50 protein-coding genes and 1 tRNA gene (2 of these 51 cut by a window edge) are annotated in these 57,671 nt (G+C 34.7%); 15 read left to right on the top strand and 36 right to left on the bottom strand.

Features of this window, described 5'->3' with window-relative positions:
* From EL260_RS13025 to EL260_RS13005, 5 genes are all read right to left on the bottom strand, one after another.
* A protein-coding gene (locus EL260_RS13025; RefSeq protein ID WP_123855763.1) for a glycosyltransferase family 2 protein crosses the window boundary here: on the bottom strand, window positions 1-42 show its start. 888 nt of this gene lie to the left of the window's left edge; 42 of the gene's 930 nt are visible here — the first part of the coding sequence; its start codon is at window positions 40-42; its stop codon lies beyond the left edge, outside the window.
* A gap of 3 nt (window positions 43-45) precedes the next feature.
* The gene (locus EL260_RS13020) at window positions 46-1,215 is read right to left on the bottom strand and encodes a glycosyltransferase family 87 protein (protein ID WP_123855762.1); all 1,170 of its coding nucleotides are present in this window, start codon (window positions 1,213-1,215) and stop codon (window positions 46-48) included.
* Window positions 1,216-1,245: 30 nt separating this feature from the next.
* On the bottom strand, window positions 1,246-2,058 hold the full coding sequence (locus EL260_RS13015; protein WP_123855761.1) for a 2,3,4,5-tetrahydropyridine-2,6-dicarboxylate N-succinyltransferase: 813 nt from the start codon (window positions 2,056-2,058) through the stop codon (window positions 1,246-1,248).
* 83 nt (window positions 2,059-2,141) lie between these two features.
* Window positions 2,142-2,750, bottom strand: coding sequence for a methyltransferase family protein (locus EL260_RS13010; protein ID WP_123855760.1), 609 nt, complete (start codon window positions 2,748-2,750; stop codon window positions 2,142-2,144).
* A gap of 297 nt (window positions 2,751-3,047) precedes the next feature.
* The gene (locus EL260_RS13005; RefSeq protein ID WP_185145910.1) at window positions 3,048-3,896 is read right to left on the bottom strand and encodes an AraC family transcriptional regulator; all 849 of its coding nucleotides are present in this window, start codon (window positions 3,894-3,896) and stop codon (window positions 3,048-3,050) included.
* Between the two features lie 88 nt (window positions 3,897-3,984).
* On the opposite strand from EL260_RS13005, the gene EL260_RS13000 reads away from it, so the two are divergent.
* The gene (locus EL260_RS13000; protein ID WP_123855759.1) at window positions 3,985-5,172 is read left to right on the top strand and encodes an MFS transporter; all 1,188 of its coding nucleotides are present in this window, start codon (window positions 3,985-3,987) and stop codon (window positions 5,170-5,172) included.
* Window positions 5,173-5,423: 251 nt separating this feature from the next.
* On the opposite strand, the gene EL260_RS12995 is transcribed toward EL260_RS13000, so the two are convergent.
* Both EL260_RS12995 and EL260_RS12990 read right to left on the bottom strand, forming a co-directional pair.
* On the bottom strand, window positions 5,424-5,750 hold the full coding sequence (locus EL260_RS12995) for a LytR/AlgR family response regulator transcription factor (protein WP_123855758.1): 327 nt from the start codon (window positions 5,748-5,750) through the stop codon (window positions 5,424-5,426).
* Between the two features lie 8 nt (window positions 5,751-5,758).
* Window positions 5,759-6,331: a C40 family peptidase gene (locus EL260_RS12990; protein WP_123855757.1), complete on the bottom strand. Its 573-nt coding sequence runs from the start codon at window positions 6,329-6,331 to the stop codon at window positions 5,759-5,761.
* A gap of 154 nt (window positions 6,332-6,485) precedes the next feature.
* On the opposite strand from EL260_RS12990, the gene EL260_RS12985 reads away from it, so the two are divergent.
* Window positions 6,486-7,118, top strand: a complete 633-nt coding sequence (locus EL260_RS12985; protein WP_123855756.1) for a hypothetical protein — start codon at window positions 6,486-6,488, stop codon at window positions 7,116-7,118.
* A 37-nt stretch (window positions 7,119-7,155) separates the two neighbouring features.
* Here the strand turns inward: EL260_RS12985 and EL260_RS12980 are convergent, their stop codons facing one another.
* The gene (locus EL260_RS12980) at window positions 7,156-7,524 is read right to left on the bottom strand and encodes a hypothetical protein (RefSeq protein ID WP_123855755.1); all 369 of its coding nucleotides are present in this window, start codon (window positions 7,522-7,524) and stop codon (window positions 7,156-7,158) included.
* Window positions 7,525-7,915: 391 nt separating this feature from the next.
* Between EL260_RS12980 and EL260_RS12975 the strand changes: the two genes are divergently transcribed.
* On the top strand, window positions 7,916-8,599 hold the full coding sequence (locus EL260_RS12975) for a hypothetical protein (protein WP_123855754.1): 684 nt from the start codon (window positions 7,916-7,918) through the stop codon (window positions 8,597-8,599).
* A 513-nt stretch (window positions 8,600-9,112) separates the two neighbouring features.
* Window positions 9,113-9,982 carry an AraC family transcriptional regulator gene (locus EL260_RS12970; protein WP_123855753.1) on the top strand — a complete coding sequence of 290 codons (870 nt, stop codon included), beginning with the start codon at window positions 9,113-9,115 and terminating at the stop codon, window positions 9,980-9,982.
* A 716-nt stretch (window positions 9,983-10,698) separates the two neighbouring features.
* On the opposite strand, the gene EL260_RS12965 is transcribed toward EL260_RS12970, so the two are convergent.
* Window positions 10,699-10,772: transfer RNA gene (locus EL260_RS12965), tRNA-Ala, on the bottom strand.
* A gap of 134 nt (window positions 10,773-10,906) precedes the next feature.
* The gene (locus tag EL260_RS12960) at window positions 10,907-11,134 is read right to left on the bottom strand and encodes a glyceraldehyde-3-phosphate dehydrogenase (RefSeq protein ID WP_123855752.1); all 228 of its coding nucleotides are present in this window, start codon (window positions 11,132-11,134) and stop codon (window positions 10,907-10,909) included.
* Between the two features lie 139 nt (window positions 11,135-11,273).
* On the opposite strand from EL260_RS12960, the gene yddG reads away from it, so the two are divergent.
* The 3 genes from yddG (at window position 11,274) to EL260_RS12945 (ending at window position 15,666) form a co-directional block, all read left to right on the top strand.
* Window positions 11,274-12,170, top strand: coding sequence for an aromatic amino acid DMT transporter YddG (yddG, locus tag EL260_RS12955; protein ID WP_123855751.1), 897 nt, complete (start codon window positions 11,274-11,276; stop codon window positions 12,168-12,170).
* A gap of 103 nt (window positions 12,171-12,273) precedes the next feature.
* The gene (locus tag EL260_RS12950) at window positions 12,274-14,031 is read left to right on the top strand and encodes a DUF885 domain-containing protein (RefSeq protein WP_198418042.1); all 1,758 of its coding nucleotides are present in this window, start codon (window positions 12,274-12,276) and stop codon (window positions 14,029-14,031) included.
* Window positions 14,032-14,835: 804 nt separating this feature from the next.
* Window positions 14,836-15,666 (top strand): glycosyltransferase family 2 protein, encoded by an 831-nt coding sequence (locus EL260_RS12945; protein ID WP_123855750.1) that lies wholly within the window; start codon window positions 14,836-14,838, stop codon window positions 15,664-15,666.
* Window positions 15,667-15,687: 21 nt separating this feature from the next.
* Here the strand turns inward: EL260_RS12945 and EL260_RS26120 are convergent, their stop codons facing one another.
* Window positions 15,688-15,813: a hypothetical protein gene (locus tag EL260_RS26120; RefSeq protein ID WP_262697009.1), complete on the bottom strand. Its 126-nt coding sequence runs from the start codon at window positions 15,811-15,813 to the stop codon at window positions 15,688-15,690.
* 398 nt (window positions 15,814-16,211) lie between these two features.
* Here EL260_RS26120 and EL260_RS12940 point away from each other — a divergent pair, with 398 nt between their 5' ends.
* On the top strand, window positions 16,212-18,809 hold the full coding sequence (locus EL260_RS12940; RefSeq protein ID WP_123855749.1) for a TonB-dependent receptor: 2,598 nt from the start codon (window positions 16,212-16,214) through the stop codon (window positions 18,807-18,809).
* A 64-nt stretch (window positions 18,810-18,873) separates the two neighbouring features.
* Here the strand turns inward: EL260_RS12940 and EL260_RS12935 are convergent, their stop codons facing one another.
* The 8 genes from EL260_RS12935 to EL260_RS12900 form a co-directional block, all read right to left on the bottom strand.
* Window positions 18,874-19,758, bottom strand: coding sequence for a hypothetical protein (locus tag EL260_RS12935; protein WP_123855748.1), 885 nt, complete (start codon window positions 19,756-19,758; stop codon window positions 18,874-18,876).
* Window positions 19,759-19,792: 34 nt separating this feature from the next.
* Window positions 19,793-20,269, bottom strand: a complete 477-nt coding sequence (locus tag EL260_RS12930) for a DUF4259 domain-containing protein (RefSeq protein ID WP_123855747.1) — start codon at window positions 20,267-20,269, stop codon at window positions 19,793-19,795.
* 15 nt (window positions 20,270-20,284) lie between these two features.
* Window positions 20,285-20,965, bottom strand: a complete 681-nt coding sequence (locus EL260_RS12925; RefSeq protein WP_123855746.1) for a hypothetical protein — start codon at window positions 20,963-20,965, stop codon at window positions 20,285-20,287.
* Window positions 20,965-21,639, bottom strand: a complete 675-nt coding sequence (locus EL260_RS12920; protein ID WP_164466517.1) for an Imm26 family immunity protein — start codon at window positions 21,637-21,639, stop codon at window positions 20,965-20,967. Before EL260_RS12920 ends, EL260_RS12925 begins: the two co-directional genes overlap by 1 nt.
* Before the next feature lie 2 nt (window positions 21,640-21,641).
* Window positions 21,642-23,669, bottom strand: a complete 2,028-nt coding sequence (locus EL260_RS12915) for a polymorphic toxin-type HINT domain-containing protein (RefSeq protein WP_123855744.1) — start codon at window positions 23,667-23,669, stop codon at window positions 21,642-21,644.
* A 16-nt stretch (window positions 23,670-23,685) separates the two neighbouring features.
* Window positions 23,686-25,818 (bottom strand): type VI secretion system Vgr family protein, encoded by a 2,133-nt coding sequence (locus EL260_RS12910; protein ID WP_123855743.1) that lies wholly within the window; start codon window positions 25,816-25,818, stop codon window positions 23,686-23,688.
* Window positions 25,819-26,254: 436 nt separating this feature from the next.
* Window positions 26,255-26,740 (bottom strand): MarR family winged helix-turn-helix transcriptional regulator, encoded by a 486-nt coding sequence (locus tag EL260_RS12905; protein ID WP_123855742.1) that lies wholly within the window; start codon window positions 26,738-26,740, stop codon window positions 26,255-26,257.
* Window positions 26,737-27,231 (bottom strand): GNAT family N-acetyltransferase, encoded by a 495-nt coding sequence (locus EL260_RS12900; protein WP_123855741.1) that lies wholly within the window; start codon window positions 27,229-27,231, stop codon window positions 26,737-26,739. Before EL260_RS12900 ends, EL260_RS12905 begins: the two co-directional genes overlap by 4 nt.
* A 395-nt stretch (window positions 27,232-27,626) precedes the next feature.
* On the opposite strand from EL260_RS12900, the gene EL260_RS12895 reads away from it, so the two are divergent.
* The gene (locus EL260_RS12895) at window positions 27,627-28,256 is read left to right on the top strand and encodes a uridine kinase family protein (protein ID WP_123855740.1); all 630 of its coding nucleotides are present in this window, start codon (window positions 27,627-27,629) and stop codon (window positions 28,254-28,256) included.
* Between the two features lie 368 nt (window positions 28,257-28,624).
* On the opposite strand, the gene EL260_RS12890 is transcribed toward EL260_RS12895, so the two are convergent.
* The 16 genes from EL260_RS12890 to EL260_RS12815 all read right to left on the bottom strand — a co-directional run bounded on the left by EL260_RS12890 (window position 28,625) and on the right by EL260_RS12815 (window position 49,451).
* Window positions 28,625-30,040 (bottom strand): efflux transporter outer membrane subunit, encoded by a 1,416-nt coding sequence (locus tag EL260_RS12890; RefSeq protein ID WP_123855739.1) that lies wholly within the window; start codon window positions 30,038-30,040, stop codon window positions 28,625-28,627.
* 76 nt (window positions 30,041-30,116) lie between these two features.
* On the bottom strand, window positions 30,117-33,263 hold the full coding sequence (locus EL260_RS12885; RefSeq protein WP_123855738.1) for an efflux RND transporter permease subunit: 3,147 nt from the start codon (window positions 33,261-33,263) through the stop codon (window positions 30,117-30,119).
* Window positions 33,263-34,450 (bottom strand): efflux RND transporter periplasmic adaptor subunit, encoded by a 1,188-nt coding sequence (locus EL260_RS12880; protein WP_123855737.1) that lies wholly within the window; start codon window positions 34,448-34,450, stop codon window positions 33,263-33,265. Before EL260_RS12880 ends, EL260_RS12885 begins: the two co-directional genes overlap by 1 nt.
* Before the next feature lies 1 nt (window position 34,451).
* Complete coding sequence (locus tag EL260_RS12875; protein ID WP_123855736.1) at window positions 34,452-34,907, bottom strand: transcriptional regulator; 456 nt, start codon at window positions 34,905-34,907, stop codon at window positions 34,452-34,454.
* Between the two features lie 116 nt (window positions 34,908-35,023).
* Complete coding sequence (locus tag EL260_RS12870) at window positions 35,024-35,536, bottom strand: GNAT family N-acetyltransferase (RefSeq protein WP_123855735.1); 513 nt, start codon at window positions 35,534-35,536, stop codon at window positions 35,024-35,026.
* A gap of 436 nt (window positions 35,537-35,972) precedes the next feature.
* A complete protein-coding gene (locus EL260_RS12865) occupies window positions 35,973-36,200 on the bottom strand; it encodes a DUF2007 domain-containing protein (protein ID WP_106915805.1) in 228 nt (75 codons plus the stop codon).
* Window positions 36,201-36,261: 61 nt separating this feature from the next.
* Window positions 36,262-37,587, bottom strand: coding sequence for an L-lysine 6-transaminase (lat, locus tag EL260_RS12860; protein WP_123855734.1), 1,326 nt, complete (start codon window positions 37,585-37,587; stop codon window positions 36,262-36,264).
* 115 nt (window positions 37,588-37,702) lie between these two features.
* Window positions 37,703-39,253 carry an L-piperidine-6-carboxylate dehydrogenase gene (gene amaB / locus EL260_RS12855; protein ID WP_123855733.1) on the bottom strand — a complete coding sequence of 517 codons (1,551 nt, stop codon included), beginning with the start codon at window positions 39,251-39,253 and terminating at the stop codon, window positions 37,703-37,705.
* A 475-nt stretch (window positions 39,254-39,728) separates the two neighbouring features.
* Window positions 39,729-39,917, bottom strand: a complete 189-nt coding sequence (locus EL260_RS12850) for an Arc family DNA binding domain-containing protein (RefSeq protein WP_123855732.1) — start codon at window positions 39,915-39,917, stop codon at window positions 39,729-39,731.
* Window positions 39,918-39,998: 81 nt separating this feature from the next.
* Window positions 39,999-40,865, bottom strand: a complete 867-nt coding sequence (locus EL260_RS12845) for an SPFH domain-containing protein (protein ID WP_123855731.1) — start codon at window positions 40,863-40,865, stop codon at window positions 39,999-40,001.
* A 289-nt stretch (window positions 40,866-41,154) separates the two neighbouring features.
* Window positions 41,155-44,430 carry a cytochrome c biogenesis protein CcsA gene (ccsA, locus tag EL260_RS12840; protein WP_123855730.1) on the bottom strand — a complete coding sequence of 1,092 codons (3,276 nt, stop codon included), beginning with the start codon at window positions 44,428-44,430 and terminating at the stop codon, window positions 41,155-41,157.
* Between the two features lie 215 nt (window positions 44,431-44,645).
* Window positions 44,646-45,779 carry a prolyl oligopeptidase family serine peptidase gene (locus tag EL260_RS12835; RefSeq protein WP_164466516.1) on the bottom strand — a complete coding sequence of 378 codons (1,134 nt, stop codon included), beginning with the start codon at window positions 45,777-45,779 and terminating at the stop codon, window positions 44,646-44,648.
* Between the two features lie 48 nt (window positions 45,780-45,827).
* On the bottom strand, window positions 45,828-46,409 hold the full coding sequence (locus EL260_RS12830; RefSeq protein WP_123855728.1) for a Crp/Fnr family transcriptional regulator: 582 nt from the start codon (window positions 46,407-46,409) through the stop codon (window positions 45,828-45,830).
* 70 nt (window positions 46,410-46,479) lie between these two features.
* On the bottom strand, window positions 46,480-47,124 hold the full coding sequence (locus EL260_RS12825) for a cysteine hydrolase family protein (protein WP_123855727.1): 645 nt from the start codon (window positions 47,122-47,124) through the stop codon (window positions 46,480-46,482).
* 121 nt (window positions 47,125-47,245) lie between these two features.
* Window positions 47,246-47,746: a hypothetical protein gene (locus EL260_RS12820; protein WP_123855726.1), complete on the bottom strand. Its 501-nt coding sequence runs from the start codon at window positions 47,744-47,746 to the stop codon at window positions 47,246-47,248.
* Window positions 47,747-47,762: 16 nt separating this feature from the next.
* The gene (locus tag EL260_RS12815; protein WP_123855725.1) at window positions 47,763-49,451 is read right to left on the bottom strand and encodes a hypothetical protein; all 1,689 of its coding nucleotides are present in this window, start codon (window positions 49,449-49,451) and stop codon (window positions 47,763-47,765) included.
* Between the two features lie 520 nt (window positions 49,452-49,971).
* On the opposite strand from EL260_RS12815, the gene EL260_RS12810 reads away from it, so the two are divergent.
* From EL260_RS12810 to EL260_RS12785, 6 genes are all read left to right on the top strand, one after another.
* Window positions 49,972-52,557, top strand: a complete 2,586-nt coding sequence (locus EL260_RS12810; RefSeq protein WP_123855724.1) for an FtsK/SpoIIIE family DNA translocase — start codon at window positions 49,972-49,974, stop codon at window positions 52,555-52,557.
* A 96-nt stretch (window positions 52,558-52,653) separates the two neighbouring features.
* Complete coding sequence (locus EL260_RS12805) at window positions 52,654-53,115, top strand: hypothetical protein (RefSeq protein ID WP_123855723.1); 462 nt, start codon at window positions 52,654-52,656, stop codon at window positions 53,113-53,115.
* A 35-nt stretch (window positions 53,116-53,150) separates the two neighbouring features.
* On the top strand, window positions 53,151-53,633 hold the full coding sequence (locus tag EL260_RS12800) for a hypothetical protein (protein WP_123855722.1): 483 nt from the start codon (window positions 53,151-53,153) through the stop codon (window positions 53,631-53,633).
* Between the two features lie 110 nt (window positions 53,634-53,743).
* Window positions 53,744-54,391, top strand: a complete 648-nt coding sequence (locus tag EL260_RS12795) for a LolA family protein (RefSeq protein ID WP_123855721.1) — start codon at window positions 53,744-53,746, stop codon at window positions 54,389-54,391.
* Between the two features lie 107 nt (window positions 54,392-54,498).
* On the top strand, window positions 54,499-55,956 hold the full coding sequence (locus EL260_RS12790) for an LptF/LptG family permease (protein WP_123855720.1): 1,458 nt from the start codon (window positions 54,499-54,501) through the stop codon (window positions 55,954-55,956).
* Window positions 55,957-56,225: 269 nt separating this feature from the next.
* Entirely contained in the window at window positions 56,226-57,020 is a 795-nt protein-coding gene (locus EL260_RS12785) for a hypothetical protein (RefSeq protein ID WP_123855719.1), read from the top strand.
* Between the two features lie 71 nt (window positions 57,021-57,091).
* On the opposite strand, the gene EL260_RS12780 is transcribed toward EL260_RS12785, so the two are convergent.
* Window positions 57,092-57,671: the 3' portion of a 3-oxoacyl-ACP synthase III family protein gene (locus EL260_RS12780; RefSeq protein WP_123855718.1), read on the bottom strand. The gene runs 482 nt beyond the window's last position; 580 of the gene's 1,062 nt are visible here — the last part of the coding sequence; the start codon falls outside the window, past its right edge; it ends in the stop codon at window positions 57,092-57,094.

Raw genomic sequence — 57,671 nt, 5'->3', positions numbered from 1 at the left:
TTCTTCGTTGTGGGCAGGAATAACAATAGAAATTTTCTTCATACATTAATTTAAAGTGTAGTCCTTTTCAAAATCTTTGGTCATCAATTCGTAAATAACCCTCAACCAAACTACAATACAAGGTACGGCTTTCAAAGAATATTTAATGATATAATTTTGTTTGATAAATTTCGGAAATAAATCTGATGGTGAAAAACAAGTAAGAATAATAACAAATACCAATAACCCAATAATAAAAGGCGTTTTTTCTTTCTGAAGGGTAAACCAGATCATTACTCCTGCTACTGCAATAATATACGTTGGTGATTCTGAGCCTGAACTGAACAGTACTAAAAACAGTAATGTAGAAGCTAGAATCATCAATTGAAATGCATAGTTCTTGTATTGCTTGATTCTGATATATGGCAATGCAAATAATGGAACACCAAAAGCTAAAAAAGTAAGATTGGAAATGGATGCATCACCCAAAATTCTTCTTACAAATCCCATTAATGATATATCCTGCATATTTCCCAATATCTGATTATCATTGTTTTTTGAAATCAATGAGGTTGCCCAGTCTGAATAACTCTGAATTACAAACTGTGGACTGGAGTAAATCATCGGAATGCACAAACACAATACAGCAATAACAATTCCTGAAAGAATAAACTTTACCTTATTTTTAATAAAGAAAAACTGTGATAATCCTACAATTCCATAAAGCTTTACAAAAATCCCTACTACAATAGCAGTAGCCGACTGTACTTCTTTTCTTTCATAAATGAACGTTGCGGACAGCATTAAAAGCCCTACCAATGCTACATTGAACTGCAAACTTACAGCAGCCGTGATAAATTCCTGCAGACATAACAAAGCAAAAAGTGCTTTTTTAGCATCCGAAAACGGAAGTTTATGAATGGCATATAGAAAGATCGCAGTATTGGCAACATTCCATAGGGCAATTCCCATCCAGTCCGGCATTACTGCAAAAGGTGCGATCAGTAAACTGAAAAAGATCCCGTAATGGTTCATGTCTGAATAAAGCTCAGGATATCGTAAATACAGATTTTTTTCATCGATAGTATTGAAAAATACACCTTTGAAAATCAAATAGTTATTAATCGCCTGAGGCCCTCTGGAGAATTTAGAAAGCGCAGTAGCTATGGCTACAATAATATAAACCCCAAATATATATTTAGGGTTTAATAATATTTTAAGAAATTTTTCTTTCAAAATAAGTGGTATTAGTTTAAAAACTTAATCTTAAACAGCTACATTATTGTCTCTCAATGCATCATTAAGAGAAGTCTTTTTATCTGTAGACTCTTTTCTCTGGCCAATAATTAATGCACAAGGAACCTGATATTCTCCTGCTGGATATTGTTTTGTATAGCTTCCAGGGATTACTACAGAACGGGCAGGAACTCTTCCTTTAATTTCGATAGGCTCACTTCCTGTTACATCAATGATTTTTGTAGATGCTGTTAATACAACATTAGCTCCCAATACCGCTTCTCTTTCTACATGAACTCCTTCTACAACGATACATCTTGAACCGATGAAACAATCATCTTCAATGATTACCGGAGCGGCCTGTAATGGTTCTAATACACCACCGATCCCAACACCACCACTCAAGTGAACGTTTTTACCGATCTGTGCACAACTTCCTACTGTTGCCCAAGTATCCACCATTGTTCCTGAATCTACATAAGCACCAATATTTACGTAAGATGGCATCATAATTACTCCTGAAGCAACGAAAGAACCTTCTCTAGCGATAGCATGAGGAACTACTCTTACTCCTTTTTCCGCATAATTTTTCTTTAAAGGAATTTTGTCATGAAATTCAAATGGACCTACCTCAATAGTTACCATTTTTTGGATCGGGAAATACATTACTACTGCTTTCTTCACCCACTCATTTACCTGCCAACCGTTCTCCGTAGGCTCAGCTACACGAAGTTCTCCGGAATCTAATAAAGAAATAACCTCTCTGATCGCTTTCTGGCTGTCTTCATTTTGTAATAAGTCTCTATTATCCCAAATGTTTTCAATAGTTTGTTGTAACGACATGTTTCTTATTTAAATTAGTTTGAAAAATTATACGCGCCAAAGATACAAAAAAGTTCAGCAAAACGATTTTTAAGTTTCTGCTTTTAAGAGAGGCTTAGCATGCGTCCAACCCTCTTTTTATAAGTAAGATAAGTGGAACCATGCTGGCTTAGCAGATGTTCTTCTTCAAGACGGATCTGAATCTGCATTAAAATACTTCCTATTATTGCTAAAGAGAAAGCAATCACAGTGGGAGAAGCAAAGAAAAACCCAATAAGACTCACCGTCATTCCTAAAAATATTGGATTTCTTGAGAATTGAAATAATCCGTTCGTAATAAGTTCTGTCTTCATGCGCTCGTCTATACCAATCCGCCATGAATCTTTCATTTGAAGCTGAGCAATTACTACCCAGATAAAGGCAAAAACCATCAATCCTATTCCAACGTATTGAAACAGATCAGAATCTAATATTTCTATTTTAAAATCCATGACTACGCTTGGAAATAATAAAGGCCATATTGTATAGATCCATAATACGGCTAAAATGAGTTTGAAATACAAGCCAACCAATGCGTAAGCTGAATCATCGTTTGGTAGAACATTAGGGCTCTTTCCTATCTTCTTAGCGACAGCAATGCTAATTCCAAGAAATGAAACTAAAAAAAATAGAATAAAATAAGTAGGGATAAAGAATCTGATAAAATCTGTCATGGTTAATTTATTTATGGCAAATTTCAAGGATTTCACCATGCAATACTATTGCAATATTTTTTCCAAATAATTCCCATTACCAACAAGTAGATTTTACAAAATAGCAGGTAATGTAATCATTCCTAAAAATTCCATTTACATTCAGTATAATAATTGAAGGCATACATAACCTCTCTGCCAGAAGGATTTCAAAAAATTCTCTGAATTCTTAATGGGTGGGTTTCCAAGGATATTTCTTAAGTTTCAGCTAAATTAAAATAAAGTATAATCTACTTTACAACACAATACATAATTTATCTAAACTATAGATTTAACAGCTTCTTTTCTTTTTTTAAACTCAGTCAGACTCATTTGATGCTTCTTTTTAAAGAACTTATTCAAATGACTTTCGTCTGAAAAGCCAAATTCAGTAACAATTTCATTGATCCTCATATCACTGAAAAGGAGCCTATGTTCAATTAATCTCAATTTATAATTCAGAATATAATGGGTAATGGTTTCTCCACATTGATTTTTAAAATAGCTACCAAGATAGGTTTCAGAAAGACCAAATTCCCTGGCAATCACAGAGACTTTTAAAAGTGCCGGATCGTGGATATTCCCTTGGATATGGTTAATAATATCCATTATTCTTTTATCTGTATTGGACGCCACATGCTCCACCCGCATTTTTGAAATATTTCTTGCCGCAATCACAATGAGTGCATTCACATAATGCAGCGTAAGTTCCTCTTGATAAAGATCAGGGTGATGAATGCCATGAAGGAGTGAAGCTATAATTGACTCTACCAAAACAACATCAGATTTATTTTGTAAAATACAGCCGGAAAGATAAGAAGCTCCATACAATAAGCATCCTATTGAATTAATATTATTCCATTTGTAATCCTTTACATAACGCTCACTGAACTTTACAAGCAAAAGCTCTGTTTTCTCTTCAATTTCCAAATGATGTAGATCATCTGGTGTTAGTAATATCAAACTGCCTTTACTATACGAAGCAATATTATTGTTGATGGTAAAGGAACCTTTTCCGGAAATAACATATACAATCTGAAAAAAAGAAAATTGAACTCCTTTTAAGGGGCAGCTTTCTGTTTGATGATATTCCACCTTTACCAATTGATCTATATTTTCTCTTTTCATAGGACAAAATTACTTAATTATCATTAAAATATACTGATTTTTTACAATTTTTCTGTCCAAATTTGCCATATCAAAATTTTTAAAATCAATGAAAAGATCAATCTATGTCCTGGCGTTGGGAGCTTTCGGCATTATTACCACTGAGTTCGGGGTTGTGGGTATTCTTCCTACAATCAGCAGACAATTCGGAGTATCTATAGATACAGCAGGATGGCTACTGAGTGCTTTTGCCATCACCGTTGCTGTTTCTTCGCCATTTATTACTTCAATCACTACCAAAATAAACCGTAAATTTCTTCTATGTCTTGTGATGAGCATATTTGTAATTTCAAATCTTATCTCTGCTTTTTCTACCAATTTTACCATGCTTATGTTTGCCCGTATATTGCCTGCAATACTGCACCCGCTTTTTTGGAATATTTCCATTGCTATTGCATTCAAAGAAAAAGGTGCAAAAGGAGTATCTACAGTAATGCTTGGATTAAGTCTTGCTACCGTCCTTGGCATTCCGATGACGACTTATGCAGCAGATCTTTTCCATGACTGGAAGGCTTCATTTTTTCTGAGCAGTGCCATTAGTTTAATTGCATTTATTGGATTATTAATTTTCATCCCCACCATGCCTGCGGAAAAGGAAAAATCTCAACAAAATCAGCTAACCATATTGAAAAATCCTTTTTTATGGATCAACCTGATATCTACCATTGGTACATTGGCTGCCATGTTCTCTAGTTATACTTATCTTACTGCTTATCTTGAAGAAATTACCAAAATGAATGGTGCACAGATCAGTATTATGCTGCTTCTTTTCGGAGGAATGGGAACTATTGGCAACTGGCTTATGGGATTAGCTTTAAGCAGGAATGTAAAGCTTACAACAAGGCTATTTTTACTACTTCTTATTTCAGTACAAGTTCTGGCTTACTTTATGGGTGGAATTTTTATTTCGATGGTCATCATTGTGTCTTTTTGGGGAATGATTCACACAGGTGGTTTTTTGGTTTCCAATATCAGAACTACACAAAACATTCCTCATCATGCCCTGGAATTTGTTAACAGCCTACTTACATCCTCTTTTAATATTGGAATTTCATTAGGTGCATTTCTTGGAGGGATAGTAAGTTCCTATTATGGCGTTCAACATGTTCTTTTTGTAAGTGTTTTGCTTCTTTCCGCTACATTTTTACTGAGCTTCTTTTCTTTTCCTAAAGACATTACAGCAGATGAAAATGATGAAGAAAAGCAGCTTATGACACCTGTTTGTGAACATATTTAATTCATTTTATATATTTAGAAAGCAACCCTTTTTTCAATGGGGTTGCTTTTTTATTAGGTTTTGGCTAAAGCCAATGGAATTAATTTTTAACATTAAACGGGCTAAAGCCCAGTTCTATTGAATTGATATTCGAAATGGTGATACATTGAATAGTACATTTACACTTGATCTCATTTACGATAAAATAACACTAAATTTTACTTTGAAAATTTGATATTATTCAAGGATCACAGCTTTTTTAGCATCGATTTTTAGAGCATCATTTTGTTGATAGCATCAAGAAGACAGTCTTTATAACTTTTAGCAACGGTAATTTTTAGATGTCCGCATAACAATTGATTATCTTCAAAAGATTCAATATTGGTTAAGTTAACAATATAAGAGTTATGAACCCGCATGAATTCTTCCGGCAGATTTTCGATAAGATCTTTGAGTGTTCTGTAATAGATGTATCTGTTTTGGTCTATAGTATGCACTTCCACATAATTACCTAAACCTTTGATGATATTGATATCCTTAAAAAAAAGCTTTACCAGCTTTTTATCTGTCTTAATAAAAGCAAATGTTCTGTTCTCCATTAGAATTATTATAAAACCCTTTGAGCATGAAGGTAAGCTTTATTCCAGTACTTTTCGTTCAGGGATGAGATAATAACTCCTTTTGAAGTAGAAGCATGGATGAATTTCACTTCCCCATCTGGGCCAATATCATGAACAATCCCGACATGAGATACTCTACTTCCTCCAGCGGTAGCAAAAAATAACAGATCACCGGGTTTTACATCCCTGATATCAATATTCTTTCCTGCTGCAGCCTGATCGGATGATCTTCTTGGAAGGTTAAAATCATTTTCTTCAAAAACCTTTACCGTAAATCCGGAACAATCGAAGCCTGAAGATGTATTTCCTCCAAATCTGTATGGAGTGCCTATGTATTTTTCGGCATCTTTTAAGACATCATTGATGGATCTTGAAACCTTCCCATCGAATTTGGAATCCAGTTTTCTTAGATTTTCGGATTTCACTACTGTTTTGGAACCTGATTTCCTATTAGAAGAAACATTTTTTGAAGATCCACAAGACACTACAAAAGCAGATGCAATCAGTAATACAGAAAGCTGCTTTATATTCAATTTTTTTTCAAATAATCCTGATCCCATACTCGTCTGATTTTTACTTGATTAACGATTGATGCACAAATATACATTTTATATTTTAATTATAATATAACTATACTACAACTATATGATAAATATATGTTAAAATTTTGATTTCAGTTATTTATTGCTATATTTGAAATTCAATTTTGGCGATATGGCAACATATGAAAGTCTCATCAAGATTAAAGGTTCCGTAGGTGACCTTGTTTTTTATACTCTGAATGGAAAAAATGTAGTTCGGAAGAAAAGCGGGTTCAATAAAACGGCTTTTAAAAAGGATCCGTCTTATGAAAAGGTAAGGCAGAACAGTTCTGAATTTGGGCATTGTTCAAAAACCGGAAAAATCATTAGAAACAGCCTTGATCTTTATCTTAAAGAAACAGGAGATACCCTACTCTACCAGAGTTTTGCCAAGCTAATGACTGAAATTAAGAATTTGGATCCCGTTTCTGAAAGAGGAAAACGGACAGTTGAGAACGGTGTAAAGACTGAGAACGGAAAAAAACTTTTGAAAGCTTTTCAATTTGGAGAAATAAAGAATGTATGGCTGGAAGCAGAACGTCAGGATCACACCCTTCATCTAAAAAGAAATAAAATGGATAGAGGAACGCTTATTACCTTAAAGCTGGATTCAGAACATTATACTGTTGAAAAAGCTGAAGAAGATCTGTTTTTGAACGAATCTCCTATCTCTTTCAAAAAATATTTTTCAGATGATGATTTTGTACTTTATTTTATGATAATGAGAAATGAGAATAATGAAATTTCCCACATGGGATTTATATAAATAAAAAAAGCCTGCAATTGTGCAGGCTTTCTGATTGTTATTTCTTTTCTCCGCTCCAGGTTCCGTATTGTGCCGGAGTTGGGAGGGTGTTTGACCAGCTTCCATTTCCTTTTTTATCCGGATTAAGTTTTCCTTTGAATTCTCCTTTTGACGGAAGACCTACCGTTCCTACCAGATCTCCACTATTACTCAAATTACCGGAAATATTATAATTCTCACTACTTACGTCAGAATGCATCGTTCCTGATACTTTCCCTGTTTTATCAACCACAAAATTCCACACTCCTTTATCACCTCCTTCATAAGTTCCAGACCATGTTCCTACATAATCATAAATGGTATCATCATCTGAACTGCAGCCGATAAATAAAAATGCCGTTAGTAAAAGTAAAAAAAGTTTCTTCATAGTTTCAGTAGTTTTATAACCAAAAAAATCCTGTTATTCTCTATGCATTATATTCAGAATATCCTGTTATAGAGAATGAGCTTAATATTTATTATTTTTTATTTCGTGCAAATCTACTAATTTTTTATTCAAATTATCTGAATTTTAATGAGTAGACAATATTTTTGTTAAAAAGCAACACATTTCGGCTAAAATACAAATATTTTTCAAACAAAATTTAATAACATAGAATTTTGAATTAATGTTTAAAACTTATTATTTAAAATATTAATCAATAATCAAATTTTTCGATATAATTTTAGATGTAACATATTTTTAATTAGTTTTTTATTCTTCATTAATACATATTTCTTACCTTAGTGAAAAATTATAAACGTATCTAAAAAATACCATGAAAACAAAGACTTTTTTTTTGACAGCACTTGCTTTGTGTAGTTTCGCAAGTGCACAAGTTGGAATTAACACATCAACCCCAACAAACACGTTGGATGTTAATGGATCGGTGAGAGTAAGAGGGCTTTCAAATCCTGACAATAAAATCGTTGCTGCTAATGCACAGGGAGTTCTAATGCTCATCTCTCCTGAAGAGATTTTTGCTCCTAAAGCTTTATTAAATACTTCCATGGCTTCCACTGAGCAAAGATTCACAGTATATGAAGGAAAATGTTTTCAACCTACAGACAATGCTTCTTCCTGTACTGTTTCTTTAAATCATTATACTTCCTGTGCAGGGTTTAGCAATCCCGTAGATACACAAGTAGTGGTGGGACAAAGTATTAATACAGCTAACGGGCAATTCTTAGGTTCATGGACAGCCCGATATATTGATAACAAAGGATTTTCAAATACTGCTGCTGTTGCCAACCAAACAGCACCGGATTATCCCAGAATTTCTTATCCGAGTGCTAATTCTGTAAATTATTTAGGAAGTGGAAATTTTAACGGGCAGTGCAATACGGATCTGGTGACAACTATTAACCAAACCACTGGAGATATAAAAATAGAATCTGTAAAGAGAAGTATGTATGCCCATCTGGTATATCTTCTTTCGGTAGCACGTTCTAGAAGCTTATAATAAGACATTCAATATAAATTAATAAATAAACCCAGTGAAATATTGCTTCTCTGGGTTTTTAATTTCTGTTTAAATTAATCGGCTGGGTTTATTGAGTCCAGAGATTTCTCAAAAATATCAACCCTTATTCTGGGATTATTTAACTGTTTTTCCTTCTGCAATGGGAATTGTAATTAAGAAGGGAGCACACTGTAGCATATAGAAAACGAGATACTATTAAAAAATGGTAGTTTGGCGAAATAGAAAATAAATTATTCAAGTTACTTCGCCCACTACCAAATTAAAAAATAATAATTTGAGACCAACAATACTATACTGCTAAATAATATTGGAAACGAATTTCGAGTAATCAAATCTAAAAATCTTTTATTGGTTGTGAGCTATATAAATTATTCCATTTATTATTCTTTTTATTAATTTTCAATGTAGATACTTTATTGTAAGAGTTGAAGCATTCGAATCGCTGGATAGTTTAGTCTTTTTCATATATTTAATTATAGAAAAAAAAACTTTATGGAGGATTTTAAAATTGAGCCTTTTTTGCATAGTGAGAATAGTGTTCATTATATCACAACAAAAGGAATATCAGATCTTATGTTGACCAGACCTACTCAACTTTTTCAACCTCACAAAATATTATTTAACTGTATTCATCTTTTTTGTGAAGGTGAAGGAACAATTAATATTGATTTTAAAACAATAGATATTAAGGAGAAACACATTTTATTTGCTTCCCCAAACCAGATCTGCCAATTTAATACTCCAGTTAATTATAAAAGTAAGATCATGATTTTTACTGAAGGTTTTCTTTGCCAGAACAGTACTCAAACTCAATTCTATAGCGAGACCAGTTTATTTAATGACCCTTTGAATATACGATATTTGAATTTAGAAGATCGGTTTGAAGAAGTATTAACTTTATTCGATTACATAAAAAGTGAATTGGCTAGACCGTACAGGGATGTACAGAGTACTATATTAAATAACTATTTGTTTAACATACTTCTGATTGCGGAGGAAATATCCATGAATTCTAAAATTAACCTGGACTTTTGTGGGGATAAACTTTTAGTGGCTAAGTTTAAATCTTTGGTAAATAAAAATCTAAATGGGCATTTAAATCTTGATTATTATTGTGAAGAATTGAATATAACTATTCGTACACTTCAGAAAGCGTTTCTTAAAGTGGAGAAGGAAACCCCAAAACAGTGGTTAATTAATAGGATGATACTAGAGATTAAAAGAAATCTGATGTATAATAAATTAAATGTTAGTGAGATTTCTCACAATTTGGGGTTTAAGGAACTTACTAATTTTACTAAATTTTTTAAGTCAAAAACAGGGTTAACTCCAACGCAATTTAGGAAATCAATACAAAAATAGTTTTTATTAAATGAACCTGAATCTGGTTACTTATTTCGCTATACAAATGAAAAGTATGAGAAATTGAATACTGAGGGAATAAATCATTTAGCTATTATTTAGCATTTAATTTAATTGTAAAACTAAGCAATAGAAATAAGACACATAAAACTTCCTGAAACTTATGAAGGTGATTTGCTAGATTTTTACGTTCGAACAACTGTAAACCTTGCCCAAGTTTTAAAGAAAACTTATGAGGTGAGTTTTTATCATTTTTTTACGCTTTTCTATCATAATGTATATCAGTAATTAATCTAATTTTGTGGCTCGAAATAATTTTTTTTCATCATTTGTGTTTTTATCTCCGGCTCTCCCGGAGATTTTGTTTTTTTAAGGAATAGCAAAAGCATGCAATAAGAAGCGAAGTTTTCAACAAATTACTGATCAATAAAACTCTCGTCCACTACTGTAAATTATTGCCAATTGACAGGGTCAAACTTAATTTACAACAGTTTGAAGAATAAGAATTCTTATGGATATTTCCGCTGCAGCCTTGCAAAACCTACCTATATCCAAGAAAATAGAATGTAAAAAATAGTAGGTAACTATTTACTAAGATAGAACCGATTTATTCAACCTATTTGTGATTTTTTTATAAAAAAATCCTACAAAAAAATAAATTTTGCAGGATTAATCAATTTTTAGAGTATTTTGAAAACTTTTTCAAATACACTCAGTGGAGAATACGGGATTCGAACCCGTGACCTTTTGACTGCCAGTCAAACGCGCTAGCCAACTGCGCCAATCCCCCATTTTTGAAGCGGTACAAAAGTAAGTATTTAAATGATATGAGCAACTATTTGTATGAATATTTTTGAAATTTGAAAGCTTAATAGCGTTTTTAATGCTTAAGACTATAAAATATTGTATTAATTGGGGGTTTTATTAGAATACTTCAGTTGTAATTCTATCTACGATTGCAATAAAACTATTTTTTAAAAGGTCTGATGGATAGATGAATTGTTCTCCATTATCGTTTTTAACAACAATAGCTGCTTGCTCATTGTTTAAACATCTGTCAATTTGTTCCTGCATTTCATTAAGTCTTCCAGGAAGTATATTCAATGTATATTTTCCCGTAGAATGGGTAATCTGAACAATTTTTTCTTTCATGATAAAAATTTAATTCTTTCAAAGATAACTTTTTTCCCTTAATTGGGAGGGGTTATATATGGTAATAGATAAGTATTATTAATCATTCATTTTTCCTTATTTTTGTTTTCGATACCATATAAAAACTGAAAATCTTTCCATGACCCGACAAACCAAGGCCACCGCCATCGGATTTTGCGCAATTATCCTATGGTCTTCTATTGTAGGACTTATCAAAGAAGTGAGCCATTCCTTTGGTGCCACTGCAGGAGCTGCATTAATATATACAGTTGCTTCGATGTTTTTGCTTTTTACTATGAAATGGGTTCCCTTATCAAAATTTCCAAAAAAATATTTAATCTATGGAGGGGTACTTATGGTTTCCTATGAGCTTTGTTTGGCCCTTTCTATAGGATATTCAACCAATAGCAGACAGGCCATTGAGGTGGGAATGGTCAATTATCTTTGGCCTACATTCACAATGGTGGCAACCATTCTTTTCAACAATAAAAAGGCAAACTGGTTGATTGCTCCGGGAATTATTCTTTCCATGTTGGGTATTGTCTGGGTATTGGGTGGAGAGCAAGGATTAGATATTTCTCAAATGATTGCTAACATTAAAACCAATCCATTAAGTTATGGATTAGCCTTTATCGGAGCTCTGTTATGGGCTGCTTATTGTGTAGTGACCGTTCGTATAGCCAATGGCGTAAATGGGATAACATTGTTTTTTATAATGGTTGCCGTTGCTTTATGGATAAAATATCTAATCATTGGTGACTCAAGCAGTATGCAGATTACTCTTTCTTCCGCTATATATCTTTTGCTTGCGTCATGTGCCATGGGATTTGGTTATGCAGCCTGGAACATCGGAATTTTACATGGAAATGTTACTGTATTAACCGGAGCCTCCTATTTTATTCCCGTTTTGTCATCAGCGCTATCTTCAATCCTTCTCTTTACAACATTGGGAGTGTCCTTCTGGCAAGGAGCAGTAATGGTTTGTATAGGTTCTGTACTTTGCTGGCAGGCAACCAGAGAACGAAAAAATAAGTAATAATATTTCTCTTCAATATCAGATTGCTAATTCGCTTATTTATTATTAAGATAATAGAATAATTAATGTATTTTTATTGTTCTGATAAATGACTAATCAAAATATGATGAAGAATAAACTAGCTTTACTCAGCACTGTTATTGTTTCCTGTATGAGTGCGCAGCAAAAGAATATCAAATTACACCAGATTTTTGACCAATATTATAAAGAGTCAAATGTACTAAGTCCTTTGAGTGCAACCTTTAATGGGATTGATGGCTATAACGATCAGCTTCCTGCTTATGATGAAAATCAGCTCAAAAAAATTCATGACTTTTATATAAAATATACCAACCTTCTGAAACCTTTTGAAAATGAGGATTTGAATAAAGAAGACCGTATTTCACTGGCAATTTTGGAGAATGATCTACAAATTGCGTTGAAAACAGAAAAATACCATGAAGAATATATGCCTATCAATCAGATGGGAGGAATTCCTACCTATATGGCCTTATTAGGCTCCGGTAGTTCAGCACAGCCTTTCAAAACGGTCAAAGACTATGAGAATTGGCTGAAGCGCTGTCAGGCTTTTTCAAGATGGACAGATGTCTCTATACAAAATATGCAAAAAGGTATCAAAGCAGGAGTTGTTTTGCCAAAATCTTTAGTGATGAAAATCATTCCGCAATTACAGAAACTGGCAAAAAATGATGATCAGTCTTCCTTTTATGAACCGATAAAGAATTTTCCCAAAGATTTTTCAAAAGAAGAACAAGATCGTTTAAGTAAAAACTTTAAAGATGTTCTGGCAAAAAATATTTTCTCATCGCTACAGAAACTTGCAGATTTTTTCCAGAATGAATATCTTCCAAAAGCCCGTTCATCCTCAGGAATCAATGTTTTTCCGAATGGAAAAGAAATGTATAAAGACTATATTTTTTCTATGGTAACGGTTGATAAAGACCCGGAAGAAGTATATAGATTAGGCCTATCTGAAGTGTCCAGAATCACTGAAGAAATGGAAAAAATTAAGAAGTCTATCGGCTTTAAGGGTTCACTTCCTGAATTATTTGAATTTATGAAAACCGATAAGCAGTTCATGCCTTTCAAAACAGATAAAGAAGTATTAGAAGCTTATCAGGATGTTTACGACAAGATAAAGCCTAACTTATCGAAGTATTTTGGAATTACCCCTAAAACACCTTTTGAAATTCGTAAAACAGAAGAGTTTAGAGCTGCTTCAGCATCCCCGCAATATTTTCCGGGAAATCTTCAAACCCATCGTCCCGGTATTTTTTATGCTCCTATTTTAGACCCAACAAAAATCAATATTACCAATATGGATATGGAAAGTGTATTTTTACACGAAGCCATTCCAGGTCATCATTATCAGATAAGCATTCAGTATGAAAATACTTCTGTTCCGGAATTTCGGCAAAAATATATGAATGGAGCATTTGTAGAAGGCTGGGCATTATATACGGAATCTCTGGGAAAAGATCTAGGAGTTTATACCAATCCGTATCATCAGCTTGGTGCATTAGGTACAGAGATGCACCGTGCGATCCGTTTGGTAGTAGATTCTGGTTTACACACAGGAAAAATGACCCGTGAAGATGCTATTAAATATATGATGGATAACGAACCTGTTTCTGAACAGTTTGCCACTGCTGAAATAGAACGGTATATGGCAAACCCTGCGCAGGCACTTTCTTATAAAATCGGAGAATTGAAAATAAGAGAACTGCGTGACAAATACAAAGTACAGTTAGGTTCTAAATTTAGTATCAAAGATTTTCATGATACCATCTTGAAAGGAGGAGCAATGCCTCTCACTGTTTTTGAGAATTATATGGACGACTGGGCAAAAAGTATCAAATAAAAATATTGAACTTTATAGTTGCTATACCCTTAGAAAAAGACTGATTATGATCAGTCTTTTTCTATTTCATTTGTTTTAAAGCGTTTGAATATTAGTTACTGGATGAATAACTAACAAAAAACAGAATACTTTCATATTTTGCAATAGTCTGAATAACTTTTTTTTGACCTTAGCATACACAAACTGTTGCATGGAGGTATTGTGAAATCCTTTATTGATAAATAACTGATATTATTTTTCCCTTTGTATCCATTAATTTCTTTCATTACAGTATTCCATTGTAAAAATAGCTTCAATTTTTGGGCTCAAAATAAATACATACCCAGAAATTGATAAAATTAACAACAATCAAGATGAAATTAATAACAAAATAAACCATTATAAAAGCTTTTTTTGTATCAAATTAGAATATCTGATTTTAGTACCTCTAACAGCTGCCTATACTACTGAAGGTAGCTGTTTTTCATGCAAAACTATCTGCCGCCAATAAAAAAAATTAATTGAAACTATGAAATGTATAGCATCTGATGTGTTCCTCATTATCAAAAATAATTTATTCCCGTTATAAAATGAATATATTTTGGAATAAATATTATAACATTTATCTCCTTAATACGTGATATTTTTAATCGGTATGAATTGCAAAGATTAAAGTACTGAACTTATTAATGAAAATGTAAGTAAACAATACGGTCAATTCTATTCCATACATTCTCAATAAGAAATAAAGAAGTTGTATCTTTAGATTATTTCAGTCTTAATACAAAATATACATATCAAAGTAAATAACTCAAATAATTATAAATGACGAAAAAAATTTCAATTTTAATTGCTAATTATAATAATGGAAAATATTTTAAAGAATGCTATGACTCTTTAATAAAACAGACCTATACTCATTGGGAAGCGATTATTGTTGATGATTGTTCTACGGATAATTCACTAGAGATTATTAGGCAATTAATAAAAAATAATGATAAGTTTCTACTAATTGAGAATTCTGAGAATAAAGGTTGTGGTTTTACTAAGCGAAAATGTATGGATTATGCCACTGGTGACGTTTGCGCTTATCTAGATCCTGATGATGCCCTTTATGCTACAGCATTAGAAGAATCAATGAAACAATATGGTCAAAATAATATTGTTTGTACTTATTCCAAAATGATGTTATGTGATGAAAATTTAAATCCACAGAGAGTATTTTCGAATACTAAACAAATTTATAATAATAGTCTATTTTTCAATTGTCCCATTCAATTTGCCCATTTCTTCACTTTCAAAAAAGATATTTATTGGAAAACATCAGGCATCAATCCTACCTTAAAAACTGCTATTGATCAGGATTTATACTTAAAAATATTGGAACATGGAAAAGTAAAGTTTATTAGAAAAGCTTTATATAGATATAGACTTCATGACAACGGGATTTCACAACACAAGGGAAAAACTGAGGCTAAGGAATCGTTTGCTTTAGTTATTTACAATACAATGAAAAGAAGAAATATCCAGTACATTAATCATCATAAAGTACCTGATCAATTTACAAGTCCGGAAGCTATTTTTCAATTATTAAATTATCAGACTCGTATTTTGTATCGGTTAAAATTAAAATTCATGTTGCTCTTTGAAAAATAGCCAATGTAACTTCATACGAACTTATCTGATGCTGATGTACTCAGTAGTAATCTCAATCATCAGGTCAACATCAAATGTTTCAGATAGCTTATGAATTAATTCTGAAATTTCTTCTGAATTATTAAATGCTCTTTCTAATTTCCCCATTCTGATACTTCTGACAACTCTAGTATAAGATTGTTTTATATTCTAAAAAACTAAAGAATCGGTTCCCAGTAGCATTTTGAGCTATAATTCAGATCTTTGCAATAAAGATATTAAATTTTAGAGTTATTTTATTTTTTTAGGGACAATAACTGATATTTCTCAATAATTCAAAAAAAATAAATGTTTATATTATCATCAAAATAAGCTCATTTTAATTAAATTTATTCATATAAACAGCTACAAATTAAACTGTTAAATAAAGTTAATATATCATAAAACGATCAGCAATCATGCTCATTCTCTATCATTTACAAAATCCCGTAAAAAATATTTAATACTTAATTAAAAAATAAATTTTCATCTTTGCAGCCTTAAAATCAAACACGCTAGTTTATTTCATGAGCATTATTTTAAAAAAGCGACTTCTTATAGCGCTTGTATTACCAACGGCCGCCTTGTATTATGGGCAGAGTACGAAGGATTCTTTAGAAAAATCTAAATCTATTGATGAGGTGATGTTGGTAGGTAGAAACCTTTCCCAAACAGCCAAAGAGAGAAAAACACCTGTTGCAGTTTCCAACATTAAGGCAGCTGAGATTCAGGAGAAACTGGGAAACAGAGAATTCCCTGAAATTATGAAGTCTACCCCTTCGGTATATGTTACCAAAGTAGGTGGTGGATTCGGAGACAGCAGAATTAACATGAGAGGTTTTGATGGTGCCAATATTGCGGTAATTATCAACGGACAGCCTGTTAATGACATGCAAGGAGGTACTGTGTACTGGTCTAACTGGACTGGACTAGCAGATATTGCAAGCTCTATTCAGATTCAGAGAGGTTTAGGAGCTTCTAAATTTGTAGTACCATCTGTAGGGGGAACGATCAATATTGTTACCAAAGCTACTGATTCTGAGCAAAAAGCAATGATTAAAGCGGAAGCTGGTAACGACAACTACTCCAGACTTTCAGCAATGTATTCTTCCGGGTTGAAAAACAAATGGGGAACCACAGTATTGCTTTCCCGTTGGCAAGGTGATGGTTACATCAACGGAACTAAAGGTGAAGGTTATTCATGGTTTTTCTCAACAGGATTTAAGCCAAATGAAAAACATGCGTTCAATTTTATTGCAACCGGGGCTCCACAGGTACACGACACAAGAAGATCTTCTGCAACCGGAGCTAATGTAGCAACCCTACAGCAGTTCGAAACTTACGGAAGAAGATACAATCCGCAAACAGGAATGCTGAATGGATCTCAATTCAATTTAGCACCTAACTTCTACCACAAACCCATTGCTTCATTGAACTGGGATTGGAATATTAATGACAACCTGAAATTATCCACAGTGGTTTACGGTTCTTGGGGACGTGGTGGTGGTGGTACCGGACTTAACGGTTCTATTGTACAAGGTAAAAATACCATGAACTTCATGAATAGTAATGATGGTACCATCAATTGGGATATGATTTACCGTTATAACAGAGGAGGTTCTGTTACAGATTATAATGGAAATACCTTCCAGAAATCTACTTTTACAGCTCCTACAGGTTCTCCTACTGATTACAACGGACAATATGTAAGTACTTTAAACGGAACTACCGGTATCGTTAGAAAACAAAGTATTAATGCTCATGACTGGTACGGAGTAATCGCAGACCTTAATTACAAAAAAAATAACTGGACTTTTAACGGAGGGATCGATCTTAAAACTTACAAAGGAGCTCTTTATGATATTGTTACTGATATGTTAGGATCAGATGCTTTATTTGTGAAAAATACAGTGAACGCTCCTAACGGTTATTATGTAGACCGTACAGTAAAGCCGGAACCTCTTACCAAAACAGGTAATACTCAGAAAGTATCTATCTACAACGAAGGGCTGGTAAAATGGGCTGGTGTATATGGAATGGTTGAATATAGTTCTGAAAAACTAAGTGCATCTGTTCAGGGGTCAGTTTCTGAGCAGTATTATAAGAGAAGAGACTATATGCTTTATACTCCTGGAAATCAAGACACCAAATGGTATCACAAAACAGGTTATATTGTAAAAGGAGGAGCTAACTACAATATTGATGATCATCATAATGTATTTTTTAATGCAGGAGCTATTTCAAGACAGCCTTTATTCAATGCCCTGTTCCCTTCTAACCAAAACATCTACAACGATGCGAAAAATGAAAGAATCTTCTCTTTAGAATTAGGATATGGTTTCAAATCCCGTTATATCGATGTTAATATCAATGCGTACAGAACTCAGTGGGATGACAGATTCATTTCAAGAACATTTAACGCAGGTGCAGCAGATGTTGCTAAGTTCTCTCAATTAAAGCTTGGAAATGCTTATTTCTATAATGCACTGAATGTTGGACAACTTCACCAGGGTGTTGAATTGGAAGCGAAAGCAAGACCTTTTGCTAACCTTAGATTGAGAGGGATGGTTTCATTCGGAAACTGGAAATACAAAGGAAACGCCAACTTCAATATTCTTGATGTTCAAAGCAACCAAGAAGTTGCCGGAGCAACAGGGATGATCAATATCAAAGATCTAAAAGTTGGAGATGCTGCACAAACTACAGCAAGTTTAGGTGTTGATTATAACATTACCAAAGCGTTCAGTATTGATGCTAACTGGGAATACTATGACAAATTATACGCTCAGTTCAACCCTATTAACTTCCTTACAGAAGCTGACAGAGAAAGAGGAATTGTAAAATTACCTAGCTATAATCTGTTTGATGTAGGAGCAAGCTACAAATTCGAAATCGGTCAGAAAAAATCTTTAACCTTAAGAGCGAATGTTTATAACTTATTCAACAAATATTATATTTCTGAGCTAAGTTCTAATATTCATGCTACTGATAAAATTGCTACAGGCCCGGGTGCTGGAAAAACATACCAGGAAGCAGGCAGAGTATATCAGGGTGTTGCTGATGCCAATACAGGTTTCTTAGGATTCGGAAGAACGTGGTCTGTGGCTGCGACTTTCAGATTCTAAGTAGTTCCATCTGAAAAATAAATCAAAGAGTTGTAATTTTAAACATTACAACTCTTTTTTATTGTTAAAACTCAGCAGATTTACTATTCAAATCCATATCAATCAGATAGGCTAAATGCTCGTGCATTTTTTCCACAAAATGAAGCTCAGCATTCAGAATTTTAGCCGTTGTTTTTTCGAAATTGTATTTTGTTTTGATACTGAATTCAAACTGGTCAATAGAGAAATCTTTCTCCTTCTCATAAAGCTTTTTGATATGACTTTTCATCAATTCATCCCGATTATTCAGTACGGAATGAAACTCAACAAAAAGGATATTGTTTTCCTCTTCAAGCTTTACCAGTTTCAACTGATAGATGTACTCTACTCCATCAATCAACCTGGATCGGATATTCGATGGGCTGAATAGAAAACTATAATATTCATTGGGGGGAAAGATCAGGCTGTAAAGTTCCGGCAATAAAAGAATGTATTGCAGATTTTTCTTTAGTTCTCCCTCAAAGTTTTTCAGCCCTTTTTCATAATTGGAAATAAACTTGAGCTGGTCTTTCTCTTCAGGAAATAGCATTGCCAACTTATTCTCTTTCCATTCTTCCCAGTTCTTCCAAAGATCCGCCTTATTTTCAACGGAAAGTATTTTCCCATTGAGATCTCTTTTCAGTTGAATATTACGGGAAATATCTGCAAGGGCAAGACTTTGCAACAGAAAGGGTTTCATCACATGATCTTCAGTATCACCCGTGATTTCTCTTAGTTTTATGGTATTCTCAATATATTTTTCACCTTTTTCCTGCGCAATAACAAGATCCGATGAGGTTTTTAAAGAGATTGCGGGGTTTTCTTTACCCATCAAAAAGGTATTCTCCACATTCAAGGTATATTCCTGCGAGAATTTTTCAAGCTGAAGAAGAGGAATATTTTCCCCAAAAAAGAAATTTGAAATGCTCATTTCATTAAAGTGGTGTACTCTGGATACTTTTTATCTATGAAAAATTAGTTTTTATATATTTCGACCATTCCGCCTCAATTTCCGGATCACTCTCTTTCTCAACAAAATTATAGTTACTGTAAAAATGATCAAGCTTTATAATTAACGAAACCTGATAATTAAACCATTGATGGTATTCATCAGATTCCTGCCATAATTCCCTTAATTCTGAATGCTCTTTAAAGAAAAGGATCTTTTTAGCTGCCCTTATTACCATTTGGGCCAGGACAATCGTATCTACAGATTCCAACTGCGGCAGAATATAATCTGTAGAGATCAGCTTCAGACGACCATTCAGTGCTTCAAGGGTTGCTAATGTAATAAAACTTTCTTCGTCATCTATAAAATCATCTTCATCCAAAATTTTGGTAAGATAAGGAATCACCAATTCTTTATCCGGAGATCCCTCCAGTTCTGCAAACCAATCTGTTGCAGTATCATTTTCAAAATTCTTGTATCCCCAAGCGCCCATAATTATATTTTTAAATTAATGTTCATAGAATCTGGCTAAATCAAATCCCATTTCCTTAGATAATTCATAATAGCTTTTATTAGGATCTAAATTAAGATTATTATAAACCACTTCTCTTAATTCATTATTATAATGCAAATCATTTTTAATTAAATAATGAGGTCTTATTACTTCTTGTGGTATAAGATCTCTTCTTTTTTTAAAATCTAAAGTAGCATGTAATAGAACTCTTGGTACACATGAAGAAATCTGATAGTCTTGCTCTTTAAAATGTTTTTCTGATAAACTGGTTTTTAAATTTAATTCTCCACAAGAAAGGATAGCTCCATCCATATCATAAGTCGAATTTTCAGGAAATTCAACTTTTGTATAATCTGCATTAATATTTTTTATTTTTCCAAATTCCAATGAATTATATTTCGAGTTATTCAATGATGTTACTAAAACTCTTGGAATAATAACTTTTGATTCGGTAAAATCATCTATATTTTCATAAATTCCATCATACATTTCTATTAACTGATATCCTTGATAAAATCCGGCTAGAATTGGAAAGTATTCCTCTGATAATTCCGTTTTCTTTATAATCTTATTAAATTGAGAATTAACATCAAATAAAACCCTACCAAATACATATAGATTTTCATTTTCTATTTTTAGATAAAAAATATCTCCAGTTCCTATTTTTTTACTCATTAATAAAATCTCTCTAAATCAAATCCCATTTCCTTAGATAATTCATAATAGCTTTTATTTGGATCAATATTTAGCTCTGTATAAATTTTTGTTCTGAGTTCAGGATGATAAAGTAAATCCCCATTTTTTATATACTCTGGCCACCTAGCATCTTCAGGAATAAACTCCCTTTTATTTTGGAAGTCCAGGCTGGCGTAAGCAATTGTTGCAGGAACATACATCTCACTATTAAAATTATCTATCATATTATCTTTAATGTTCAGATTGGTTTTGATAGATATTTCACCTCTGTCCAGTTTTACTATGTTTGACATGATATTTAAGTGTTCTGGAAATTCAACTTTAGTATAATCAACAGGCTCATTTTTAATGATTCCCCAATTCAGTATATTCCATTTTGAGTCTATTGCTTGAGTTAAAACCCTTGGGATAATAATTTTGGAAGTATTATCATAAGAATTCGATTGGTCATACAAACCGTCATATAACTCTACCAATTGACATTCTCTATAGAACATCATTAAATAGGGCATATAACTTTCGGAAAAAATTTTTGAATCAATCTTTTTATGATATTGTTTTTTGACATCAAACAAAATTCTTCCAAAAATATATTTCTTTGAATCGTTTAGCTGCAAAAAAAAGATATCTCCTACTTTTAATTTTTTATTCATAATTATGGACATGGTATAATTTTACTAAAATAATCAAATTTCTTTTTTGAAACTGCATTAATTTTATTCCATATAGCTGCAGCCCCCTTGCGCCCTTTTGTTCCAAGGCTTGAAATATAATGCTGTTCTCTGGCTGCTGTTTGAAAAGGAGTCCACATACCACCATCTATAACTTTATATCCCAATTTCCCCTCGCTTACCAGCTTTTGCAACCCTTTTTCTGTTATATGTTGGTCAATTCTTTTCCCTAAGCCCTGTACTGTTTTACCCACATAAATATCTTTGGGTGGAGGCCCTTTTTCAAAGAATTTGTAAATTTCCGTCGATCTTTTTGTCGTATCATTAAACACAGAATTTGGAAATGGATTTGATTTTCCATTATGTACCAGAATATCAAGTGAAGACACAAAATAATTATGTACTTCATCCACTTCCAGATTATAAGTTTTGAAATTTCCAGCAATTTTTTCGGTCTTTTCTACAATGACAGATTTTCCGGTAGCATCCATCAATAGATTTCCGCTCTCAATATCTTCTGCATTAATCCAGTCATTATGGGTTAATGACCAGAACCTGTGGGCTGATGTACTTTCAATGATTTCATCTCCAATATACAGTCTGCAAAGACTTTCCGTATGATTCACGTACACTCCGGTAACCTGTTTTAAGACTTCCGTATGTTCATCCAGATCAAAAGCTGTAACATAATCTCCTACAGAAATTGTTTCAATCGCTGCATAGCCGCTATTTTCATCAATTTTCACTAAAGTTCCGGCAGGGAAACAGTGTTTAAGCTTAGCCAGATCATCCCAGGTTTTTGCAACAAGTTCAGCGGCTTCATCAGCCATTTTACTTAAGCATTTTCCACTGTTATGAACCAGAACTCCTGAGTCTCCTACAAAGTAATTATGCCATTGGTCTACCTCAAAATTATAGACTTTCTGAGGCGTATAATTAAATTCTGTTTTTTGTATAACACCTTCTTGCTGGTCACGCAAAAGGATTTTATCTCCTTCTTTCAGTTCCGAAGCATCAATCCATTCTCCATTCGTATAAAAAGGATGGGTAGCTGTGGTTTCAATTACTTCTGCTTCTGTATAAATACTAATGGTATGATCACTTTCATTGACGATAAGATCAATCACCGGCTGAAGAGCTACAGTATCTGTATCTTCATCATAAGCCCATACCTGGTCTCCGATTCGGATATCTTCAATATTTTTAATTCCGTGTTCGGTATGAACAGGTGTTCCGGCTGGAAAACAGGCAAAAACACAGGTTTTAAGCAACTTTTTAGCGATATCATCCACACTTTTCTTTAAAGCTTCTTTGCTCAGTTTTTTCATCGCTGCTTTTCCCATCTGCTGAAGCGCTTCTTTAGATATGGCTTTTGCACCGGCTTTTATAGCGCCTTTCAATCCTGCTTTTGCTCCCTGCATGGCTACCGTTCCGGTTCCAAAAGAAACCACACCTACCGCAATGGAGGCTACATCCCATATTAAAAATCCGGCATTCATAAGGCTACCGCCTACATCTCCGGTTTGTATGTCATTGATAAGGTCACGACCGCTTCCCCACACAGGAATCATCCCTTCCACAAAACCTGCTTCCCCTACACTATTACCATTCCCACTGTCGTCAAGTTCACGCTGTGCCTGATCCTGCATATCTTTTACCTCCTGGGCAGCATCTTCCGGAAGAGGAACCTGTCCGCTGGTCATAAACTCAACCTTCCCCCCAACAGGACATTGACACGTACTTTTTCCTATCAAAGACCGGATTCCGTTAATTTTCACCTGCCAGGTATCTTGCCAGGTCATAGGAACTGTGGCAGGGGTACAGGGGCCACCACTAATCTTACATACCTTGAAGGAAGGTATGTTAACCAAAGGAGTAGCATCTTGATTCGTTGCTACAAGACAACCGTGGATCTTCACCTTTGTATTGAACGTAGGTTTGAAGAAATCCGGAGCTGCTCCCTGGTCACACATCATCAGGGCATTGAGGGTTATGTATTCTAGCTCATCCATGATTTCTGTTTTAGCATTACATAATATTGGTATCTCCCGAAGACATTACAGCACTTGGCCCTCCGGTAATGGTAAGTGGTGAATCTGTGCTAATATTCATCGCTCCTCCTTTACTTGAGAGCCCTAACGCTCCTGTAAGCGCGGTAATGTCAATAGTTCCTTTTCCTGCTGATGCCATAATTCCTGCTTCGGATATAGTGATAGAATTATCTCCTACCTGTAATGTAATACTTGTTTTTCCGTCCAAGGTAATATTTCCGCCGGCATCCATTTTTAACAAGGATTGTGGTGGAGCATCTTTCTTACCTCCTACATTAATTACATTCGTACTTCCTGCATTCACAGTATGGTTGCTATTGGCATTGGTGGTTGCATTTCCGGTTCCGTCAAAATTCATATTGGCACCACCCTGATCTTTAAGATTCATAGATCCTGCTCCATTATCATATTTAAGCTCTGCACCGCTTCGGCCACTGAAACTCATGACATTATTACCAGCACCGCCACCAGCTCCAATCCCACCATGATACATTCCGCCCATTACAAAAGGACGATCCGGATGAAGATGTACAAAATTAACAATCACCTGATCTCCCACTTCAGGAATAGACATAAATCCCCTGTTTTTGCCAACCTTTTCACTGCTTCCGGCATCGGGAGACATTACACGGATAAATTCCGTAGTGTCTTGCCCACTCTGCCAGTCAAGTTGAACCTGTACACGGCCTTGATTTTCAGGATCGGTATTGGAAATTACCTTTCCAAACTGGGGTTCTGCCACAGGAACAGTAAATTCCGGTCTTGGAATAAATCCGGTATCAGAAGCTATGGCCTGAAAAGATCCGTCATAATACCCACGGGCATCTACCTCATGAGTGACCTCTATGAGCATTAATTTTGTAAAATAGGAAGTATTGTTGGTGTCTGTTTTACGCATTTGAATATCTGCAATACAGCCAGGATAAAGAAATGGGACCGTTGTATTTCCAGAAGTGATAAAAACCTGTGAAGCATTGCTTCCTGCTGTTCCTTTTTGAGAAGCATCAATATCCATAAAAGAAGAAGCTTTGATGGGAGCTACTCTTAAAGATGGCGTTTGAAAAGTCTTTTCTGAAATTTCATACGCGCGCTTAGCAATATCTGAGGTATGGGTTATTTTTGAACTTCCACCTTTAAATTTTTCATTTTTGCTACTGTTATATCCATAGAATGAAGGATTCACATGCTGAGCTTTCATTTTAATTTTAACATCGGTCAGATTACTGCCATAGGTCAGCATTACAGGTTTTTCCTGTGGTGGAAGCTGCCCGAAGTGTAAGACTTCCCCATCGTAGAAAAATTGTTCCCCATAAGCTTCAGCAATTCTTGCCAGATAGTTATAATGGGTTTCTTCGTATTGAGAGCTGTATGAGACATTTCCATGACGGGCATCTACCCTAAAATCAAATTTTCCCTGTCCCAATCCTTCTTTAATCACTTCATTGGCAATACTGTTCAAACTGATAGGCTGCGCTCCTCCAAAGCTTTGAATATGAGGTGCCGCATCTAGCAAGATTGTTGGGCTGAAGCCTGACAAAACAAGATTGCCCAGACTTCCTTTTTCCTGACTGAATCCGACTTCTGTGATAACTCCTACAAAATTTCTTTCTGCACCTCCTTCCACATCTTTATATTTGAAAACAACAGTAATCCTCTTTCCAAGAAAATTCTGTACTTCTTCAAGATTATGGTTTTCTGCACTTCCTAACGTATCATGGGCTAGAATAAGTTCAAATTCATGATGTTTAGTAGCGCTTTGCGTAAGTTTAAAGTGTTTGAAATATTTTATAGGCTTACCTTCCACATGGATATCAAGCTTTACAACACGGTTGATTCCTGCTATCGCACTCTCCGGGATACTGTCTGCGTTGAATATTCTGGAAGTAGGCTGTTTTGCCCAAAGCTTTTCTTTGATAATTGCAGGTTCGTTGGGCAGCAAAGGTTGATTCAGGAATTGTTTACCTGTATTCACCACATTGACTGCATTATTTACTTTTGAAGCAACTTTCTTTACTTCTTTAATTTTCTTATTGTCTTGGATTTTGTTTACAAAACCTGTCTTGTCCGAATCTATTTCCGGTTTGGGAAGATTATTCTTTTCCTGAAACATGACATTTTCTTTTTGGTGTATGACTTAATTGGATATTCAACCTTTACAGGCGAGACCCTTTAGCTCAAAGAACCAATCTATAGCTTGCAACGGCCTCTGGAACAAGATATTCGATGATTGATCTGAGATGGGTGCAGTTAGAATTTCTAGAAAAATAATTCCACTTTAAGTACTTAGTATTACTTTAAAAAGGGGTTGATTTCGGTATTTTTTCATAAGTTTTTTTAGTGATTTTGGTAATGCAATATATCATCTTAAATATTCACATCAAAATGAATTACCGATTATTTGAGAAATTGTAGTAGTTCTACGACAATGAATTTTATAATGTCCTTTCAGTAAAGCTTTTTCTCATTATTGAAAAAAAAAATCCATGTTACCTTCAGATTATCAGCAACATGGATTGTTAAGTTATAGTTAAAAAATTGAAAACAGATTAAGTTTTATTTGAATTCTTAAGCTGCAATGCTCTCTGGTAAAAAGACTGATTCGCAATTTTCTGTTCTGCTTCATCAATAGCAACTAAAAGGTTATTCTGATTATCAGAAATGTCTCCTAATATCTGAGACATCAGTTCCCATACCGGTTTCATTTTTCCAATAAGTTCTTGCCCTTTAGCAGTAAGCCTAAATAATCTTTTACGTTCATCCTGCTTATCTTTTTCCCATTGTATTAATTCCTGTTTTTCCAATTCTTTAAGTAAAGTTATAGTGGATGGATGGGTATACCCTATTTCATTGGCAATTTCCACTACACTTGCTATTTCTTTTTTATAGATGGTAAAGATTACAGGGAACCATTTTAACTCGAAATCAATTCCAAACGCTTTATAAATTAGAGCACCATCCTTTCTCAGCTGTTCACTGAGACGGTGTAGCCTGGTAGATATGGCAAGAATTCCTGCTTCGTTAATAACATTCATATTCTGTTAATAGGTAGGTGATAAAAAATATCGTCAGCACTCATTAAGGGGAAACGATCCGGAAGGTTTTCTTTTTTAATCTTTTCAAAAGAATTTCTTTCATAAAAACGCTGAGCTGCTTTTAATACCGTGATTGTCCCCAAGTATATGTCATCAATTTCATTTTCATGACAGAAAGCAATTAAAATGTCCAATAAGATTTGTGCAACATTCAACTCTCTGCCTCTGAATTCTTTTTTTACAAACATTTTTCTAATCGCTCCGGCTCTTTCATCAAATTTTACCAAAGCAATAGATCCTACCAATTCGCCCTCTATAAAAGCTCCCCAGAAGTTTCCACCCGCTTCCTGATAAAAACTTTCAATCTGCCTTAGATCTGGTTGATCATCTATCGTAATTGGAATATTAAATTCTTTTTGTTGAATTGTCAAAATCAGGTCAATAGCCTGCTCTGAGTAAGCATTTCCTATAGGCTGTATCTGTAATTTCATAGGGGTTGATATTTAAAGTATAAAACTACGTAGTTAAATACATATATACAAATGGAAATTTATCTTTATAAGAAATTTAACAGAAATTAAAAGAATGAATTATCGTTCGCAGCAGAAAAACAGCCACATCGTGTAATGTAATGCTTTTGGATATTCCCAAAATGATTATCAAAAAGAAAGCGCAAAGGTGTGACATAAATTTAAAGGTTTGGAACGGTTTTTTGTGACACAGCTCTAAAACAATAAAGTGATTAAAAAAATTTAGGGTGGCTCTTTTTGTAATTTAGTATTTGATAAAACAATGCATAATTAATTAAAAACAGATAAATTTAGCCAATCTGGGAGTCGTGAAAAGTTTTATATTACGCCATGGGAAATTCAAAAAAAATAAGAGAATGAGCAAATCTAAAGACCATATTGATGAACAAATAAATAAAGCGGCAAATGAGATATTGTATTTATCAAACAAGTTGCAAAGACCTATAGTTATATCAATAGACGGTGGAAGCGGAGCGGGAAAATCCACAATTGCCAAACAATTGTGCATCAAACTACAAGCTGTAATAATTCCTCTTGATGACTTTTTTTCTGCACACATTCCTGATCATAAATGGGATGAATTTTCCATAACTGAAAAAATGGAAAAGGTTTTTGATTGGGAAAAAGTGAGAAGACTTGCAATTGAACCACTTCGTAAGGGAGAGCAAGCCAAATGGTTTGCGTTTGATTTTATTGCAGGATTGCAGCCAGACGGCACATACCCATTACAAAAAGAGGAAACAGTTCTCAACTCTTCTAGCATTATTCTTCTCGAAGGAGCTTATTCATCAAGTCAATTCTTACAAGACGTATTAGACCTTACACTCCTCATAGACGTAACAATTGAAGAGCGACACCGTAGACTTTCTCTACGGGACGACTTAGAATTTTCGGAAAAATGGCATCAACGTTGGGATGCAACAGAGGCTTACTATTTTGAAAAATTAAGACAAAAAACTTCTTTTGATTTAATAATTGAAGTATAAAAGATAATGAAAACCCGAAGCTGTTCCCGCACTGCATTTTTAAACCAACTGAAATCTTCTCTGGCAGAATATATGGGCAAAGATTTATAAAGCTATTTAATAACAAGACTTTTATTACCTTGTCAAATTAGATGTAATAGAAATTTTTCTAAGGATTTGAGAAAGATAATTTTGTATTTTGCTACGAGCGAACGGAAATACATTGAAAAGTAAAGCAATAAGTACCGTTACCAAGTCGTTACCTGACTTTTTTGATAATCTTTACAAAAGCTTAGTATTCAACCAACACAGCTTTTTGTTGAAAACTTTAAAATGCAAAACGTGTGTCATTACTGACACACGTTTTATAATTGATCACAAAATATTGTTTATTTCCATCCTCCACCAAGAGCTTGATACAGCTCAACAGCAGCTTTCATTTTGTTATATCTCGCATTAGAAATATTAAGCTCTGCATTCAATGAATTTACACTGGCATTTAAAACCTCAAGATAATTGGCCATCCCGTAGTTGACTAATTCCTGAGAATAGTCTACTGATTTTTTGTAGGCATCCAATTCTTTTTGCTTTAACTCAATAAATGAATCCTGAACAGAGAAAACCCTAATTGCATCAGAAACTTCTTTTCCGGCAGTAAGAACTGTCTTTCTGAAGTTTAAATACGCGGTCTCTTGGTTAGCAAGACTCACATCATAGTTAGTTTTGATGGTTCTTTTATTCAAAATAGGTTGTGCCAATCCTGCCACCACATTTGCAAATAATGAGTTTACATTGAAGAGATGGTCAATATCTACAGACTGAAGTCCTCCTGTTCCTGTAAGCTTCAACGTTGGATAAAACTGAGCTTTTGCAGCATTAGTTAATTCAAATGCATTCATTAAATTGTATTCTGCTCTCATGACATCCGGACGGTTCGCCAACAATTGAGCCGGATACCCTAACTTCAGATCGATTGGAAGATTTTGTCCTTCCAAAGTAGATCTTTCAATAGTATGTGATGGTTCCCCCATTAAGAGGCTCATAGTGTTTTCCAGCAATTGAATTTGTGTATCGATATCAATCAATAAAGACTTTGCATTGAAAACAAGAGCTTCACTCTGCTGTACCGCTACCTCAGTAAGGGTTCCGGAAGCTTTCAGTGCCTTTGTTGTTTCCAGATTCTTCTCACGAATCGCAATGGTTTCTATGATGATCTTTTTCTGAGCATCAAATGTCAGCAACTGATAATATGCAGAAGCAATGGAAGAAACAAGACTGCTTTTTACCGCTTTATGAGCAGCAACAGTTCCTAAATAAGCTGCTAATTGGGCTTTTTCCTGTGCTTTCATTTTTCCCCAAATATCTGCTTCCCAGCCCAGACTTGCCGTAATATCAAACTGATTAACATACCTTCTTTCTCCAATGATCTGTCCAAACTGAGTATTGATAGACTGGGTCTGGAAAGTATAATTAGGTCCTACCGAAAGGGTTGGTGCGTATGCTGCCTTGCTTTGTTTAAGGTACGCTTCTGCAGAAGTGATACTTTGCAAAGCAATCCTGATATCCAGGTTATTATCTAAAGCCTTTGAAATATGCCCCTGAAGCAGGGGATCTGTAAAGATTTCCTTCCAGGAAACATTGGCAATGGTAGCGCTGTCTGAAGGAAGCATATCGGTACGGAAAAGCTTTTCGTCAACAACGTTCTTCGGCCTTTCATATTCCTTTCTGGCCATACAGGACGTGATTGCTCCCAGCATAATCGCTGAGAAAGTTATTCCTTTTATGATGTTTATTAAACTTTTCATTATTTGAAATTTAAAAGTTCAAGGTTTCCGGTTTTCAGCATTAAACTTTTACCAAAAAACCTTAAACTAAATTAATTTACTCTGCTAAATTGATATCTTCTTTTTTGATAGGCTTAATTTTCTCCTGTATGCTTTCAAAAATCACATACAATACCGGAATTACAAAAAGTCCTAAAATAGTACCTATCAACAATCCTATAGCTGCTCCTGTTGCAATTGATCTGTTACCTACAGCACCAATTCCACTTGCAAGCACCAACGGTAATAAACCAAAGATAAAGGCAAATGAGGTCATCAAAATCGGTCTTACTCTCGCTTTGGCCGCATTAATAGCAGACATTACAATTGTTTCACCATGATGCCTTCTTTGGACTGCAAATTCAACAATAAGGATTGCATTTTTCGCCAACAATCCGACGAGCATGATCAGGGCAATCTGGAAATAAATATTATTTTCCAAGCCCATAATCTTCTGTCCGAAATAAGCTCCCATTACCCCAAGAGGAAGAGAGATAACAACGATTAGTGGAAGGATATAACTTTCATACTGTGCAGAAAGGATAAAATAAACAAAAACCAAACTTAGCCCGAAAATCAGAAGGGTCTGAGATCCTGAATTTAATTCTTCTCTGGTTAACCCTGTAAATTCTACTGCATAATTTTGATTCAGGGTTTCATCGGCCACTTGTTGTACAGCAGCAATAGCATCCCCGGAACTGTATCCGTCAGAGTTTGCTCCTGTCACCTTTACCGAGGTAAACAGGTTATAACGGCTTACAGATTGTGGTCCATATGCTTTTTTCAATGTTACAAACTGCGAAATAGGAGACATGATACCTGATCCTGTTCTGACATAGAGCTGATTCAGATTTTCGATGTTCTTTCTATTTTCAGGAAGTGCCTGAACCATTACCCTAAACTGCTTTCCATACTTTGTAAAGTCGGCAGTATAAATACCCCCGATATACCCTTGCATGGTCGCCAGAATATCATTTACTGAAACCCCAAGCTGCTTGCTCAGAGGAACATTGATCTCCATCTGATACTGAGGGTATTTTGTGTTAAATGAAGTCTGCGCAAACTGAATTTCAGGTCTCTGCATCAATTTACCGATGAATTCATTGGTTTTATTATCCAGGTCAGCATATTCTCCCCCTGATTTGTCCAGCAATACCATTTCAAAACCTGCACTGTTACCAAATCCTGGTACACTTGGTGGTTGAAAGAATACTACTTTAGCATCAGGTACAGCTCCTACAATTCCAAATAGCTTTTTGGTAATATCTTCAGAAGTCTGACCATCTTTTTTCCTTTCGTCAAATGGTTTCAGTTTAACAAAGGCAAGACCATTATTACTTCCGTTTCCGGATAAGAATCCTCTACCTGTAGAAATCGTTACATTTTGTACTCCTGGAACTTTCAATGCTTTAGCCTGAAGGGTTTTCAAAGCATTATACGTTCTTTCCATAGAAGCACCCGGAGGAAGCTGAACATCAGTAAAGATAATTCCTCTATCCTCTGTAGGAACAAAACCTTTTTTCATGGTTCCGCTTGCCCAATATAAAATACCTCCTGTAACCGCAAAGATTACTAAGGTTACCCATTTATGTCTTAACAGAAATACAAACCCTCTTCCGTAACGCTCAGTTGTTGTTTTAAAAGCAATATTAAATTTGTAGAAAAACTTCTGTAGCAGATTTAAATTCTTATACTCTGCATGATGTTCTGCGTGAGGCTTTAGGAATAATGAACATAACACCGGGCTCAACGTTAATGCGTTGATCGCAGAAATGATAATCGCGATGATTAACGTAATACCAAACTGTTGATAGAATACCCCTGTAGGGCCTGTAATAAACGTCACTGGAATAAATACCGCTGCCATTACCAAAGTAATAGAAATAATAGCTCCTGTAATCTCATCCATCGCTTCCACCGTTGCTTTTTTAGCATCCGAAATACCGTGCTCCATCTTCGCATGAACAGCCTCGACGACGACAATGGCGTCATCCACCACAATACCAATGGCAAGTACCAATGCAAAAAGGGTTAACAGGTTTAATGAGTATCCGAATAAATTCAGGAAGAAGAACGCCCCTACAATAGATACCGGAACCGCAATGGCCGGAATCAAGGTTGATCTGAAGTCCTGAAGGAATATATATACTACAATAAACACCAGGATGAAAGCTTCAATCAGCGTATGTACTACTTTTTCAATAGAAGCTTCTAAGAATTCGTTGGTATCAAAGTTAAAAGTATATTTAATTCCTTTAGGGAAAGTACTTTCTGCAGATTTTAGATACGTTTTGATATTTTTAATAATCTCTTGTGCATTGGAACCCGGTGTCTGGAAGATCCCCATACTGATGGAAGGACTGTTTCCGTTCTCCCCGATTCCTGTATAAGACTGACCTGCCAATTCTACTTTAGCAACGTCTTTAAGCATAAGATTTTGTCCGTTTGCAAGAGATTTAATGATGATATTATCGTATTGTTCTTTATCATTGAATTTACCTACATATTTGATAATATATTCAAAAGAACTTCCACTGTTCTGACCAATAGAGCCCGCAGCAGCTTCTCTACTCTGCTCGTTGATCGCGTTGGTAACATCCGTAGGAGTAACACTGTAGGCAGCCATTTTTGCAGGATCCAGCCAGATTCTCATGGAATAGTTTTTACCTCCGAAAACATTGGCATCCCCTACACCATTTACCCTTTTCAGGTTTGGAATAATATTAATATTCAAAAAGTTCTGAAGGTATACATCATCAAGATCTTTATTTTCAGAATAGAAAGACATATACATCAGGGCACTCGTCTGTTGCTTTTGAGTTACAACCCCTGAACGCGTCACTTCGGACGGCAATAAAGGTGTAGCTCTGGCCACACGGTTTTGTACGTTTACTGCTGCAATATCAGGATCTATTCCTTGTTTAAAGAAAACCTGAATCTGGGCAGAACCATCATTTCCCGCAGAGGAAGTAATATAGTCCATACCTTCTACCCCGTTGATTTGTTCTTCTAAGGGAACTACAACACTTTTCATTACAGTTTCCGCATTAGCTCCTGTATAGTTGGCAGAAACACTTACTGTAGGCGGTGCAATATCAGGATACTGTGTAACTGGTAACGAGATCAGTCCTAGCACACCGAGAATCACAATCAAGATTGAGATAACGGTAGATAAAACCGGTCTGTTAATAAAGTTTTTTATCATTAGAATTTCGGTTTTATTGATTGAACAAGACTATCCATTTTGATTGGCTTCGGTTTTACTGCTGTTCCCGGTTTCAATCCTCCAATACCTGCAGCAACAACTACTTCACCTTTATTAACTCCTGATTTTATAAGAGCCAAATTGTCAATTCTGTCAATAACATTTACAACAACGTTTCTCGCAGTATCTCCTTTTTCTACTTTATATACGTATACAATACCTTGTTGTTCATAAGTAGCACTTTCAGGAACGACAAGAACATTATCATAACTTTGTGGGAATCTGATTGTTCCACTGTTACCGTTGCTTAATAATTTTTGAGCATTGGTAAAGGCAACTCTGAACTGAATGGTTCCCGTAGTAGGATCTATTTGTCCGGTAATGGCTTCAATTCTTCCTTTTTCAGGATAAATACTTCCATTAGCTAACTGAAGTTCAACCATTGGTAAGTTTTTGATTTTCTCAGGCATAGAAGCGCCAGGAGATTTTTCAAGGAAGTCAAAATACTCTTTTTCATTCATGGCAAAGTAAGCAAAGATCTCAGAAGTATCAGAAATTGTCGTAAGAGGCGTCTGATCAGACGGTCCTACCAAACTTCCTACTTTTAAAGGAAGTCTTCCTACGACTCCTGAAATTGGTGCACGAATAATGGAATATTCAATATTAGCTTCTACTCCTTTGTAGTTGGCCTCAGCTTGTCTTTTGGCAGCATATGCCTGTTGTAATTGAGCCTGAGCCTGAGCTAATTGAGCTTGAGCAGACTGTAACTGTACGTTACTGATAATATTTTTCTGAACCAGAGGTTTCAGTTTGTTGACTTCAACCTGTGCAGCATTTACAGAGGCCTGTGCAGCGGCAATACTGGATTCAGCAGCTCCTATTCCTGCTTTAGAAGCAGCTGCATTTTCGGTAAGGATATTGGTCTCCAAACGGAACAAAGGCTGTCCTTTGGTAACGTATTGTCCTTCATCTACCAATAACTGGGTAATATATCCCTGTATTTTAGCACGTACATCATTGTTTACTCTACCTTGGATGGTAGCTGGAAACGTCTGATATCCTACTATATTTTTTGACTCCACAGAAACAACAGGGTACGGTTTGGCACCATCCTGTTTCGGAGCTTCTTTTTTGCAGGCTGTGAGAGAAAGCGCTGCAATGGAAAGTATAACTAGCTTATTATTCATTTTATAGTTTATTAAGAGATTCCTGAATATTTTCTATGTTTTTGTTTAAGAGTGCTTTGTAAACTTCTATTCTTTCGTTGTATCCATCGTCTTTACTTTTTTTAAAATTGTTTAAATCATCTAATAGCTTTAATTCGTCCTGCATTTTCTGGACAATTTTCTCAAATCGGATCTTTTTGTATTCATCATTGATGAAAAAATACCGTTTCCTCTCATCCATCTTATTATGATCTACAATAAGCTGTGCATTTAACAATAATGAAATACTGGTGGAAACGGAACTTTTGCTCGCAGAGAGCACTTCAACAAACTCGTCAAAAGTAATTCCTACTTTCTCATAATCAAAAAGAAGGTAGGAATAGATTTTTGAAGCTAAGGGAGGTAGGCTGAACACAGTGCCATAAAACTTTACGGCATCCTGAAATATTTTTTCATCAATTCCTATACTTTGGTGCATAATATAAAAATTTGAACAAAAGTAAAAATTAGTTCAGAACCAAACGAACAAAGCTGATAGACATTATAAATACAGGGCGTTTTAAAAATTCAATGAAAATAGATTTAACTTTTGGTCTAAATTATAATCTTCTCATAAGCTTTCCTTACTCCATCTGCCAAAACCACTTCTCCACAATACGAGTATCCTTTACTTTCCAGAATTTTGAGCATCGCAATATTATCATAATTTGTATCTACCTTAACACTCTGAATTCCACTGGTTCTGGTAAAATCTTCAATGTGATCAAAAAGTTTTTTAGTCATTCCCTGTCCTGCAAACTTCTTATCAATTGCGATACGGTGTACAACAACAAACTCTCCATTACTTAACCACGCCCCTTCAATTTTGCTATAAGCAGGTTCATCGTTAAGGATCAAAGCTGCATACACTGCAATTTCCCCATCTACTGTAAGCACATATCCGAAGCCTTTAGCAATATCACTTTCTACTGTTCCAAGATTAGGATACCCATTCTGCCACTGTGTACTTCCGTCCTGCTTTCTTCTTTCAATGGACTGCTGGATGATTCCCCAAATAATGTCTCTGTCTTCAATTTCCGATTTTCTTAGTTTGATTTCTGGATTCATGTTGTTGATTTTGATAAAAAAACATAAAGTTTAAAGATTAAGAATTAGAACTATTTACCTGTTGATCACCTAAACTAAAGCTCTAATTTTATTAACGCAAAGGCTTTATTTATAAAGCTTAAGGTTTTAAATGAGCAAAGATTGCGATTTCCTCTTTGAAGAAGCTGAGTGGCTTTTTGACCGCTTGATGAGAATCAATTTCATTAATTCTCATCTTTGATCACCTAAAATTTTGCTTCAAATTTAAATCAGATTAATACAAGTTCCTGATTATTCAATCTTGAATTTTGGCTTATAATAATAGTCTTCAAACCATCTTTTAAACATTTATTTTTTTTAATAATTTAATGATTGATTTAATTAAAAAACCGAAAACTAATTAAAAAATTAATTTTCGGTTTGAAGTAGTAAAATTTAAAATTATGAAATTGTTTTATTAATTTTCACTTTGTTGAAGATAAGCATCAATAATTTCAAATGCTTTCTTCTCGTCTTCCAGATCCACCATTACCTTTAGCGATGTTGCTGTAGGTGTTGTCGTAAATGTCAGATAGTTGTTTTCAACAGTGTTTGTAATTTGTGCATCATCCAATTTAGACTTAACCAACTGAATTTCTGAAGGGTTATCACTTTCGTAAACTGATACTCTCGTACTTCTTTCCATATTCTAATTGTTTGAGTATCTAAATGTACAATGTTTTTTCGAAAATTACAAATCTTTGTTTTTAAATTTTATTAATATTGTTTTCAATTTTATCTAATGCCAATTGGATCTCTTCTTTGGTCACATTCAGGTGTGGTCTGAAACGTAAAGACTGATCTCCACATGGAAGAATGATCAATCCGTCATTGAATAATTCGGTCATCATCTTATTTCTATCTGCCCCGGATGGAAGATCAATAGCACACATTAATCCTCTCCCTCTAGCATTGGAAATTTTTTCAGGATACTTATTTGCCATTTCTTTTAAGCTTTCCAAGAGGAAATCACCTACTACTCTTGCATTCTCAACAAGGTTTTCTTTTTCAATAACTTCCATTACCAACTGGAAACGAAGCATATCAATAAAGTTACCTCCAAATGTAGAATTGATTCTTGAGCTTTCTCTGAAAACGTTATTTGAGATTTCGTCAAATTTTTCTTTGTTGGCTAATACTCCACAAACCTGTGCTTTTTTACCGAAAGAAATAATGTCCGGCTTTGCAGTAAAATGCTGGAATGCCCACATTTTCCCTGTAATGGCAATACCTGTCTGAACTTCGTCAAAAATGAGTAAGATTTCATTATCATCACAGATTTTTCTTAACCCTAATAAGAATTCATCTCTGAAATGATTGTCACCACCTTCTGCCTGGATAGGCTCAATGATGATACAAGCTACTTTATCAGGATTCATAAGAATGGCTTCTTCAATCTGAACTAAAGCCAATTGCTCGTTCTTGATCGTTTCCGCTAAATTCTCTTCCGTAATTGGGAATGATAACTTGGGGTTTAAGATTCTTGGCCAGTTAAACAATGGGAAATATTGATACTTTCTAGGATCTGAAGTATTTGTTAAACTTAAAGTATACCCGCTTCTTCCATGGAAGGCCTGTTTGAAATGAATACAGATTCCTGCTTCAACATCAAGACCTTTTTCAAAGTTTTTACGTGTTTTCCAATCGAAGCAAGCCTTCAATGCATTTTCAACGCCTAAAGTTCCGCCTTCGATGAAGAAAGCATATTGCAATTCTTCGGGAATCACAACTCTTTCGAACACTTCTAAAAAGTGAGCATATTCTTCTGAATAAACGTCTGCCAAAGTTGGTTTGTTGACAGCCATTCTTCCCAACCATTCTGATCTTTCTACAAGATACGGGTGATTGTACCCAATGGAAGCTGATGCAAACATAGAGAACATATCCAGGTATTCTCTATCTGTAAGTTTATCATAAAGCCATGATCCGTGAGATTTTTCAATATCCATCACGAAATCAAAACCATCTGCCAACACGTGTTTTCCAACTGTTTCCTTTACTTTATTTGCTTGTATATCTAATGTGTGTTCCATAATAAATTGTTGTGTGATTTAATAAGTGAATGATAAAACGATCAAAAGGCAGAGCATCTAATCATTCAGGTTATTAAGTTTTTATTGTTTTTTTTGAATGCTTTAAGTAAAGCTTTTATAAATCAAATTTAATTCCCTGTGCTAAAGGAAGTTGTGCAGTATAATTTATAGTATTAGTTTGTCTTCTCATATAATATTTCCAAGCATCTGATCCTGACTCTCTTCCTCCTCCTGTTTCTTTTTCACCTCCGAAAGCTCCTCCGATTTCAGCACCTGAAGTACCAATATTAACGTTCGCAATACCACAATCTGAACCTGCATGAGAAAGGAATAATTCTGCTTCTCTAAGGTTTTGTGTCATGATGGCAGAAGATAATCCTTGTGGAACATCATTCTGAATGGCAATCGCCTCTTCTAATGTTTTGTATTTGATTAAATATAGAATTGGAGCAAATGTTTCGTGCTGAACAATCTCATAAGAGTTCTTTACTTCAGCAACACAAGGCTTCACATAACATCCGGATTCGTAATCCTTTCCTGATAAAACGCCACCTTCAACAACAAATTTACCACCTTCTTTTTTACATTTCTTGATAGAATCTTCATACTGATTTACAGCATCAACATCGATCAATGGACCTACATGGTTATTCTCATCCAATGGATTTCCAATTTTTAATTGACCGTAAGCTTTTACCAATCTTGTTTTTACTTCATCATATACATCTTCATGGATAATCAGTCTTCTTGTAGAAGTACATCTTTGTCCTGCAGTTCCTACTGCTCCGAATACCGCTCCGATGATAGACATATTAAGATCGGCTTCTTTAGTAATGATAATTGCATTGTTACCTCCTAATTCAAGAATTGATTTCCCGAATCTTTCTGCTACTTTAGAAGAAACCATTCTTCCTACTCTTGTAGAACCTGTAAAAGATACCAAAGCAACTCTCTTGTCATCAACTAATTTCTGTCCAATTTCGTGGTCTGCAACCAATACACTTGAAATTCCTTCAGAAAGGTTGTTTTCTTTCAGAACTTCATTCATAATATTCTGACATGCAATTGCACAAAGTGGAGTTTTTTCTGATGGTTTCCAGATCGTAACGTTCCCACAGATCCATGCTAATGCTGTATTCCAAGACCAAACTGCTACCGGGAAGTTGAATGCTGTAATAATCCCTACTACCCCAAGTGGATGGTACTGTTCGTACATTCTGTGACCAGGTCTTTCTGAATGCATTGTATACCCCTGAAGCTGTCTTGAAAGTCCTACTGCAAAATCACAGATATCAATCATTTCCTGTACTTCTCCAAGCCCTTCCTGTAAAGATTTACCCATTTCATAGGAAACCAATTTTCCAAGATCATCTTTATATTCTCTTAACTTTAAACCAAGCTGTCTTACGATCTCTCCTCTCTTAGGAGCTGGGATCAGCCTAAATTCCTGAAATGCCTTTTGGGCCGTTTCAATAACTTTGTCATAATCACTTTCTCCGGAAGTCTTTACTTTAGCGATTAACTTACCGTCTGCAGGAGAGATGCTTTCTATCGTCTTTCCTGAAGCGAAATATTTCCCGCCCACTGAAGTACCTTTATTTTCTTCTTTAATTCCAAGGTTTTTGAGTGTTTTTTCGATTCCGAAATCCTTTACTTTTTTTGACATAAAATCTTACTTTTCGTTCTCTCTAAAGATAAAAATATTATGCGAACCTCAAAACTTTAATTTTTTAATATGTTATTTATTTGGACTAATTCCAAACATGCTTATCTTTGTATCGTAATCTTTTTGATAATCACCAATGGAAAATTCACAAGAAAATAACTCAAAGTTTAAAAAGTGGTTCAAGCGTGTAGGATGGGCGGGGTTTGCTTTCTTTACCATTAAAGGCTTGATTTGGCTCGTAATATTCTACTTTGGAGCAGATTCGCTTCAGAGTTGTATGAAATAAAAAAGCAGAGAAATTTCTTCTCTGCTTTCTTTTTTATAATAAGGTTAATTATATGGTTTTCTCTTTTGTGAACAATGATAAAATCCATAATAGATTAAAGGATTTTATACCTGAACCTTATAAAAAATCTCTTTTTAATGAATTAAAATCACTTTCTGCTGTTTTACCTTCCCCATTTTTGCCTCAAAGCTAGTCCTTTTTCTTCCTTCCCGAGTTGATAAGGCTTTGGTGCAGGAGATATTCAATCTGACCATTCACACTTCTGAATTCATCATTGGCCCATTTTTCGAGGAGTTTATAGGTAGGCTCATCTATCCTTAAGACAAAGGATTTTTTGCCTTTGTTTTCCGAAGCGTTCTGAGCTTTTTCTGATTTCATTTATTCTTTCTTTTTGATGCAAGACGCATTAGATTACAGTCCAGATTTATAACCTTGATCTGGAATTATTGATTATTTTGATTAATTATACAGTGTTCCTGCATTTAGTATCGGAGTTGCTGCTTTTTCACCGCAAAGCACTACCATTAAGTTGCTTACCATTGCTGCTTTTCTTTCATCATCAAGCTCAACAATATTTTCTTCTGAAAGTTTTTTAAGAGCAAGATCTACCATCCCTACCGCGCCTTCGACAATTTTAGTTCTTGCCGCCACAATAGCGGTAGCCTGCTGCCTCTGAAGCATAGCCCCTGCTATTTCTGATGCATACGCTAAGTGAGAGATTCTTGCTTCCTGAATAACAATTCCAGCTTTTGAAAGGCGGTCTGTAAGTTCTTGCTCCAAAATAGCATTAATTTTATCCCCTCCTTCTCTTAAAGTGATGGGTGCGTGATCGTCTTCCAAATTATCATAAGGAAAGCTCATTGCCAGATGTCGTACTGCTGCTTCGCTCTGCATTTTTACAAAGTCAGAATAACGTTCTACATCAAAAGCAGCTTTGTAAGTATCTCCTACTTTCCATACAATTACCACCGCAATTTCAATAGGATTCCCCATCTTATCATTTACTTTCAAAGTCTGCCCTTGCAAATTCTCTGAACGTAAAGATATTTTCTGTGATGAATACAAAGGATTGATAAAGAATAATCCGTTCTCTTTTACACTTCCCACGTACTTTCCAAAAAAGTTCAATACTCTTGAATGGTTAGGCTGAATAATCATTAAACCCTTTAAAAAAAAGCACGAAACCAGGAAACAAAGCATTGCAATGATAACAAACGTAATACTTTTATCTACACCTGAAATGAAGAAATAAACTGCTGCAACAAAGAGTACCAGACAGATTACTAATGTAAGGTAACCCGACATGGGTTTTAATGTTTTTTCCATGATTGAATTTTTAATTTGATATTATTTTGATATCATAAAGTTAGCAGTAAATTTTGAATTGCGAATAAAAAAAATGTTTTTTTTCATAGGTGTGAGATTAAGGACTGAGGTATGATGGTTATATTTTGTGGTCGAACCAATAGTTAAAATTTCAATTAATGAAATATAACTCCAGATCTAATTATTCACAATCTTGTCTCAAAAAGAATACAGTATTTCATCTCCTATTATGCAAAAAAAATCCCGGAAAGTGAATTCCGGGAATTTATGTTTTTTATATTTGAATAGATTATTTCTTCGTTAAAACTTTAAACTTGAAATAAGATACAGCGGCTAAAGTAATCATTGTTGCGATTCCGATGTATACCCAAGCTGGTATTGGTACTGGATCTCCTGCAGCATAAGAGTGCAGTCCGCTCAAGTAATAGTTTACTCCAAAATAGGTCATCACCATTGAACAGAAAGCGAACATCGTTGCTACATGAAATGCCCACCTGCTTCTTAATCCTGGAACTAGTCTCATGTGTAATACAAAAGCGTACACCATAATAGAAATGAAAGCCCATGTTTCTTTCGGGTCCCAGCTCCAGTATCTACCCCATGATTCATTGGCCCAGATCCCTCCAAGGAAGTTTCCTACTGTTAAAGCAAAAAGACCTACTGTTAAAGACATTTCAGAAACGATTACTAATTCTTTCAATGTTGTATCGTGGTGAATTTTATAAGTTTCTTTATTGGAAATAATATAGAACACCAAAGAGAGTACTGCGATAATCATCGACAAGGCAAAGAAACCATAACTTGATGTAATAATCGCTACGTGAACGATCAACCAGTAAGATTTCAATACCGGAACGAGTGGTGTAATCTGTGGATCAAGTGCAGAACCTCCGTGTGCAAATCCCATCATGATAACAGCTACCATAAATCCTGATGCAGGAATCAATGCATTGGAATTTCTGTAAAGAACTAATCCTGCTGAAATACCTACCCATGAGATAAAGATAATTGCTTCGTATCCGTTACTCCAAGGAGCGTGTCCAGAAATATACCATCTTGCTACAAGGCCTAAGAAATGACATATATATCCAATTAAACCAATTGCAATAATTGCTTTAATGATTTTATTTAATACTTTATTTGGTTTGAATAATTCTACAAATCCAAGAAGTAAAAGAAGTCCTCCGATGATGGTGTAGAAAATCAATAGTTTAAAATTGATATCTGCAGTATTCATGAATACTTCAAGGTCTACTTTAGATTGATCAGGAATGACTGCTTTCCCCCATTTTTTCTGATAGTCTGAAAGTTTTACCAGTTCAGCATCTGCTTTGTTCCAATCTCCAGATCTTTGGGCTGCGATTACTTCTGAAAAATAAGGGCCCATTACCTGCTGAGACTCCATGTCCGGTTCAAATTTCTGATCCAGCCATGAATGCCAAGTATGGTTAGCATCATTTTTCACAGGAACAATTCTTAAGAACTGACCACTAAAAAATTCATTGAAAATCTGAACTCTTTCATTAAGTTTAATTATTTGCTTATCATATTCAGACTGGTCTCCCGGCTTTTTGGCAAAAGCTGTGTTATAATCTCTTTCTAGAATATAAGTTAACATTCCTGTTTTCTTATCTACCGGGAATAAATTCAGTAATGAAGTATATCCTTCTTCATTTGCTTTTGTTTTTTCTAGAAGTGCTTTACCTCCTTTTTCATCAACCTTGATTAGAGGAACTGATGTCCAGCTTTCTGTATCTGTATTGATAGAAAGGAACCATTGGTTAGCATCCAGAGATTTTCCGTCTGTTCCTTTGAAGCGATCGTGCTTGTAAAGTTTTCTTAAAACCTCTAAAGCCTGAGTGTTCATTGGAATAATACGCCCTTCGAAATTCTGCACCAAAAGGTAGCCGAATTTCTCAGCATGCTCTTTGCTAATCTTATTTTTGCCAATGATTTCATCAGCTGAAATGGTTCTCATTTTCCCCATTGGAGAAGCTAATGAGTTCTGTTTTATTTCGCTATCCTGGCTTACTTTAGTTTCAGGAGCTGGTGCTGCATGTGTATGCCCATCACCTTCTACATGTACATGTTCTCTGCTTCCATCAGTAGTCCCGTGTGTTTCTATTTTTTGAGCATTGAATCCAAAGCTTAAGAATAATAAAAGTACTGCTGCCGCTTTCTTTTTGTTAGCGTCTTTCAGCATTTTATTTAATTTCCAGAAGTGCGTTCCTTTCCAGAAGAAAATAACGAACATTCCTAAAAATAATAGTCCATAACCAATATAAGAAACCAAAGTTCCCCAAAAATCGTGGTTTACAGATAATACAGTTCCCATTCTGTCCGGATCAAAGCTTGACTGGAAGAAACGGTATCCTTTATAGTTTAGAACGTGGTTCATATAGATTTTATAAGGAGTTTCTTTTCCTTCGTCCACAATTTTAATATGACTTTCATAAGCACTTGGAGAGTTACTTCCCGGATAAGTTTCCATCACGAAGTCATCTAATTTCAACGCGAAAGGTGTATTGTATACCTTAGGTCCATATCCAACCATGATGTTCAATCCATCCATGGTGATCTGCTTATAAGCATTTGGATTTCCTCTTTCAACGGAAAGGTCAACCAATTGTTTTGTTTTTGGTCCCTGTAGCTCGATCTGAAGCATGTCCGGAACATTGGCATCTTTCTTTCTATCCCCTTCCACAGCCATAAGCTTACCCTTTTTAAGACCTTCAGGCACTACAAGCTTTAATTCATTGATGCTATATAAACTTCTCAATACCAAAGGCTGGAACTCATCTTTTACCGTATTTCCAGTAGCCTGCGTTGCCATAGTCATGTAACTTGCATCTACTGGAGTCTTGATAAATAATTTACCTCCTTCGTTTTTGAATTCAACAGCTCCATCAATCGATCTGTTAAAGGTTACTAAAGTCCCGTTAATGGATTTTGTATCACCAGCTTTGATGTAAATATTCTGTCTTCCAGTTGTTCCTGTTGAAACCAGGTGAAGATATTCAGTTCCGTTAGGCTCAGCCAATAAGCTGTCTTTCTTTCTTTGAATATATTCTTTTGCAAAGATCTTTACTTCTTTTCCGTGGAAGTCATAAGTGGCATTAAGATCTTTATGAAGTGGAGACATTAGATAAGGAATATCCTGATAATTAAGGACATCTCCTTTTTCCTCGATCTGGATTTTAAGGAAGTTTTTATCCGTTACAATTTCGTTGGATGTCTCTCCTTCTCTGATGTGCATCTGCCCTTCAAAACTAATGTATCTTGTGATGGCACCACCAATAAAAATGAAAATGAAAGCAAGGTGAAAAACCAAAACCGGCCATTTCTCCTTTTTCCACAGTCTATATCTTCCGATATTTCCTATGAAGTTAACTATAAGCAGCACCATAATGAGTTCAAACCATTTGGCCTCATAAATTAATGCTTTTGCTGTAGGAGTTCCGTAGTCGTTTTCTAAGAACGTTGCATAGGCCATTGCGAATGCATAAACCAGTAACAATACAGCCATTGTCCTGGTTGAGATAATAATATCTTGGAGCTTCTTCATGTTTATATGTACTTGACATGCAAAAATAAGGATGAAAAACCATAAAGAGCTGAAAAAAAGCTGTTTTTTGTCATTTTGGGCCCCGTTTTCCTTATTTTTAATCGTTCTTAATAATATTAGAGTTATTATGAAAAAAACAATTTTTAAAAGCGAAAAAATAAAGATTCATAATACCTATATCAACAATTGAAGACTTCTATTTCAAACTCTTGTTTTTATCTCAAAATTTCAGAAAAAAAATTTATTAAAAGCTCTTTACTAATTTCAGGTTTATAGATAAATTCATGTGACCCAATTTCTATAGTCTTAAAATTCCATCCTTTTGCCTTGGATTTATTTTCATTATAAATTTTCAGAACGTCATCATACTTGAAAACATAATCATCTTTTGCACTGATAGTATATAATGGATGGTCTTTCGTAATATTTTCAAATGAGATTGCTCCAATATTTAATACAGGATTAGGAGCAAAAGCATAAAATGCTTTAAACGGAGTTTCTTTCTGGGATGCAAACCAAAATGTAGCAGTCCCACCATTGGACATTCCTCCTAAATAGATTTTATTTTTATCTACATTATATCTTTTTTCAACCTCTTGCAGGATTGTAAAAATATTCTCGAACGCTTTTATTTGATTCATCCAGCCAAAATCTTTCTTAGCGAAAGGATAAATAATAATTGAATTAAAACTATTACCAACAGAAAAAATAGGCTCTTTTTTTACATCTGCATTTTTATAATAGAAATCATTAACAGAATTTACTCCTCCATGAAGATAGAAAATAGCTTTTGTTTGTCTTGAGGATTTGTATCCTTTTGGAACGAAGACTATATAAGGGACTTTTTGCTCTTCAGTTTCCGTAAAATACAATGCAAATCCTGGGGGAACCTGATTGAAAGGAGTACTTTCTGCAATCTGGTTATTAACAATCTCGTGATTCCACTGCTCTGTTTCTTTCTTTTTAAATTCTTCTAGCTTAATCACCTTATTTTCCATTGCTTCCAAAAGCTCTTTAAACTCTATATTCTGACTAAGATTCTTAAATCGTTCATTGGTTTGTAAGAACGTTATTTCGCCTCTGCTTTTGCCAAGTCCGAGTTTATGTCCTGCCTTAAGCCATTCCATTGCTGTTTTTGTATCATTACAGCTGGCTGCGGCAGAAGCTGCACTTACGTAATCATAGACTCCAATTTCGGTTTGTAAGGTAAAAGCCTTTTTAAAATTTGAAAGAGCAACACAGTATTCTTTTGCCTCTAAATTTGTTGAAGCATCCCTTATCAGAACTTCATATGACTGTGAAAATGCACTTGAGAAGCAGAAAAAGCATGATAATAATACAGTTTTCATGTTCATTTATTTTTTTATGAGACATCAATAAGAACAACAAATTACCATTTATTTTTCCAGAGGCATTCTTTTCCTGATTTTGCTTAGAAATTCATGTGTAATTCCAAGGTAAGATGCAACTTGTTGCTGGGTAAGCTTTTGTTCAAGCCCAGGGTATTTCTGTAAAAATTCAAGATACCGTTTGTCTGCTCTTTTACCGGTTAAAGAAAGAATTCGTCTTTGTAATGCTACCGTAGAACGTTGGTTCATAATCCTGAAAAGCTTTTCGATCTGAGGCATTGTTTCATAAAGTTTATCTTTATCTTTTTTGGAGATCATCAAAACTTCACTGTTTAAAAGCGCTTCAATATTTAAAATACTGGGAGCACTATTAATTAGACTGTCAATATCCGTGATCCACCAATCCTTTTCGGCAAAATACAAGGTTTGTTCAAATCCGTCTTCATTCAGATAATAAACTTTAAAACATCCATTCAAAACAAAACCTTCAAAAAGACAATAATCTCCCTCTTTCAGAACAATTTCCTTCTTTTTAAAACTTTTCAATTGAAAAGAATTAGAAAACTGATTAAACTCTTCCTCAGAAAGAGTAATATACTGGCTAATATTTTTATAAAGCAGATTGAACATGATAGTATTTAACAAAAATAAAGATACCAATATTCCTGATATCTTTATGGATTAAGCAATGTGGTTCTCGTTATTTTCCTTTTAAGAAATCCTGCGTATTAATAATATTAGCATAAAGACCTCCCAATGCAGATATTCCTGCCAGAAAAGACCTTTGAACTTCTGAACCCGATACAACCTGCCCATTGAGTTCTCTGTTTTTCGTTGCTGTAGCATCACCAATAATAATGTTATTCAATCCGAAATCAAAAGCCGCTCTTGTTGTAGATTCTACACAGACATCTGTCATCATTCCTGTAATAACGAGATTTTTAATATTTTCTGACTGAAGATATTTCAACAGATCCGTATCTCTAAAACTGTTAGGAAAATGCTTTTCAATCACTTTCTCATCAATCAAAGGTGAAACCAGCGGATGAATTTCTGCTCCCAAAGTTTCAGGCAAAAAGAAAGTAGCCCCTTCATTGGCTGAAATATGACGGATATGAATGATAGGAAGATTATTTTCCCTGAAATATTCTAAAATTTGCTGAGCATTTTTACCTGCCTCTTCAACTCCTTCTAATGTCATCTTTCCTCCAGGAAAATAATCGTTTTGTACGTCGATGATTAATAGTGCTGTGTTTTCCATTTTTCTTTTTTGTTGTGCGTTCATTGGTACCAATAATAATAAAGTAAGACATAAAGCCAATATGCTTTTTAAACTGTTTTTCATTAATTAAATTTTATGAGGCAAAATTATCTAACTCAAAACTTCTATCTTTTGAACTAGTTCAAAATACGCGTACTATAAATAAAAAAAACCGAAGGAAGATCCCCGGTTTTATATTTTCATCTTATTTCCAATAACTCCATTTCAATCCATCAAATACTGCCATAGTTTTACTCACTGTATCATAACACATCATTCCAGGATATGGACTTTTAACATTGATATGAGGATCGGCAATTTTAGGCAATATTAAAGCTTTATCAGGTGATTCCAGAACCAATACTCCCGGAACCGTTGTCGTAGGATTCCCAATAATTACCCTGTTAGGTCCTGGTACTTCAGCATTGGTATTAAAAATAACATTATTAATGGAACCAGCATCACTAAGCGCCACCCACATGAAACTCTCTTTCATCTTTATAATTTTATCATTTTTATCCATGAGAATGGTTCCGGCTACAGCATCATTAGGTAATGTTTCTACGATGGGTAACATAATACCATTAGTAGTATTAGCCGCAAAATCAAGAATACCAGCTCCGTCTATCGTCTCTTTACTAATACCTACTTGAGCAAACATAAGATTAGTAAACAAAAAACCTGTGAGTAATATTATATTTTTCATTTTTAAATCTAAAATTTTATTCATTACAAGACCTTACAATGCAATTCCATGAAGTTCCATTATATAGCTTAAAACAATTGTCAGCAGTATCAAAAATCAGCATACCTTCTACCGGAACAGCAATACTTCCAGCTGTAGTCCGGGTTATAACAAGGCCTTTATTCCTTGATTCAAGTGCAATAAATCCGTTGGGGATAATCCCCGGCCAATTGGCCTGCAACCCTGTATGATCGGTAATCCCAAATTTTGTCATACTGTTTGGAGCTCCTGTAGCAGGATCTTTAGTACAGTAGGTCTGAAGATTGGTTCCAAATGTAAAATACTGATGCATGGGAAATGAATAATTGAATACAGCTTTGCCATTCACAAAACCTGTAGCTGGAACCATCTGCACGTTCTGGGTAAATCCGGCATCATCGGCTACCAACATAAATATTTTATCCGTTGGTAATATATCAGTATATCTTGAAAGATCCACTTGCAACCATATCGGATCCATATTATTCATTTTCTGTGCCAGCCATCTTCTCTGAATAATTCTCCCTGAGGTTGTCCCAAAGCCTACTAATGGAAGATCCTGAACATTATTATCCCCCATTACCAAAAAGGTTTTATCTTCAGAAAAAGGAACCCTGCTTATATCAGCATTTGGTAAAATGAAATCATTAGTAGTAGCAGCTATAAGCATAATATTATTCTCCTCATTAATACTGTTGCTTACTTTTTGGTTTAGAACCGACATATCATCTCGTCCAATTCCAAAAATATTATGATTGAAAATCGTATTCATACCAGAATTCCATGTCATGGCCTGATCAGAGTTTAGATAATTTTGGGGCTGTTCTAAGGTAATTCCGTACTTGATCCCAAGATAAGAGTTCACCCTCTGCCGTTCTGTAGGAGTCTGTGTTTCTGAATACAAAATAAATTCTCCTATTCGATCCCCTGCCAAAGAAGAGGAACCTGATCCTGCATCATTATCCATTAAAAGAACCATACCCGGATAATTGTATATAGAAGAAACATCGTTTGCAGGCCCTCCATAAGGAAGACCATTATTGTCAAAAAAATATTTTACATCTCCTCCTACTATATCATTATAATAAGATTGAATACTGGGAATATGAGTTCCTACCGTATTAATAACATTTGTTCCAAAAAACACATCACCGGATTCTTTTTCATTATAGAATTCAGGATGGTTGGCTTTTGTTCCAAAAAACGGAGACTGCCAGATTCCTGCAATATCTGTAGGATTGGAACTTCGGGTAGTACCATTCATCACAAAAACGGTCCTGTATGTGGCAGGCTCTGTTCTGGTAAGATGAGTATACGAAGTAAGTGATTGTGTAATATCATCAGGAAAACCTGATGGAAATTTATAGCCGGATCTATAACCATTGGTACTGACAACTTCTATAGCAGGATTAAAATTAAAGCTGGGAATTGATGCAGCAGAACGATAAACGGGTATAGCTTCCACTCCGGGATCAGCATAGTACCCTGGTATTCCCTGATTGGCTATTCCATGTACTCCATTTATTTTTTGATTTTCCCACAGGGGGACTTGTGTATTGTCTGTTGTTGTAGCTGTACCTGCATCGGCTTTCACCCATATCTGTAAATTATTGGAAACACCACCCGGAGATTGTGCCCATAGCATACAATTACCCAACAAGAATACTAAGAGCAGCTCTTTCCTCATTGATCTATTTTTAATGTTTGTATCTATTTTTCAAATCAGAAAATTGAATTAGAATTATCAATTCACTGAGTAAGAAGGATGGAATATGGAAGTTGATTAAATAATAAAATTTATAAAGTTTTTTTTCTTACGTATGACCTGCTAAAATGGCAAAGAAATACAATATAAAAAACTCTATTAATTTTATGCGGATCACAAATATATGAAATATTTTTTCAATTTAAGAAGAGGAACCAGGTTGAAATAATTAATGTTTTTTGTATATTTTAAATTTAAATTCCAGAACATGTTTTTGAAACATTATAAAGAAATATAGATCAATTAATATAATTTAACAACACGGTATTGGGATAAACAAAAAAAATAACCTTACTTTTATTTCTGCCAATATTTACAACACAAAATATTTTTTAATCAGCTTTAAATAATCGTAGTAAAAAGTGAGCACTACAAAATGTTTTTTGAAGAAAAAGATTCTTTTTAGTATTGAAAAAACATTAAATTTGCCACATTGATATTTATGGATAAAAAGACACAAAAAAAACCGACTGAATCGCCTGAAAAAGGCAGAATTTTATCTAAGCCACGTATATTTTTCGGGCTTACTTTTATACTGTTCTCTGCTGTTCTCGCTTTATCGTTCATTTCCTATTTAATGAACTGGAAAGCTGACCAAAGTCAGGCAGGAACTATGCTGGACAAGAGTATAAAATCTTCAAACATTTTCGGCAAGGCCGGAGATTGGTTTGGAAACATTTTCATATTTGAAAGTATTGGTATCGCCTCATTTATTATAGCATTCTTATTTCTTGTTGTTGGAACATTAATCCTTAAAAAGAAGACCTTCAAGCCATGGAAAACAATTGGTCATTCCTTGTTTTTTATTTGCTGGCTTCCTATTTTTATGGGAGCACTTACCAAAGGACAAGGAGTGTTGGGAGGTGTTTACGGATACCAGATTATGGATTACTTAAATGCTATTATAGGATCTGTAGGATTATGGACTGTATTGGCTGCAAGTATTCTTTTGTACTTCATTCTTGAATTTAATCTTCGCCCAAGCTCAATCAAAGCAAAACTGAACAAGATTAATGAGAATACGATTGGAAAAGTAAAATCAATGATGCCTGATTCTGATGAAGACTTTGAAGCTGATGAAGAATTAAAAGAAGAAACAGAAATCGAAGAACAGGTGACACCTAATATCACTGTAAGTGATATTACTAATTCTGGATCTAATGGTACAATCAATAAGGTTAAAGAACCGGAACCGGTAGATATACCAAAGGGGTTTCCAGAAGCACCTATTGAAACAATATCTACTCCTAACCATACATCATTTGACAATGAACCGCAGGAGGTTTCTCAACCTGTCAGTTTAAATCTTTCTACCAAACCAACAGTTCCGGTTTCAAGTCCGGAGGAAGCGTTTGATATCAGACCTTCTGCTCCTGTTACTACTCCGGCACCTGTAGTTCCTGCATCGCCAATACCTACACAGGAAAATATTAAGTTTAATGTAGAAGTAGCACCGGTAATTGATATTTTGGATGATTCCGACAAAAAATCTCAGGAACTTGTAGATAAGCATGGCCTATATGACCATAAATTAGATCTGGCCAATTTCCAGATGCCACCTGTTGAGTTATTAAAAGATTATGGTAATGAAGAAATTTCCATCAACAAAGAAGAATTAGAGGAAAATAAAAACAAGATCGTTGGACTTCTGAAGAATTTCAATGTTGGGATTGCAGAGATTAAAGCAACCATCGGCCCAACGGTTACCTTGTATGAAATTGTACCCGAGGCCGGAATTCGTGTTGCTGCAATTAAAAAATTACAGGATGACATTGCATTGAACCTTTCTGCATTGGGAATCAGAATTATTGCTCCAATGCCAGGAAAAGGAACAATTGGTATTGAAGTACCGAGAAAAAACCCAACGATGGTTTCTATGCGTTCTGTGATTGCATCTCATAAATTCCAGAATACAGATATGGATCTTCCAGTGGTTTTTGGAAAAACGATTTCCAACGAGATTTTCATGGCTGACCTTTCCAAGATGCCTCACTTATTGATGGCGGGAGCAACAGGACAAGGTAAATCAGTAGGTATTAATGCCATCCTTACTTCCCTACTCTATAAGAAACATCCAAGCGAACTCAAATTCGTAATGGTTGACCCTAAAAAAGTAGAACTTTCTTTATATTCAAAAATTGAAAGACATTATTTAGCGAAGTTACCGGATGCGGAAGAAGCCATCATCACAGATACCAATAAAGTAATCAATACACTGAACTCTCTTTGTATTGAAATGGATACAAGGTATGACCTTCTTAAAAATGCTTTCTGTAAAAATCTGAAAGAATACAATAAAAAGTTTGCAGAAAGAAAATTAAACCCTGAAAACGGTCACCGTTTCCTTCCTTATATTGTCTTAGTAGTAGACGAGTTTGCAGACTTAATCATGACGGCCGGAAAAGAGGTAGAATTACCTATCGCTCGCTTGGCGCAGTTGGCAAGAGCCGTGGGAATTCACCTTATTGTTGCTACCCAAAGACCTTCTGTAAATGTAATTACAGGTATGATTAAAGCGAACTTCCCTGCAAGAGCTGCCTTTAGAGTAATCTCAAGTGTAGATTCAAGAACAATCCTTGACTCTCCGGGAGCAGATCAGCTGATTGGTAAAGGAGACATGCTGTATTTTAACGGTAATGAAATTTTAAGACTTCAATGTGCCTTTGTAGATACTCCGGAAGTAGAAAGACTTGCAGAGTTTATTGGTGAGCAGAAAGGATATTCATCTGCATTCCTTTTACCTGAATACGTTTCAGAAGATGCCAATAGTTCCTCTGTAGGCTCTTTTGATCCTAATGAAAAGGATGCATTATTTGAAGAAGCAGCAAGAATCATTGTTTCTACGCAACAGGGGTCTACTTCAATGCTTCAAAGACAATTGAAACTAGGATACAACAGAGCCGGAAGAATCATGGATCAGCTGGAAGCAAGTGGTATTGTAGGTGGATTTAATGGAGCTAAAGCAAGAGAAGTCATTATTAGTGACCTCCATTCTTTGGAGCAATTCCTTGAGGATCTAAGAAACTAATCAATCATAAAAAGTATTTTACTACAAAATAATCCCGGGTATTTTCAAACAATATTGCCCGGGAAATATTATATAATATTCGTTCGAACTATGATTATGAAAATTACAATAAAACAAACCATCAAATTGGGCCTTTTCGCATGTATGCTTACATTATCTTCATGCGCCTTAAGGTCCGTTCCCAGCGACTATGCTTCTGTAAAACTGGATGTCATTGACAATAATACTTTGGGAAACGGCAAAGTGCTTATTTATAATGGTGCGGGTGCTCTCCACAAAATGGATAATACCGCAAGATTAAATATTGTACTTGATGGTAAATCTTTGGGACAGATCAGGCCAAAAGAATACGTTATTATTGATTTAGAAAATGGAAAGCATGAATTTACCGCTCTTCATATAGATATGGTAAATATGAGAAGTAAACATCCGGTTGAAATTAACGAACATACTAAAGTTATCAAAATTGAACCTACTATTACTTCTAATAAATTAACAGTGACCAATATTCTTCCTGAAAACTTTGAAAGGTATATAGAAAGGCCAGAGACCAGATAATTTACAAAACAATCAAATTAACCATAAAACTTTACATGAGACAATTATTATTTGGAGTATTCTTCATTTCAGCGACGACATGCTTATCTGCTCAGAACTCTACTTCCAATATTCTTAACAAAGAATATTTTAAAGAAAAAACATTGGTTTTTACTTATAATACATCCAGCGTTCAGAACTTTAATATAGAAGGTCCTCATGCAGGTATGTTTTTTCAGCCTGATGTAAAAAAGACATTCGAAGAGGCTGTTTCTGAAATGGCAAAAGAAACCAACATCAATTTAATAAGTGGTAATAATTCAATTGCAGATCAAATAAATTCAAAAATATTGGATATTACATGGCAGTTTAAACTGTTTAGTGCAGAACTTACAACAAAAGTAAACTTTAATGTCAATAACCAGAATTATATGAGTACTGGAAGTTATAAAAATATAGGAGGAGGGTCTGAAAGAAAAAATCTGAAAAGAGCTTTAAAAAATTCAATTTATAATTTTTTACTTGAGTACCAAAAATAAGAAGTATTTTTTGGAACAGTTTTTGGAAGATCTGCGTAGTTAAAGGGAACAAGCCTTATTGCTTTACCCTCGAAAGTTTAAAATTATCTAAAGATTATTAAATAAGAAAAATGAAAAATATTATTTCAAAAATTATATTAGGAAGTTTTGTGGTAGGCACAGTAGGTATGGCCAATGCTCAGAAAATAGATGCAAAAGCTAAAAAGATATTGGATGACATTACAGCTAACTACAATTCTAAAAAGAATTCTTACTTCAAATTTTCTTTTGGAACCGGATTGAACGGGCAAGTTAATAAAACAGAACCTGGTATTTATTATACTGCAGGAGATAAATACAAATTAAAGATCATGGATACAGAACAGATCTTTGATGGAAATAAAATCTACAACATCAACGCTGATGATATGGAAGTAACCATTGCAAAACCTAACGGAAGCAGTGCCATGTTCTCCCCTATCAACTATCTTACGACCTACAGAAATGAATACAACGTAACTTATAATGGGAAGAAAACAGTAAATGGTGTAAATGCCGATTTCATTAAACTGACTCCGATAAAAGCCAACGGAATCCAATTTGTTTACATTTTTGTAGATTCTGCAAAAAAACAAATGGTAAAATTGGAACAACACGGAAATAACAAAGACGTTGCCGTGATTGCGATCAAAGAATACAAAGAAAATCAGGATCTGGATCCTAATATGTTTGTTTTTGACAAAAACAAATTCAAAAACTATGTCATTACAGAACTTTAAAAGTTGATAATCAAAAAGGTAAATTCTCTTTTTGATAATTTCACTTCAGAAAAAAATAACAAAATATAAAAGCCGCAAGTTTGCGGCTTTTTGATTAATTTTGGCGCATGTTAAAAATACTAGACAGATATATCATAAAAACCTTCTTTGGACCGTTTTTCTTTATATTCAGCGTATTGTTTTTCATTTTCATTGTAAACATTATCTGGGTTCAATTAGGGCAGTTTATGGGAAAAGGATTAAGCTACTGGCAGATCCTTAAACTTCTTTTTTACCTTGGGGTGAACGTTATCAGTATGGTTCTTCCGCTCACCATTCTTTTGGCGAGTATCATGTCATTTGGAGAATTTGGAGAGCGCTACGAACTGGCGGCCATGAAGGCTGCAGGAATTCCCCTTACCAGAGTAATGGCTCCTCTATTAGGAATTACAACAATTCTTGCGATCATGCTGTTTTTCTTCTCCAACAATATTATTCCGGATTTTCAGAGGAAGGCAAAAAATATGCTTTTTAATATTGCTCAAACAAAACCAGCCATCAACTTTACTCCGGGGCAGTTTATTGACCAGATTCCCGGATACATGGTGAAGTTTGACAAGATCTATGGTGAAAACGGAGAAAATATTGAAGGAGTCTTTGTTCATAAAAAAGCCAACACGTATGAAAACCAACAGTCTGTTGTGGCTGAAAAAGGGAAATTCGTAACAGCAACCAACAAAAACTTTCTAAAGCTTATCCTTTATAACGGGTATGTATTTGAAGATAACTTTGCCGGGAAAGGAGAAGATGTAAGAAAAAAACAACCTGATCAGGCGATTAAATTCGATACATTGGTGAATCACTTTGATATTAGTGAACTCATCAATAAAGCCATCGAAAAAGAACAGATTACGGATGACTACCGTTTTCAAACTTATAACGAGCTTAATACAACGATTGCCATTAGTAAAAAGGAAAATGCAGTATTCTTTAAAAACATTGGAACGGATGTTTTAAACCAGACCAATACTGTAGTTGCTTATATGGATCAGGCCAACAAACCTAAGGTAGCCCCAAAAGCGCAGATAAAACTGGATACCGTAAAAAGTGACAAAAAGCTTGAGATGATCTATAGCTCCTACAATAGACTTGATAATCTGAAATCAACACTGGAAGCTAAAAAGAATGAATTTAGTACAAATGTAAAATATTTCAGTAAAGTTGTTATTTACCAGCAGAGATACATCTCGTATTCGGTAACCTGTCTTATTTTCTTCCTGATTGGGGCAAGTTTAGGCTCTATCATCAGAAAGGGAGGAATGGGACTTCCGGTAATTATAGCGATTGTTATCTTTATCATTTTCTATGTCATCAATGTTGGGGTGGAAAACATGTCCTGGAGTGGTAAAATGAACCCTTATTTAGCAGCATGGCTTCCCAATTTCATTCTTCTTCCTTTTGGAGTGTGGATGACCTTCAAAGCACTTACGGATTCACAGTTATTTGATGCAGAAAAATACAAAGTACTATTCAAGCCGATTACGAAAAGATTCTCAAAAAATAAAGAGCATAAGAGATATCAATAACTTTCAAAAAACAAAAAGATCCGAATTTTATCGGATCTTTTTGTTTTTTGAAGTTGGAAGCTGAAAGAGAGAAACTTGAAAATTACTTACAGAGCCAAACAGATTGTAAAAACAACTATTAAAATTAATTGTAATTGAGCTTTTACATATTTTCAAAAAAATTTTTTTCTTCTAACTACCTTACCTATAAACAAAAAATTCTCTTTCAGCTTTCCACTCACTGACTATACCAAAAAGACTATATTTGCAAAAATTAAAACTGTAACTACATGAAAAAAGTACTGGCTTTAAGCCTGTTTGCACTAGTTTCTTTTAATGCTTACGCACAGGAAGACAACAACACAGATTATGAATTAAGAGGTGATGAAAGATATGGGTACATCATCGAAAAAAATGGCAAAAAAATCGAAGGAATCGTAAGATTAAACGGAGATGCTATGTCTCCTTGGGATAATCAGAAAAAAGTAAAATTTGTTGCTGTATCTGATATTGATAAATCTAAAAGGAAACAGAAGTTCAAAACACTAGATACTGATGACATCAAAGAATATGTTGCTATTGATAATAACAATATCGAAAGACACTTCGAAAATATCAAATATACCAATACTAAAGAAGGGTTTAATACGGCAACTGGAGGTTTAAGTGGTAACATAAAAGCCTTCAACAACCTTACAAAAAGTACACAGTTTGCCGAAATTGTAACAGACGGGAAAATCAAAGTATATAAGCTATACGGTTACCCTACTACCTTTTCAGCCGGAAGTCAGATTGCTGTTGCTGAAGCTGAAACCAAGAGAATGAGAGAAACACCTTCTTATATTTATAGCAAGAAAGGAGGCAAAATTGAAGAACTTACCTTGGCTAAAACTAAAATAATTATTGCAGACTGTAGTTATACTAAAGGCAAGGTTACCGGCGGCGCTTATGCTTCCCTGAAGAATGATGAAAAGAAAAGATCCGGCCTTGGCAGGTTAATCAAAAATCAGATTGACGATGTAATGTCAAATATTCCGGAAATTGTAGAAGAAGTCATTACAGATTACAACGAAAATTGTAAATAAATTACCGAATAGTATAAAAGAGACCCCAAATTTGGAGTCTCTTTTTTGTTAAAACATTATTTTATAAATGGTTAAAATTGATAGACAAAAGCATTAATATTCATCCCCGCTCCTACTGAAGCAAACAAAACAACATCATTTTTTTTGATCTCATGATCTTCTAATTCACCCTTTAAAATCATAGCAAGCAAAGAAGGAATAGTGGCTACACTACTATTACCAAGCTTATGAATCACCATAGGCATGATGTGTTCCGGAGGCGGAGTATTATATAGTTGATAAAACCTGTTAACAATGGCTTCATCCATTTTCTCATTAGCCTGATGAATAATAATTTTATTTAATTCATGAATTGAATATCCACTATTATCCAGACACTTTTTCATGGCTTCCGGAACATGCACAAGAGCAAATTCATAAATCTTCCTTCCATCCATTTTAATATATTTGGTATCAGGACATTTCTCATTATTATAAGATTTACCAAAATATAAATAGTCCTTTTCAGTGAAGGTAAAAGAGGCAGATAAATGAGATTTTATTCCAGACTCATCCTCCGTATTATTTTCAAGAACAGCAGCACCAGCTCCGTCAGCATAGATCATGCTGTCTCTGTCGTGAATATCCGCCACACGGGAGAGTGTTTCAGCT

This window comes from Chryseobacterium nakagawai (genome assembly GCF_900637665.1).
Taxonomy (GTDB): Bacteria; Bacteroidota; Bacteroidia; order Flavobacteriales; family Weeksellaceae; genus Chryseobacterium; species Chryseobacterium nakagawai.
Note: the sequence above shows the minus strand (reverse complement) of the source record. Positions and strands in the feature narration are given on the sequence as shown.

Bases quoted from the DNA above. Each gene is read 5' to 3' on its own strand.
- EL260_RS13015 (WP_123855761.1), bottom strand. From the start codon at position 2,058: ATGTCGTTACAACAAACTATTGAAAACATTTGGGATAATAGAGACTTA.
- EL260_RS13010 (WP_123855760.1), bottom strand. From the start codon at position 2,750: ATGACAGATTTTATCAGATTCTTTATCCCTACTTATTTTATTCTATTT.
- EL260_RS13005 (WP_185145910.1), bottom strand. From the start codon at position 3,896: ATGAAAAGAGAAAATATAGATCAATTGGTAAAGGTGGAATATCATCAA.
- EL260_RS13000 (WP_123855759.1), top strand. From the start codon at position 3,985: ATGAAAAGATCAATCTATGTCCTGGCGTTGGGAGCTTTCGGCATTATT.
- EL260_RS12995 (WP_123855758.1), bottom strand. From the start codon at position 5,750: ATGGAGAACAGAACATTTGCTTTTATTAAGACAGATAAAAAGCTGGTA.
- EL260_RS12990 (WP_123855757.1), bottom strand. From the start codon at position 6,331: ATGGGATCAGGATTATTTGAAAAAAAATTGAATATAAAGCAGCTTTCT.
- EL260_RS12985 (WP_123855756.1), top strand. From the start codon at position 6,486: ATGGCAACATATGAAAGTCTCATCAAGATTAAAGGTTCCGTAGGTGAC.
- EL260_RS12980 (WP_123855755.1), bottom strand. From the start codon at position 7,524: ATGAAGAAACTTTTTTTACTTTTACTAACGGCATTTTTATTTATCGGC.
- EL260_RS12975 (WP_123855754.1), top strand. From the start codon at position 7,916: ATGAAAACAAAGACTTTTTTTTTGACAGCACTTGCTTTGTGTAGTTTC.
- EL260_RS12970 (WP_123855753.1), top strand. From the start codon at position 9,113: ATGGAGGATTTTAAAATTGAGCCTTTTTTGCATAGTGAGAATAGTGTT.
- EL260_RS12960 (WP_123855752.1), bottom strand. From the start codon at position 11,134: ATGAAAGAAAAAATTGTTCAGATTACCCATTCTACGGGAAAATATACA.
- yddG (WP_123855751.1), top strand. From the start codon at position 11,274: ATGACCCGACAAACCAAGGCCACCGCCATCGGATTTTGCGCAATTATC.
- EL260_RS12950 (WP_198418042.1), top strand. From the start codon at position 12,274: ATGATGAAGAATAAACTAGCTTTACTCAGCACTGTTATTGTTTCCTGT.
- EL260_RS12945 (WP_123855750.1), top strand. From the start codon at position 14,836: ATGACGAAAAAAATTTCAATTTTAATTGCTAATTATAATAATGGAAAA.
- EL260_RS26120 (WP_262697009.1), bottom strand. From the start codon at position 15,813: ATGGGGAAATTAGAAAGAGCATTTAATAATTCAGAAGAAATTTCAGAA.
- EL260_RS12940 (WP_123855749.1), top strand. From the start codon at position 16,212: ATGAGCATTATTTTAAAAAAGCGACTTCTTATAGCGCTTGTATTACCA.
- EL260_RS12935 (WP_123855748.1), bottom strand. From the start codon at position 19,758: ATGAGCATTTCAAATTTCTTTTTTGGGGAAAATATTCCTCTTCTTCAG.
- EL260_RS12930 (WP_123855747.1), bottom strand. From the start codon at position 20,269: ATGGGCGCTTGGGGATACAAGAATTTTGAAAATGATACTGCAACAGAT.
- EL260_RS12925 (WP_123855746.1), bottom strand. From the start codon at position 20,965: ATGAGTAAAAAAATAGGAACTGGAGATATTTTTTATCTAAAAATAGAA.
- EL260_RS12920 (WP_164466517.1), bottom strand. From the start codon at position 21,639: ATGAATAAAAAATTAAAAGTAGGAGATATCTTTTTTTTGCAGCTAAAC.
- EL260_RS12915 (WP_123855744.1), bottom strand. From the start codon at position 23,669: ATGGATGAGCTAGAATACATAACCCTCAATGCCCTGATGATGTGTGAC.
- EL260_RS12910 (WP_123855743.1), bottom strand. From the start codon at position 25,818: ATGTTTCAGGAAAAGAATAATCTTCCCAAACCGGAAATAGATTCGGAC.
- EL260_RS12905 (WP_123855742.1), bottom strand. From the start codon at position 26,740: ATGAATGTTATTAACGAAGCAGGAATTCTTGCCATATCTACCAGGCTA.
- EL260_RS12900 (WP_123855741.1), bottom strand. From the start codon at position 27,231: ATGAAATTACAGATACAGCCTATAGGAAATGCTTACTCAGAGCAGGCT.
- EL260_RS12895 (WP_123855740.1), top strand. From the start codon at position 27,627: ATGAGCAAATCTAAAGACCATATTGATGAACAAATAAATAAAGCGGCA.
- EL260_RS12890 (WP_123855739.1), bottom strand. From the start codon at position 30,040: ATGAAAAGTTTAATAAACATCATAAAAGGAATAACTTTCTCAGCGATT.
- EL260_RS12885 (WP_123855738.1), bottom strand. From the start codon at position 33,263: ATGATAAAAAACTTTATTAACAGACCGGTTTTATCTACCGTTATCTCA.
- EL260_RS12880 (WP_123855737.1), bottom strand. From the start codon at position 34,450: ATGAATAATAAGCTAGTTATACTTTCCATTGCAGCGCTTTCTCTCACA.
- EL260_RS12875 (WP_123855736.1), bottom strand. From the start codon at position 34,907: ATGCACCAAAGTATAGGAATTGATGAAAAAATATTTCAGGATGCCGTA.
- EL260_RS12870 (WP_123855735.1), bottom strand. From the start codon at position 35,536: ATGAATCCAGAAATCAAACTAAGAAAATCGGAAATTGAAGACAGAGAC.
- EL260_RS12865 (WP_106915805.1), bottom strand. From the start codon at position 36,200: ATGGAAAGAAGTACGAGAGTATCAGTTTACGAAAGTGATAACCCTTCA.
- lat (WP_123855734.1), bottom strand. From the start codon at position 37,587: ATGGAACACACATTAGATATACAAGCAAATAAAGTAAAGGAAACAGTT.
- amaB (WP_123855733.1), bottom strand. From the start codon at position 39,253: ATGTCAAAAAAAGTAAAGGATTTCGGAATCGAAAAAACACTCAAAAAC.
- EL260_RS12850 (WP_123855732.1), bottom strand. From the start codon at position 39,917: ATGAAATCAGAAAAAGCTCAGAACGCTTCGGAAAACAAAGGCAAAAAA.
- EL260_RS12845 (WP_123855731.1), bottom strand. From the start codon at position 40,865: ATGGAAAAAACATTAAAACCCATGTCGGGTTACCTTACATTAGTAATC.
- ccsA (WP_123855730.1), bottom strand. From the start codon at position 44,430: ATGAAGAAGCTCCAAGATATTATTATCTCAACCAGGACAATGGCTGTA.
- EL260_RS12835 (WP_164466516.1), bottom strand. From the start codon at position 45,779: ATGAAAACTGTATTATTATCATGCTTTTTCTGCTTCTCAAGTGCATTT.
- EL260_RS12830 (WP_123855728.1), bottom strand. From the start codon at position 46,409: ATGTTCAATCTGCTTTATAAAAATATTAGCCAGTATATTACTCTTTCT.
- EL260_RS12825 (WP_123855727.1), bottom strand. From the start codon at position 47,124: ATGAAAAACAGTTTAAAAAGCATATTGGCTTTATGTCTTACTTTATTA.
- EL260_RS12820 (WP_123855726.1), bottom strand. From the start codon at position 47,746: ATGAAAAATATAATATTACTCACAGGTTTTTTGTTTACTAATCTTATG.
- EL260_RS12815 (WP_123855725.1), bottom strand. From the start codon at position 49,451: ATGAGGAAAGAGCTGCTCTTAGTATTCTTGTTGGGTAATTGTATGCTA.
- EL260_RS12810 (WP_123855724.1), top strand. From the start codon at position 49,972: ATGGATAAAAAGACACAAAAAAAACCGACTGAATCGCCTGAAAAAGGC.
- EL260_RS12805 (WP_123855723.1), top strand. From the start codon at position 52,654: ATGAAAATTACAATAAAACAAACCATCAAATTGGGCCTTTTCGCATGT.
- EL260_RS12800 (WP_123855722.1), top strand. From the start codon at position 53,151: ATGAGACAATTATTATTTGGAGTATTCTTCATTTCAGCGACGACATGC.
- EL260_RS12795 (WP_123855721.1), top strand. From the start codon at position 53,744: ATGAAAAATATTATTTCAAAAATTATATTAGGAAGTTTTGTGGTAGGC.
- EL260_RS12790 (WP_123855720.1), top strand. From the start codon at position 54,499: ATGTTAAAAATACTAGACAGATATATCATAAAAACCTTCTTTGGACCG.
- EL260_RS12785 (WP_123855719.1), top strand. From the start codon at position 56,226: ATGAAAAAAGTACTGGCTTTAAGCCTGTTTGCACTAGTTTCTTTTAAT.